Here is a 56,010-nt window from a genome sequence, read left to right as displayed (position 1 = left end):
CGACGAACACGGCGATACGCCACTGGTTGCGGCTGGGCCGCCAGGCCCGCCCGCGCCTGCCCGCCGACTCACGCCTGCGCACGGCACACCTCCCGGCGATGCACGTGGTGCGCCATGCGGGGCGCACTCAGGCGGGCGCGAGTCCGGCTGAGCGCCGCGTGCAGCGCGTCCGCCGAAGTGGTCGAGATTCGGGCCGCATCCGGCCGGGTCACCCACAAGCCCAGGCAGCCGAGGTAGCCATCACTGACGCACCGCCAGGCCCTGGTGCCGGGTACGCAGTCGGAGTGCGCCGCCTGCCACCGGTGGGTGGTGCCGGGCTCGACCGGAACGAGGAGCTGGTGGTGGGCGAGGCAGTACCTCAGCGGGCCGACGGCCGTGCCGTCGGTCACCAAGGCGTCGATCGCGGGCAGTCCCAGTGCCAGGCCCACGCGCACCGTGTCGTGGGCGGACGCGGACGGGAGCGGCGACTGCTCGCCAATCGCAAGGTGCCAGGGGTGGTGACTTCGCAGGGTCATGGGGGTTGCTCTCCGAAAGGCAGTTCCGCCGTCGGCGGATCGTGTGAAAGGAGGGGTGTTCTGGTGCCGCGCCGTAGCGGGGCGGGCCGGCGCGGCACCAGAACCGGGGGACGGCGCCGCGACGGTCAGGTTGCGTGCGCGGCGCCGGCCTGGACGACGGCCCGGGGGATGGCCGGCCGTCCAGACGGTGGTTCGGATGAGGTCGGCCGGCGTCCCTGAGCCAGGCACCATCCGTCGTGTCCGGCAGGGGGCTGCATGGGTGCTGGATCTCTGGGCTGCTCCCGCAGGCCGTGGAAGCGGCGCCGGGCGTGTGGGCTGAGCCCCTGCGGTATGGGCTCGCCCCAGCTCACGAGCGGGCCGTTGGTGGTGAGCCCGTTGAAGCCCCAACGCCCGTTCAGGGCCTGCGCGGCCTGGTTGGCGTACTCCGGTGCGGCCATGTGGAGTTGGCCGCCGCGTCGGCTCGGTCCGGTGGGAACGGCGAGGAGAGGGATCCGGTACAGGACGAGGGCGACCGCGTCTCGCAACAGTTCCGAGCGGACGAGCCGCGCCCGGTAGTACTCGAAGTCGTATGCCTCTTCAGGAGGCATAACCCTGATGAACGGCGGCTGCCAGGCGGAAGTGGGAGTCGGGGCGGTCATGTCGTGACCGCCTTCGGGCTCTCGGCCGTCGGCAGAGGTCGGCGCGGCTGGACGACCCGGCCATCGGGCCGGAGACAGCCAGTGTCGTCGAAGAGCAGGATGCCGTTGCACAGCACGCTGTACCCGCCCTCGTCACACCGGAGGCGGACCTGCGCCGCCTGGCAGTCGGGTGCCTCAGCGGAGGGGCACTCGGGTCGGTGGGGGCACACCAGACCATCGGCGCCCATCGCCGTGAGCACCGCCTGGACGGACAGTGCGATCTTCCGCAGATGCACCCGGGCTGTCATGTACTGGCCCGGCATCTCGGCGTCTGCGAGTTCCCGCGCCGCCTCAAGCGCCGCAGCCGATTTCGATCCTGCCGTGCTGTCGGGTACGCAGGCGCCCAGCCGCATCAGATGGCCGCGTAACAGCAGGACCAGGTCGCTCACGTCCTTGTCGCTGTCGAGGACGGGGGTGTCCTCGTCGAGCACCACCGCAAGGGTTTCATGCACGGGAGCGACGAGTGAACGGGAGCTGCTGGAGGCAGGGACGGCGGGTCGTTGCCGTGCGGCGCGCTTCAGATGAGTGACGCTCACGACGCCGCCCCCCAGACGGCCACATCCACGTCCAGTTCCAGCCAGACGGTCTTTCCGGCGAGCGGGCCGGGGGCCACTCCCCAGCGGTCAGCCAGGTAATCGACCAGGTGCAGCCCACGGCCGCCCTCCTGGTCGTCGTCCGCAGGGCGAAGGCACGGCCGGTCGACCGACAGGCGGCGCCGCGCCCTGGCCACGGCCGCGGGATCCGCGAACAGGTCGGCCCACATCTCGACATCGCGCACACCACACACCGCTGATGCGCGGCCTGCCGGCGGATCGCCGATCAGGTCGCTCTGCGTCCCGCCGTCGTGCACCACCGTGGCGGTGCGCGCAGCACTTGGGGAGTACACCTTCATCGGTAGCCCTTCTCGGCCCCCGCAGGAGCCAATTCCGGTCACTGTCCAAGCTCGTGGGCGTGATGTGGTCGATTCCGTTACGTCGCCCGGGCGTTGGGGGACAGCAGGTGGGCCGGCTGCCGCTGGGCGGAGTGGATCCCCGCGTCCAGCGGCAGCCGGGAGACCGAGCGCGAGGCTGCGCTGCGTCTCGCTCGCGACTTCCGGGGATCGAGCGGCAGCGCGATCCCCAGGCGACAGAAGTCGGAGCCCAGGTCGGGCAACCCGAGCGGAACACGGGGGTTTACCGAAACGGGTGCCCAGGTCGATGAGCGCGGCGTCGACGGACGCGGCCGCCGCTCATGTACCCCTGCGACGGCTTAGGGAGCCCGCGAGCTGAGGAAGACGAGTGCCTTCTTATTCACGCCCACGAGCCCGATTGCAAGGCGGCCTTGCGACGGCACACCAGCCTGGTGATGCAGCACGGGAGCGCGCCGAGGACGCCGATCTGCGAGGGGTGAGTCGCCACGGTGATGGTTCCTTAGTCGAGATGCTTGAGGGGAAACCGAGCCCTGTGCACGAGGGCAGCAGGCGCCGGCTTCAGACGAGCCGAGGTCGTGCACCAAAGCCTTCCCGGTCGCCAGCGCCCTCGGTAGATGAATCCGCACCCCACTTCACCCCACTTGGGGCGAGCGATCAGAGTGTTTGACTTCTCGTGAATGCACTACGGGGGTGTGGACACTTAGGCCATATGAGGACAACCTGACGCGCATTCCCTGTTCGGATGGAGCACACGGCCAGCTGGTCAGTCCGACACCCCACTTCACCCCACTTCGCCGAAGTGGCTTGACAGCGTGGGTTGTTATGTGTAACAGGCCCCACTGGAGGTGGCCGGGTGGGTCCGGGATGCGGGGTGTACGCGTGGCGTTGTCGCTGGTCAGATCCCGCCCGAGGGGTCTGGCGCTGCGGCTAGGTGAACTCTGCGACCTTGCGGCGACGGGGGGAAGGAGGTTGACCTCTGGTCGTCGCGCAGCATGTACTCCGACTGCGAGAAAACCAGGCAATCGGGGTCATTCATCCGCCTCGCGGCCAGGAGGCGGCCCAGCGCACTCATCCAAGTGGGGTGAAGTGGGGTGCCTTTTCGTGTACCGCACCGATCGGCCATGAGCCAACGTGATCCAGAGGACTATCCCGGTCCACGCCCCCGGGCGTCTCAGAGCAACCAGGAGACGAGGGCATGCCCATCCCCGCTACAACCTCGGCGAGCGCTGCTGGCCTGCGTGGCGAGCCCCTCGCACACGCCGAGGCCGACCTCACTGGCCTATTGGCCCCCCAGGTAGTCGCCCGCCACCTCGTCCACGAGGTACTCGCCGACGAGAACGACTCGTGGACGGACGTCATCGTCCTGGTCGCCGACGAGCTGGTGGGAAATGCTCAACAGCACGTTGAGGCTGGCAAGCCGATATGGATGGCGGTGGACCTGTACGAATGGGGGGCAGTTGTCCAAGTTGAGGACAGTGGACGCGACATCACGGCCATTTCGTGTGAACCGAAGGCGCCGGCGCTCGAGGACGAGGGAGGGCGCGGCCTCTTCCTGATTAACGCTTTGGCGAGTTCGTGGGGCGTGCGGCCGACTGCCACGGGCAAGAGCGTCGTGGCCCTGTTTCTTCACCAGCCGGCCGGAGGGCGGCGATGAAGGGCTGCGACCTGCGCCCCAGAACCCTCACCCCCCGACTGAGTCTCGGCCCACTGGGCGTCAGTACAGGGACCACGCGCTGGGACTTCCCTGAGCAGATCGCCGATGACGGGCAGATCCTCAGAGGGCTACGCCGGGCGATTGAACTGGGAGCGTCGTTCGTGGACACCTCCGATGCTCACGGCGAAGGACATGCTGAACGGCTGGCCGGGAAGGTGCTTCGGGAGTACCGGCACTACGGGGTGCACGCCATCAGCAAGGTCGGGCGGCTCCGCGGTTCCGCCCCACACCCGTACGCTGGCCCGAGGATCCGCCACCAGCTGGAGCAGACGCTGGAGAATCTGTACCGAGACGATCTGGCCGTCTACGTGCTGGACTCGTACGACTTCGGCCCCGGAGATATGTACCTCGGCCCCGTGGTCGCCCAGATGCACGCCATGCGCGACCTTGAGCAGATCCGGGCCATCGGCCTCCGCGGGCCTACCAGCGCTGACAGCGCCCAGCAGATACGGCGCTTCCTCTGGCTGGTCGAGGAGATCCAGCCTGACGTCGTGTGGGCCCAGGCAAACGGCCTCCTGCCCGCAGCCGTCCTGGAGGAGGGCGAGAGCCTGAGCGAGTTCACCACGCGAAAGGGCCTGGGACTGGTCGTTGCCTCGCCGCTCGGGCACGGAATGCTTGTCGGCCAGCGCAACCGCAGGGTGCTGGAGGCACTTTGCGGGCAAGGCGTTTGCACCGAGGCGGCTGCCGCGGTTGTGGAGGGTGGCCTGCGGGAGCTAGCCGGGCGATTCGGATCCGGACACGGTAGTTTGGCCCCGCTCGTGCTGCAGTCAAGCCTTCAGCAGTGGCCCCATGCGCTCGTCGCCGTCGGTGTCGCGGAAGAACACCTGATTGAGCAGTGCTTCGATGCCTTGCCCGGCTCGCTCACTCAAGACGACGTCGATCAGATCGACGCGGTCTTTGCCCGCATGAGGCTCAGCCTGCAGATGCTAGCGGGACGTCCTGTCATGCACGAGCGAGTTGGAGGGCTCGGCTGAGCCGGACAAGGTTTTCGGCCGACAGTCGGCCTGAACGGGTGCGGTGTTCCTGTGAGACGCACACAGATCCGGTGGGGCCGGCCTCAACTGGCTTGGACGGCCGACCCCAAGGACACGTCGTAGGTCAGTCCAAGCCTGCGATCGGGTCGAACACGCCGTCCTTCACGCTCTGAATCCAGGCCCGAGCTCCGTTCAGGGGGTACAGCAGGGGCACGCGGTCGGGGCATTTGGTGTCGCTGACCAGGATCCAGTCGCCCATCCGGCCAACCCTCACGCAGTCCCCACCCCCGCCGCTGTAGGACGACACCGTCCCCTCGAGATTGGACAAATCGAGCTTGGAGAGGTCGGGCCTCTGCGACTGCACGGTCACTACAACTCCTTGATCATTTTCTTGAGGTGCACGCGGGTCTTGTCCGGCTCCAGTGCTTGGTCCCAGAGATCGGTGAACACCGCGGCGTAGCGGTCCGTGTACAGCTCCTCGTCGATATACCCCGAGCTGACCATGTTCTCGAGCCATACGACGGACCGCGCAGGCCCGGGGAAATCCATCAGTACGAATCCGCCCGCCACACCGGGGTGGACACCGAGGGTGTCCACCCCGGGCAGGACCCTGATCGTGCATCGGGGCTGCTCGGATTCGTCGACCAGCCGTTCCAGCTGCTCCTTCAGGACGGCCTTGTCCATGAGGGTGCGACGCAGACAGTCCTCGTCGATCAAGGCCTGGAAGTCGCTGAGTGCGCCGCCGGCGTTTCGCCGCTGGCGGTCCATGCGGATGTCGACGAGTGCCTTCACATCGGCCGGACGCAGATCGGGACGCATGCGCGCGATGACGTGAAGCGCGTATTGCCGGGTCTGAAGACGGCCGGGGACGATCCGCGGCTGGTACGTGCGAAACAGGGTCGCCTTCTGCTCCAGGGCGAGGAACCCCTCGAAGTTCATCGGCCCGAGGACTCCGGCATTGCGTCGCCAAAGAGCCGGCCGCGGACTCGTCGACGGCCTGTCGGAGCTCAGCAGCGCGAGGATCTCGTCCCGTTCGGCGGGCTCCGCTCCGATGCAACCCAGGATCGCCTGCGCCAGCGCCACCTCCTGGGCGAAGCGCTTGCGCTGGCCGTGCTCGATTCGGCTGAGCTGGCTGGGCCCCAGTCTGCGCGGCGGTTCCTGTTCCAGGAGCAGCGCGGAGACCTTGGCGAGCGTCAGGCCATGACGCTCGCGCAACTCCTCGATGCGCGCACCTACTTCACGGAGCGTCAGTGACGACGGTGCCTCGTTACCAGGCGACATGCCGGTTAGTGTGCCTTCTCGCCGGGCTCCCGACAACAAATCTCTTCAGCAATTTGCTCGCTCATGTTGCTAACCCCCGGTCGACAGGCGCATCCTAGCGAGGGTCACGATGCGTACGAGATCCGTCGCAGCTTGTGGCACGTGCCGCTGGTTGTGCCGGTCTCAGCTCGTCCCCCCGCTTTCGTCCGAGGAGGGCCGCACCATGGGCCGCCCCACGTTGTTCCACGTTGAGCTGAAGCGACGTGGCTGGGACAGCTGGGAAGAGTTCTGCATCCACTTCACGGCTGGCGGCCGGGCTTTGGCGGAGCTTACGGGCCAACGCCGCCTTGCCACCGCAAGCGTCGGACGCACCACGTTCGAACGCTGGGCGCAGCCAACCTGGTGTGGCCGGCCGCGGTCAGAAGCGGCTCAAATCCTGGAACACATCTTCGGCCACTCCACGGACGAACTGTTCAGCCCGGCCCGTACACCTGCCGAACTTCGCCAGGCGACCACCGAAGCGGCGGCGGTGATTGACGACCGCTGGCCCTCCACATCGCGCCTCATCGTGCCAGCTACCGGAGCCGCAGGAATGTGGGAGCTCACCGGCCGGGACTCCCTGTCCGGCACCGCCGCCGCTGTACAGGTCATGACCGCCGTCCACGAGGAGGACGGCGACGAGGTACGCGTCCTCGACTCCGACGAAGGCCTGAAACAGTTCTTACGGCCCGCCGCCCGCCGGGGCTTCCTCCTCGGCGTGGCAGAGCATGCCGAGAACTATGGGCTGTACGTACTTGACGCCGCATCGGCACGACGTACCCAGGCTGTCGCCGCAGCCCGCGGCAATCCCATTTCCATCCCCAAGGCCTACCTCCTAGACGACCTCACCTACGGAATTCTCTGGTCCCTCACACAACTGGACGACGGTCTGCTCGCCGACGACCAGGCCCTCGACGCCGAGAGCCACAACCTGGACACCTACCTCGCGCTCCCGCGCTCTGCCCCCAACCGCCAGCTGCTGGAACTGACCTCTGCGGGGTCCAGCTGGTGGGGGTCAGCATTCTGCGCCCACTACATCGAGCGGGAACTCCAAAGCGCCGGAGAGATTCCCGCATTTTGGACGCGCGAACAACGCGGAGCCGAGGCGGCACCGTGGGTGATCTTCTCCCACAAGATCGACTATCTGCGGCGCATGGGCCGCTTCGTCGACGGAGGCCAGACGACCTCCCGTGTCTTCTGCGTCCCTGAGACTGCCGTCGCCCGCACCGAGCGCTACGAACGCATCCTGCTGCTGCTCGCCATTGCCCTCATGGAACGCCACGGCATCCGCGTCCGCCTCGTAACAGACCCTGCGTACGCCGACATGGACGGTGTCGCATTCATCCCTGGCCAGAAGGCCGTCGTCGCCAACTGGGTCCGTACCGGAGAGGCGCTGTGGGCCGCCAGCACCACCAGCAGCCGCGGTGACCTCCGCTCGTATCGCACCGCCTTCGGCGATGCCGAGGAGATCAACATCCTCATCAGCCCCGACCCGAAGGGTCGCCTGGAAGAACTCGCACGCTACTTGGACATCGACTGGGGGTGGATCACCACACGATGCCGAGAAGTGGCCGAGCACGGTGTCGCCGGCCTCGTCCGGACGCGGAGCCGTCTGCTGACGAGTGACGGCCTCGACGATGCACTGTCCTTCCTCGGCACCTTCGCACCCAGAATCTGAAACGATCTACGCTCTCCCGCCCCCGCCGACCCTGAAAGGGCTCCTGTGCCAGTCTCCTCCAGCACGAACGACACCGTCGAAGTGATCACCCTCGGCGGGACCGTCGCCATGACACGCAGCTCCGAGGCGGGGGGCGCGACGCCGAGCCTTACCGGAGCCGACCTGGTCGACGCCGTTCCTGACCTGCGTCGCGCTGCGCAGATCACCGTCGAGGACTTCCGACAGCTCCCAGGCGCCTCACTGACTCCCGCAGACATCGTTGCCCTGATGGAGCACATCGCAAAGACCGAGGCAGAGGGTGTCCGAGGCGTCGTGGTAACACAGGGCACCGACACGATCGAGGAGAGTGCCTTCCTGGCAGACCTGTACTACCGGAAGGACATGGACATCCCCGTGGTCTTCACCGGAGCCATGCGTAACGCCAGCCTCCCTGGCGCCGACGGGCCAGCCAACATCCTCGCGGCAGTACAAACCGCCGCTTCGGCAGACGCACGCGGCCTCGGAGTCCTGGTCGTCTTCGGCGATGAGATCCACGCCGCCCGGCACGTGCGCAAGATGCACACGACCAGCATCACCGCCTTCGCGTCTCCGAACGTCGGACCCATCGGACACGTTGTGGAGGGCACCCCCCGCATCCACAACCGCGGACAGCGCACCCCGTCCGTTCCTTGGCCCAGCGGCCCGCAGCCCCGCGTCGAGGTGGTCACCGCCGCACTCGGAAGCGACGGCTTTCTCCTTGACACACTCAAGGACACAGTCCAAGGTCTCGTGATCGCCGCCTTCGGTGTAGGCCATGTTCCGGCCTCCTGGTGTGACAGGCTCGAAGCGCTCGCCGATACGATTCCGGTGGTCCTTGCGTCCCGGATCGGCACGGGTTCCGTGCTCACGAGCACCTACGGGTTTGCCGGATCGGAAAGCGACCTGATCGCCAGGGGACTGATCGGCGCCGGCACCCTCGATCCCTTCAAGGCCCGGCTACTGCTCAGCGCCCACCTCGCCGCCAATAGCCCCCGCGCAGAGATCGAAGCCGCCTTCGCCGCCCGCCGGTGACCTACGACCGCACCCTTCGGAGACTGCGTCATGCGCACCACTGAAATCACCGCACGCCGCCAGATCATGGTCGTCCTCGAGCACGGAGAGGACTTCTACACCGGCCTGGCCGAAGCCTGCGCCAAGCACGACATCCGGTCGGGCTACATCCCCTCCTTCGTCGGAGGCTTCCGAAGAGCGCGACTCGTCGGGGATTGCAAGCCCCTCAAGAACCCGGATGCTCCCCTGTGGGAAGAGGTCGAGGTAGAACATCTTGAGGCCCTCGGTGGTGGCACCCTCGCCTGGAACGCCGAAGAGAACCAGCTGGCACCACACATCCACGTAGCGGCCGGCATCAAGGATGCCTCCGCCGACGGGCGTGTCTCCCACCTTCTTGGCGCCACCGTCCAGTTCATCTGCGAGATCCCCGTGGTGGAAGTCATCGGAGCCACGGATGGGCCTGCACTGACCCGAAGCCGAGACCCCCACCTGTTCGGCGGGGAAGTACCCATCCTCGGCTTCGGCCCCCACAACTAACGGCGGCGACGGCCATGCGCAGAGCTACCCGATTTCGCCAGGTGGTCCACCAACGACGCCTGCACCTCTTCGAGTCGTTCTGCTCCCACTTCGTACGCGCCGCCCATGAAGTGGCCCAACTGGACGAGAACCCCCGTCTGGCGACGGCGATGGTCTCACGGAGCGCCTGGGACCGATGGATGGACGGAGACATCCAGGGCACTCCGCGGGCCGACACCTGCAGAGTCCTGGAGCACCTCCTGGGCGAACCCGCACAGGTCCTGTTCGGCCCGCCGCGCCCCGCTCCACCACGCGAGAAGCAGGAAAAGGCTCTGTCGCCTCACCTCGCTGCGATGGCGTCCTTCCGACTGGCCGACCGCCAACTCGGCGGCGGCCACGTCTACAGCTCCCTGCTGATCTACCTCCGCACCGAAGTCACCACCAGCATCATCGGTCTCGGCGCTGTCCAGGGCGCAGAGGCGTTCCGCGACGCGGCAGTGCTGACGGAGATGGCCGGCTGGATGGCTCACGACTCGGGACGCGACAACGATGCCCAGGGACACTTCCTCAGTGCCCTATGCTTCGGCCAAGCAGCCGGCGACCCGTCTGTCGCCGCCAACGTGGAAGCCGGCATGAGCCACCTGGCCCTCCAAGAAGGCCGCGCCAACCAAGCGGTCGAACTTGCACGCAGCGGGCTGGACCGGCTCCGCGCCGCCGAGCCTGTGCCGGTGCTTGCAGCCCGACTCCACGCCATGAAGGCCCGGGCCCTCGCGCGCGGCGGCTACGCCAAGCAGGCACAGCACTGCTTGGACTCGGCCCGCGAGGAACTTGCGGCCGCCGACACGGCGTTCGTCCCGGACTGGGTGGCCCCCTTCGACGCCGCGGCACTGGCGAGCGAAGCCGCATCCATCCTGCTCGACCTACGAATCCTTCCGGCGGCCACCGACGAGGCGAACCGCTCCCTCAAGCTCCGCGACGCGAGCCGGGCCCGTAGCCGTAGCCTCGCGCAAATCACGCTCGCCCAGTCACTGATCGCGCAAGACCAGGTGGAGGCGGCCTGTGCCGTAACCCACGACCTACTGGAAACCTGCCAATCGCTGGGGTCCATCCGCCTCAGCCGGGACCTCGCTGATCTGCGGACCGCACTTGAGCCATACGCCAGCTCCAGACAGGTCAAAGAAGTCCTCGACCATATGACTGTCGTGGCCCGGCACCGTAGATTGCTCCTTGCCAGCATCACCGTCACGGAAGGGTCCCAGGTGTGAGTAACGCACCTCAACCGGGAGATCCCGATCGTGACGTGTACCTCGCTGAGGGCAACGCCAAGCAGGCCCGGAAACGCGTGGTCGCGGACGCGCTGATCCGAAACGACCAAGGACACGTGCTCCTGGTTGACCCGGCCTACAAGGAAGGGTGGGATCTGCCCGGCGGCATGGCTGAGGCCAACGAGGAACCCCTCGACACTGTCGCGAGGGAGCTCCGCGAGGAACTCGGTCTCGATGCCGACTGCGTCCAGATGCGCGGCCTGCTCTGCATGGACTGGGTGGGTCCCCACGGCCCGTGGGACGACCTCCTCGCCTTCGTCTTCGACGGCGGCGTCCTACCGAACGACCGAATCGAGACGCTGTCCATCAAGGACGACGAGCTCAATGGCTTCCGATTCTTTCCGCCCGACGAAGCGCTCCGCCTCCTCCCCAAACGGCAGCGCACACGAGCGGCCCAAGCACTCATTGCCCTCGCTGACGGTATTCCCCGATACCTGCGAGACGGCGTACCCGCTTGGAGATCCTGAGCCGCGCCGGCTGGTTGACCACGCACTTGAGCCGGACGAACAGACGAGTTGAGCATGGCCCTCTCAGCACCGCACCCTGATGCGTTCCCAAGCGTCCCACCCATCGATATCGACAATCCTGCGACGGTCGCCGCACACGACTGGGCCGCCTTCAACGCTGTCTCTGCAATGAAAAATCACTGGCACAGACCCGGCTGGTCTGAGACGACGAGGGCTGTCTACTGGCTGCTGACAATCTCCGATTCGGCGTTCATTGCCCACGCCCGCCGCTGTCAGAGCTTCGTTCGGCACCTTCAATTCGACGAGATAGCCCCTGACGGCTTTCACCTCACCCTGGGGCGCGTCGGGGTCGTCGACATGTTGAACGACGAAGGACAGATGGAGGGACTCGTGGCGACGGTCCAGGCAAAGGCACCGCCGGCCTTTGTCCTAACGGCCGTGCCGCTGACGGGATCTCGGGGTGCCCTTCGCTACAGCGTGGCTCCATGGACCCCGATCCTTGAACTCCATCAGGTCCTGGTCACAGCGTCCGAGGCATGCGGCCTTCCGTCAATGGCTCCCACGGCGCGGTTGCGGCCTCACATAGGGATCGGGTATGCGAACCGGCCCCTGCCAGCAGCCGTCGCCCGTAACGCCGTCCTACCGCTCAGGTCCCTGCCGCCAGCCACTCTGACCATTGACCGGGCCGACTTGGTCGAGATGTGGCGAGAGCCTGGGGCGTACAAATGGCGGATAATTCACAGCGTTCAACTACAGACCATCGTTGCTGGCATATAGCCTTTCCGCCACACGAACTGGTACCAAGACGCCGACTCGCTAGACCTGGACAGAACCTTGACTCGGCGAATCTGCCACTCTGGCAGCCGTGGGGAGCGCCCTCTCGTAGTACGGTGTGAGAGCGCAGCGTTGTCCGTCTCCCATGGCGATGGCGATCCGCTGCATTCTGGAACCCTTCAAGTCTCCGGCGATCAAGATTCGCCGATGTTGGGCGTCCGCAGGGCAATAGCCATCGGTGCCGGTTGTAAGGCCTGGAAGGGCCGAAGGCCTTGAACCGGCATTCATCAACACGACGTCGGCGGCGAAGGTGTGGAATCCTCCTTCGGCTCGTTCAGATGTGACCCGGATGCCTCCTGGGATCGGAACGAGTCTTGCGTGTTTCGTCTCCTCGAGATATACACGCGGATCCCGGGCCACCTCTTCCGTCTTGTACCGATCACTTTCGGGATGGAGGACATGGAGCGACACGTCTGCATCCGGGTGAGCGCGTAGCCAGGTGCCGAGCGGCCGATCTGCACCCAGCACGACGATCTTTCCGTGTCCGTCCAGGGCCGCCGGCTTCGTGCGCCACAGCTGCTCCGGTGTAGCGAGATCTGGCGCCACGAGCCACTCGACGTCGCCAGGGCCGAGAGAGGCTACGCCTGTAGCGACGACCACGGCACTGGCGCGGAGAAGACGTTCGTCATCCAGGGATACCTGGGCCTCGTGCTCCTGAATTCCGACTGAGACTGCCCGGCCGTGGACGACCTCGCATGCGCCGGTTGCTTCAAGCCGCTCTACATCTGCGGTGAGGGCCTTGGCCAACTGCGGGCCGTTCGTCCAGCCGCCGGCCAAGTTCTCCAGGGAGCCGATCGCGTAGAGCTTGGACCCGATCCGCTCCGCTTCGACGAGGATGGTGCGCATGCCGAGGCTGGCGGCGGTCAGAGCTGCCGAGACGCCCGCGGGCCCTCCACCGATTACAACCAGGTCGGTGTTGTTGGGAGTGCTCACGCGCTTTCTCCCTTCAGAGGACCGCGTTCACCCGAGAACAGCGACTCGGTCGTCAGCAGGTGCTGTCGGTGAATATTCCGGCCTGCCAGTAGCAAGGCGGCGTCGTGATATTCAGGCCCACCGCTCGAAGCACACGCATCGGTGATGACCCAGGGACGGATGCCGGAGTGGTACGCGGCCAGCGCGGTGTCATAGACGCAGGCGTCCGTGTCGATTCCGGCCAGGACGATATCCGTCCAGCCCGACTCCTCGACCAAGGCCGAGAACTCGTCGGTGAAGGCGCTGGAGCCGGGCTTGTCGATGATGGCGGCCGCGGCTTCCGTAAACGGGCTGAGCTCGTCGACGATGCGCTGGTCCTCCTCGGTCCGCAGGCCGGTCCAGCCCGTGATGCGTTCGTACGGGGAACCTGGCGGGTTGAAGAACCGGGTGAAGACGACCGGTTGATCAAGGGAGACCCATGTCTTCACCAGGCGCACGACGGAGGGGACGACTCCTTGGCTGTGCTCGTTGATGAAGCCGGCCTGCATGTCGACAACCACGAGCACGGGCCTACGGGAGCTCACTGCGCCTCCTGGGTTCGAGAGTTACATGTCGGCGTCACGGAGGACTTCTTGTGCGGTGCGAAGCCGGTCCGGCAGCCGGCTGGTGGTGAGAACGGCCTCACGCATGAGCTGGTGCTGCGCAGTCTCCTGGGGACGGGCAGCGGTCAGCCGTGTCAGTGCGCCTCGCAGGAACCGCCACCCGAACTCTTTGGGCATGACCGGGTCTCGTCCCTCCTCGATTTCGTCGAGAACATACGAGCTCAGGCACCACAGGGCCTGGACGTCCAGCTCCAGCGCGACGATGTTCTCCATGGGCAAGGCCCGCTCCGGCGAGAGCGGATGGTAGGCGACGCCCGACCATCCGGCGAGACCGAGGGCGATGGCCTGGCTACTGAAGTCGACGACGTCAGAGTGTTCGAACCCGTCGGAGAACAGGGCCCGCTCCACATCGTCGCCCAGGCGCACCGTTTCCTCGGGACGTTGGCGGTCGACCAGGACGGACGGCGTGGTCAGCAACTGCATCGCCGTGTCGAGATTCGTCCCTTGCCACGGCGAATCCTCCAGCAGGTAGGCCGAAAGGACATAGGTCGGCGGCTTCAACTCCCCGCGCTGGCCGGCCACCGCAGCCAGTAGCTCGCGGATCCGTCCGTCGGCCCACCCCAGGTCTGTGAGGTAGGAGCGGTACCGCCAGACCGCCAAGTCGCCCAGGGTCTCCACCTTCCGGCGCTGTACGAGGTGGAAGATCGCGACGCCGCAGTCGTAGAGGTGGAGCTGGGACGTGGACTCGGAGTCAGGATGGAGCGCCGAAGCTGCACGGTGGCCGAGCTTGGCGGGACCGTCCTGGCACGGGTCACCACTTATCAGGGAGACAGCGTCTCCGATGTACACAGGAATGAACTTGTGGCTGACGACGCTGGCTGGCCCAAGTGCCGGTGAGGAGCCAACTTCCCCTTCCACGACCGCGCTGTTGCCCAGAGAGGCGTAGAAGACCTCCAGCACCTCCGGGTCACACGTCGCCTTGAACCGATCCAAGATCTCGGCGGTTTCCGGCTGGACTTTGAGGGTGCTCCCCTGCTTGCGCCACCTCGTGACCGTCTTCGGATCCACGCCGAGCTTCTCCGCATAGACGCGGATCGGCAACCGAGTGGCCTTCCCCAACAGAGCCGCTTCTCGGCCCGTCCACTGCACCACGGCTGCCATTTGACACTCCCTCCGCCAGCGCAGATTGCAGATTACGGCCTCACGCCCACACCACGCCCACATCGAGCCCACAACGCGACCTCTCGCGCAATGGCCCTGGTCTAGATGCTGATTGAGACATTCCGCATCAGCTAGATCACCGCGACAGGAGAGGTGACGTGACGCCCTGCCATCTGCCTCAGCACCTGGCGCGCGATCCCCAGGGAAGCACCTCCTCTTGGGCGGGCGGCGCTGGGGATCCTGCACGACGTCAGCCTCACCCTGAGTCGGCGTGCGTGGCTGAAGCCGCAGCTCGGGGGTCGCACGCCATGCGAAGCTCACAACGTGATGGCGTAATCCAGTACGTACGACGCGGAGTCCATGACCGTCTCCTCGACTTCGACCGGGCGGTCCTCGGCGTCGTACAGGGTGCGGTAGACCGTGATCACCAACCGCGTCGGCAAGATGACCAGCTGCGCGGCCTCGTCGCTCGTCGGCATCTGGCACCGGATCTCGTCATGCCCTTCCACGGGTGCATGCCCTGCAGCGGACAGCGCGGCGCGCAGGTCCTCGTGCGCGATCTCGCCGTGTGCGAGCGACGACTTCGCGACCAGTTTGTGCGGGACGTAGGAGCGTACGAGTTTCACCGGGCGGCCGGCCAACAGGTAGCGCCCGCTGAGCAGGAACGCTCCCTCACCTTCGCCCAGTTCCAGCACGCGGGCGATGCGAGGCGGCACGGGGGCGTCGGGCACGAAGGCGACGGAGTCTGTGTTCAGGGTTTGCGTGTCGTTGGACTCAAGGACGTTCGGGCGGCCCAGCCGCTGCTCTCTGGATCGCTGTTCGGATGCGATGCGCCTGAGCTGTCCCTGCTCGCGCACGTAGTTCCCCGAGCCTTTCCGGCTGTCGAGCATTCCGTTCGCTTTCAGAACGTCGAGGCCCTTGCGGAGCGTCACGATCGAGACGTCGAGCTCTTCGGCCAGGACCGGTTCGGCCGGGAGCCGTTTGCCGGGGGGGTAGTGCTCTTCCTCGATCAGCCGAGCGAGCTTGCTCGCCACAGTCAGGTACTTGGGCAGGCCGCCCGGCGCCTCTGTCATGTGTCTCCCCTGGCTTCTCCTTGGCGACCTGATCGTACGGGGGCCACGGCCCGTGGCTCGTGCGCACTCCTCCAGTGGCGCAGTCTAGCTAGCTAGACAACGAAGCAAACTAGTGTGCCTCTTGATCTGTATAGCTTGATTTGCTTCACTGGTGCGTGCCGACGGCGGGCTGCCCCGCTGACGACGAGCTGGCTCTCCCTAGTCCTCACGTCCAAGCAGGACATTCCAGTGCAGACGTGACGGCCAGGGACCGGCCAGACACCGGATCGCCTCTTGGGCCACATGCATGACCGGGCATCGCGCCCAGGCCCACCAGGCGCAGGTCCCGGCACTGCCTCGAAGTGAGACAGCACCGGAACCGGCCGGACCCGCACAACAACTCCAGAGCGTGATCCACCGCGGAACGACGGCAGGAACTTTGGCCGAGGCGAGTGGAGACCAGCCGGCCGAGAAAGGGCTGCCGCCCACGACGTATCGCGCAACCGGCTCTAAGAACGACGCGGCCTACACCTTCAGCTCGCGATGACGCCCCGGGACAGATCTCCCCGGGGTGGTCCGGAAGGAACAGCCCGACCGGACGCTAAGCGGCCCGCGTCTAGATGAGATTCCAGCGCGGTGGCGCCGCGCACGCACCAGTAACCGCAGTCGCCGGCGCTCGCTCAACGCGGCGAGCGCCGACGGCCTCGGCCACTGGTGGCAACCGCCGCCAAGCCGGCCCCGGCACACCGGGTGCCTCAACCCATCACACAGGAACGTTCAACCGCTCCCTGTCGCCCGACAGGGGATTTCTCAGGATGAATTGGGAGAAACCATGAAGTGCTCCGCTGGTATGGCCGCTGCCGCCGCGACCGTCGGCGCGATTGGGATGCTGGCTTCCACCGCCGTCCCGGCGCAAGCGTCCTCGACGGACCCGCAGCCGACCCGCTCGTACACCGAGCAGCGCCGCGACCCGGTCACCGGCAAGCTGGAGACGGCCAAGGTGACCGAGTACGAGGACGTCGCCGTCACCCCGGCGGCGTCGGTCACCGTCGCGCCGGCGCCCGGCACCGGCGGTCTGTACCTGCGCAACGCCGACGGCTCGATCAAGGGGCTGATGGGCGAGGGTGACCAGGCGCAGTTCCTCGACTGCCACCCCAGCAACAACCGCTACGTCCTGGTCCGCCAGATCACCCACGGCCACGGCGGCTGGGGCGCGTACGAGGGCTACGTCACCGCCGCGGCGACCATGGCGCCCAGCCAGCTCCCCTGCCGCTGACGATCACGACCCTTGCCAGGGCGGCACGGAAAACCTTGCCGGTCTCACCGGCAGGCGAGCAGTCGCCACGGTTTCCGGCCGGGCCCTCAGGGCCCGGCCGGCCCTGCATCCCCCAGGCGGAGCGCCACCGCGTCGCTCGGCCCCCCGGAGAGCCTGATCACGGCTCGCCGTCACCATCACCAAGTTGTGGAGAAATACCATGGATTGGCGCCATAGCGCGGTTTGCCGGGAGGAAGACCCCGAGCTGTTCTTCCCCATCGGCAATACCGGCCCCTACTTGATCCAGGCGGAGGAGGCCAAGGCCGTCTGCCGCAGGTGCCCCGTCATCGAGATCTGTCTCCAGTGGGCGCTTGAGTCCGGTCAGGACTCCGGCGTCTGGGGCGGACTCACCGAGGACGAGCGCCGCGCCATGAAGCGCCGTGCCGCCCGCAACCGGGCCCGCGTCGCCTCCTGCTGAACGATTCCCCTGCCCGCCGCAGGCTCAGGCGCCCCCAGTGCGCCGCCGTACACGCGGCTTCCTTCCCGCCCTCCACGGGGGCGGCCAACAGCACATCGCCTGCGCCCAGTTCATGGGCGCGGCCCCGTGGCGCGGTCCAGGCGCCGACGGGGCCACTGGCCAACCAACTCACCGATCTCGACACAGATCTCGCAACGGAGTTGATCGCGTGCGCACCACCTTGCCCCATGTCCGCCCGCAGCCGCACACCGACCCCTCTCACACCACCCCCTCGCAGACCCTTCTTCGCACCACCGGCCCCAGCGGTTTCCACAGCATCGCCGCGCCGGCGCACGGCTCCGCCATCGACGACATCGCCGCGGAGGACGACGAGGTCGGCTACGAGGAGGAGCCCGAGGCCCTGGCGGGCTGCCGGCGCACGCACGCCTTCACCAGGGAGGTGGCCTGATGACGCGCCGGCCCGCGTGGAGGTACCACGCCACTGAGGCCCTCAAGGCCGGAGCCGCCGCCGACCAGGCCCGCGCCAAGGCCGATCACCTGAACACTGCGCGCAGCAGCAGGGACGCCGAGCGGACTCCCGCCAAGGGAGGCACGGCATGAAGAACCCTCTGGCGTTCATGTTCGCCGACCCCTCCCGCCACGGCAGCGGCCCCTACAAGATGGGCAAGCCCCACAAGAGCGCGGCCGACGCGGACCGCGCGGGCTGGGAGAAGACGGACGAGACCGGCGGCTTCTACTACCCGGCCCCCCGGCGCGGCATCCTGCGCGGCCGGAGGCGGACGTGACCGGATCTCCGCTGCCCCGCCATGTGGCGGCCGGGAGGATCTCCGGCGGCCGGCTGACCCTCTACCGCACGTGTGAGGACGGCTCGACCGTTCCGCTGACACCGGAGGAGATCGAGGCACTGGTCGAGCTGTCCCGCGCGCGCCGCCGGCGCCCGTTCAGCACGCCACCGGACCCGACCCGGCTCGCCCTGCTCCTGGGCCACGGCGACCCGGCGCATGAGGGAACTCGCACGGTGGCCGCCGGGCCGCGCACCAGGACCTGATCGAAAGGCCGCCGAGCCAGGCCGGCAACGGGCCGGGCCCCCTCACCGGGGCCCGGCCCGCCTTTGCATGTAGGAAGGAGTCGCGGCGTGACAAGCCGCAAGAACACCAAGAAGCGGCAGCCCCGCCGATCCCGGGTGACGGCCACCGCGGCGGCTCGGCCGGCGGGGAATGAGCAGGCCGGCCACATTCCGTCGGATGAGCAGCCCGGCCAGTCGAAGGCCCTGGCCGACGAACGGGTCGCGGAAGCCGAGCGGCAGGCCGCCGAGCTCCTCCGCACGGCGGAGACCTCGGCCCGGGATCTGTTGGCGCGGGCGACCGCTGAGGCGCAGGAGAAGACCGCAGCCCTCCTGGCCGCCGCGGAGCGGGACGCCGACCGCATCCTCGAGCTGGCCCGCGCGCACGCCGAGGAACTGCGCGCCCAGGCCGAAGGCCAGGCAGACGATGTGTGCCAGGAGGCCCAGGCCCGCGCCGATCGGGTGCTCGTCGACGCCGACAAGCGTGCGCAGTCCCTCCTCGCGAACGCCAAGAACCGGGCCGAGGAACTTCGGGCCGAGGCCGAGCGGGTGAAGAACGACGCGGTCGCTGCGGGCGATCGTCTGCGCCGTGACGCCGAGGCCGAGGCCACCCGGATCACTGAGCGGGCCAAGGAACTGCGCGACACGGCCGAGCGTGATGCCCGGAGCAAGCGCGATGCCGCCGAGCGGCTGCTGCAGCAGGCCCAGGACGACGCCGACCAGGTGCGCCGCCAGGCCGACGAGGACAGCACCCGCACGGCAACCCGCGCACGGGAAGAAGCCGACCGCATCACCGCCAAGGCCCAGCACGACGCTCAAGAGAGCCAAGAGCGGCTGGCCGAGGCGCTGGTCCGCGCCGAGGCCCGCGAGAAGGCCGCGGAGGAGAAGCTGCTCGAGGCCGAGGTCGCCCTCAAGGAGGCCACCGGCCAGGCCGAGACCATGCTCAAGGATGCGGCCACCCAGGCCGAGGCGACCCTCAAGGAAGCCAACGAGGCATGGAACAAGGCGATGTCCCGCTTCGAGCGCCGCCAGGAACGGCGCCGCCGGCGCCGCGAACTCCGCGCTGACCGTGTCACCTTGGGCTCCCGGATGGCCAAGCTCGGCGAGTGGAGCAGGACTCTGATCCGTAACCAGGCCCGACGGGTCCTGGTCGGCGGCCCGATCCTGGCCCCGATGGCCGTCGCCTGGTGGTCACAGACGGACTACGCCCGAACCGCGTTCGGCTGGTGGACCATCTTCGCCCTCGGGTTCGCCGCGGCCTGGGAGCTGACCACGGCCTTCGTCGGCTGGATGTACCACCAGGCCCGCCGCATGGGCGACTCGGGCCTGCTGTACCGGGTCATGACCTGGGTGTTCGCCGCCGGTGCTGCCGCCATGAACTACGCCCACCACTGCGGCCCGGCCGGCCAGCCCACCCAGCCGGCCGTCGCCTTCGCCACGATGAGTCTCGTCGGCATGGTCCTGTGGGAGCTGTATGCGCTGCTCATGCACCGTCAGTACCTGCGCGAGCAGGGCAAGCTGGCGCTGGCGCGGCCGCGGGTCGGACTTATCCGCTGGGCCCGCTACCCGGTCCAGTCCTGGACAGCGTGGTCGCTGATGATCACCAACAGCGAGCTCACCACGCTGGACAAGGCCTGGGCCGCCGCGGCCAAGGAGATGAAGGCGCGGGCTGCGGCCCAGGCCGTCCGCAAGGCGGCCCGGGCCACCGAGCGGACCGCGCGGGCCGCGGACCGGGCCGATCGCCGGGCCGGTCTGCTCCGCCACCGCATCGTTGTGCCCCGGGTCGGCGCCAGCGATCTCGGCCCGGCCGCGATTCCTACCCTTCGGCCCATCACCCTGACGGCCCGGACCGTAGAGTGGTCCGCTCACGCCGCCTCGCTCGCGGCCCAAGCTGAGACCACCGGCCTGGGCCGGGCCGCAGCAGGTTGGGTGCCGGTGCAGGTCGGCCCGGACGTGCCTTCCCTCGGCCCGGCCCAGGCCGAGGACGGAGCGCGGCCCGGGCCGGAGGATGATCTGGCCCGCGGGCCGTTGGGCCGCAAGGCCATGGACACCGATGAACCGCAGGTGGGCCGGGCCGAGGAGGTGGGCCGGGCCGAGGAGGTGGGCCGGGCCGAGGAGGTGGGCCGGGCCGAGGAGGTGGGCCGGGCCGAGGAGGTGGGCCGGGCCGAGCAGGTGGGCCGGGCCGAGCAGGTGGGCCGGGCCGAGGAGCCGGTCGAGCTGGAGCTCAGGGACTTCGAGTACCAGGCCCTCGAACTGCTCCGCGAGCGCAACGAGACGCCGAGCAAGGCTTCGATCGGCAGGGTCGTCCGGCACGAGCTCAAGGGCACGATCGCGAACGACCGAGCTGCCTTCATCGCCGTCCAGCTCGCGGCCGGAGCCAAGCCCAAGGTCCGGGCTTCCGAGGACCGCGTACCCGCCGGGGTCTGAACGCCTGTCCGCAGGCGGTGGTGGGCCGCTTCGACAGCGGCCCACCACGCACACCACCGGAGCCTCCCACTGGTAAAACCGCAGGTAGATCGCCTGGTAGGCGGTAGGTAGGCGCGGTAGACGGCCCGATTGGCCTGGCTCTGCCCATTGGGGGAGCGCGGCCCGCTCGCCTGTGCTGATGGCCCAGATGACCCGCCCTCCAGCGCGCCCTCAACCCAACTTCCTTGCCGACATCAACGTTGGAGTACCCCCATGTTCTGGACCCTCAGGTCCCGACTCGCCGACCTGATCCGTCGGCGACAGTCCGACGAGCAACCCGACAACGTGCGCGTACGGCTCCCGCCGTCGCGCCCGAAGCAGGGCGCTGCGCAGGCCCTGGAGCAGGACGCACAAACGGCTCCGACCGCGACTTCCGACCGGGCCGACGGCCCGGTCCGGACCGGGCCGGAGCGTGTGGACCTGTCGCAGCTCGGACCGGACGAGCGACAGGTACGCCGGCACATGGTCGACGCGATCGCCCGCTACGGGTGGGAGAAGGACCGCACAGCATGACCACCGACCAGGCAGAGGCGTCCAAGACGGTCGTCGATGTTCGCGCCAACATCGACAAGGCGCTCGAGGAAGCCGACCACCCGGCTGCCAAGGAGAAGCAGCCATCTAAAGCCGTGCCTCAGGAGCCCGAAACGGTCCCTGAGAGCCCTGTAGCGCCCGATGAACCGCCCGTGGCCGCAGCGGCCGCTCCGCAGGCCCCAGCGGGCCCGCAGACGGCCTCAACGCCCGCTCCAAGCAGCTCCCGTCCGGACGCATGGTGGGACCGCGTCTACTACGACGACGAAGCCCACTGGGACACCAACACCGGCAACATCAGCGACGATGTCCCGCCCGCCGAGTCCACCGTCCCGAAGCCGCAACACGCCCCAACTGCCCCCGCGCACAGCGACGTCGATAAGACCGACGAGTACGTCGACAACCAGGACGTGGAGGCAAGGGATGAGCCCGCCGCCCCGGTTGAGAAGGGCGATGACGACCAGGCAGCAGATGAGGAAGGTGCGGTAGCCCGTGCGTGGCGCCAGGCCAAGGCCCTCCAATCCCTCGCCCGGGTGGAAGGGCGCCGGCGCGCAGCTCTCCTGTACCTGCCCGGCACTGCCCTCGCATGGGGACTCGGCTGGCACCGGCGCGTCATCGCGTACATGGAGGCCGGCTACGTCGCCCCCGGTCAGCTCATCGGCTCCCTGATCGGCCTGACCGCGCTCGGCGGCGGCCTCTGGCTCGCCGTCAAGAAGAAGAGCCCGCTCCTGGCCGCCGCGGCCCTCGTCGCCGCCGGGACCGGCTACGCCGAGGGCGGCATACGCGCCGCCGACTACATGACCGCCCACGGATGGGACCCGGCCATCGCCACCCCGATGGGGTCGGCACTCCTCGCCGGCGGACTGACCTGGTGGTTCATCGACCGGCGCACGGCTCACTGGTTCCCGCCGCTCGCGTGCCTGATGCGCACCCCGACCGCGGCCATCGGCCTTGCCCTGATCTTCTACACCGCCCCCATCGCTTAAGGACGCCCACATTGATCAGCAACACCAGCACGCTCGCCGCCGAATCGTCCGCCATCACAGACGTTGTCGGCCGCATCGGCGCCGGCGGCGTCGCCTTCCTCCTCGGCGCCATCCTCTACCTGGGTCTCAGCGAGAAGGGGAAGACCAAGCTCGCGGGCAAGCTGAAGAAGAAGCCCGGTGCCGTGATCATCATCGGCATCCTGTTCGCTGCCGCGTGCGCCAAGGCCGGCGGATTCTGGGACCTGTTCACGAGCCTGGCCAACATCCCGGCCGACATCATGCGCGAGGACCTGGGCATGGGCGACATGGGGCCCGCAGTCCCGCCCCTCCTCGCGATCATCGTCCTCGCCCTGACCCGCCCCAAGCCCGGCGCCATCGCCTTCTGGGCGTTCTTCCTCTACATCACCTGCGCCGGAGCGGGCCGCGGTTCCCTCTGGGACATCATCGGCATGGTCACCGACAAGGTCCTCGCGAAGGCGGGCTGAGGTGACACCGGTGACCACACAGCCCGAACCCATCCCCGAGACACCCAGCCACGTGCCGACTGCGGCGCCCGCGCTCGCCCTGGTGAAGGAGACCGTTGCGCCGACGGACGGCGACGCAGCGGTCGAGTACAACGCCGAGGACCAGGAGCACGACGGTGTCCTCAACGGTGAGGACCCTGTTCTTGGCGGGGGAATCCTCGCCGAGATCACCGCCCTCGTCGGCCGCGATGCCTGGATCGCGTTCGCCCACGAGACCGGCGCCCTGATTCGCGGCATTGCTGTCCGCTTCGCAGGACTCCCCAGCCGGATCGTCCGCGCCACGTGGCGGGCCACCGTCACGGTCGTCGTCCGTATCAAGGACGGCTCCGTGATTCTCGGTGCATCCATCGCGGAGTGGGTCACCGCCGAGGAGATGAAGGCGGAGCCCGCGAAGGCCGACAAGAAGGGAGAGCCGCGAGACGAGGCCCAGTCCAGTACGGACGACAGCAGCGACTGGCCCAGGCCGGTGAGGCGAGGTGGCCTCCTCCTGCTGATCGCTGCTGGCCTCGCCCATCAGGGCAGGGAGGACCCGGTGGCCGTCGCGCTGGTAGCGGCCGCCGTGTGGTCCGCGGCGGCCATTGTCGCCTCGCGCTCGGGCCGGACCGCGTCTTCCCGACCGGCAGGAGAGCCCTCCGAGAAGACGGCGGATCCGCAGACCGCCCTCAAAAATGATCATGAAAATTCGGGGGAGACGAGGGAGTCGGAGGAAGCACCGACCCGGGCACAGGCCGAAACCGGACTGGTCCGATATGTCGAGCATGCTGTAGCGGCTGCCATGCACTTGCATAAGCACAAGGGAGTGCACACAGAAACACTTCTCGACGGACTCCAGCGAACCGAAGGGCTGCGTGAAGCGATCCTCAACCCCCTAGCCCCGCACGGTGAAGAGTGGGACGTTCCAACTCTTAACGCGACCCTCAGCTCCCTTGGAATTCCCATTCACAGCAAGGGGTTCAAGCTCATGATCGACGGAAAGCAGCGCGTACGTGCCGGCGTCCGCTATGACGAGCTCGCCCAGCGCCTTGGTCGGCGCCCCGTCCTCCCCCCATCCCTGGTGGAGGACCGTACGCGTGTCTACCCCACTGAGTGAGGCATCCTGCCCGCGCGCAACCCGCCCCGGCCCGGGCCCGCGCGCGGGCCCCTCCAGCCCTGGGTGAAGGTGCCGCCGCGGCACCGCTCCCCGCCTCTGCCAGGCCTCTACCGAATGCCCTACCTACACGCCCTACCCGCGTCCTGACCTGCGGGTTCTACTTCAGCTCTACCGCCCCTACCGGGGGTTCTACCCCGCCCTACCGACCCGCGCGGGCCCTTCTGAGGCACTATGGTTCGCCAACAGCCATGCGGCGGAGGAGAGTTCGCGTGTTCCCTGGGCCCTACACCTACCGGTGCCCTGTCTGCCGGATCACCGTTCCGGGTCTCACCCGGAACGAGGCCCGCCGAACCCGTGACGGTCACCGCGAGCAGATCCACGGCAGCCCGCTCGCGAAACCCGACGGCGAACGCATCACCCGCGCGGCAGGATTCGATCAGTGGCGTGTGCCGGTAATCGCTCTCTGCGTCTTCTTCGCCCTCATGGTTCTCTCGCAATTCCTCTAATCCGGCTCCGAAGAATGCCTGCAATCACGGCTTGCCCGTGGGGGAGGGGCGCGGGGCGCCGCCGACGTCTCCTCCTGCTTTTGGCGACGCCTTCTTCCCGCCCGAAGTGACCCCGGCAGGCCTCGGCCGCAGACCGTGATCCGCCGTTTCACCGGTCAGTGAACGCAGCCCGTTCCGTGCCCCAGGCGGCACCCTCTGCCGGAGCTGACTCCCGCCCGTGTGTAGCCGACCGCCGCTCGGCAGCGGCCTGCCCCATCGTCGGCCCTCGCGTACAGCTGGGCCGAACCTTCGTCATCCTTTCCTGCTCACAACTCGCCTGGACGCCGCGGCTCATCAGGCACTTGGAACCGTCATGTGTTGCTGCTTCTTCTGCCGCATCGCGGCCTGCTTCGTCATATTCAGGATCGCGCTCGGCGCGGTCCGCCTGTTCTCCTTCCTCGTCCTGGTGACCGTCGCCGCGGCGCCGCTGGTGGCGGCGGCCCGCCTGATCCGCGACGTGTTCGATGCCCTCGACCCGGGAGATCTCGCCTTGGGCACTGTCGGGGTCCTCGGCGCGGGACTGGCCGTGTGCGCTGTCGCCCGCCGACGCCACGCTGACTGATTGTCCAGCAACGGCCCCCTCATTGACGCTTAAGGCTTGCGCATGGATGGAGTGCTGGGTACCTTCTTAAGCGTCACTCCGCTCGGTGGCGGCGATGCGGCTTTGCCCCTGGCGGCCGCGGTCTTCGAGTACGGCCGGTGGATACGTCCGTTTGCAGGCAACGAACACACGACCCAAGGGAAACCATGAACCCTGCCACGGCCACGAGGCCGAAGACGGTCATCGACCCCGAACTGCCCGACGCCGTCGCTGGCAGCCTCCGCACCATGACGCCGGATGAACTGGCCAACCTGCCCAACAAGGACCACAGCCTGTGGTGGGGAGTATGGGAGCCGGTGAAGTGCGGCGCCAAGATCTGCGGGGCAGCCGTCGTCCTGTCCATTGCGCTCCCTCAGGCATGGGAGACGCTGAGGCCTCAGCTCTCCGGCTTCGTCGGCCCCGGAGTCTCTGTTCTCGTCATCTGGGCCGGCTGGTCCGTACTGAACCGCAAGGGCGAACGCGACAGGCGGCGGACGATCCGCACCCATCGCGAGCGCTACGTCCTTCCCGAGGACCTGGAGACGGACGCGGCCGAGCTGATGGCCCGGACCCAGGAGGCCGTCCGCACGGTCACCCGGTCCGTCCTGCACCGCGAAGGCCTGATCGACGGCCAGCGCAGCGCCCAGTTGCTTCCCGCACAGGAGTGGGACATCGCTGTCTCCTTGCGCGACTACAGCCGGCTGGTCCGCAAGACCCCAAGGCACCCGAAGGGCGAGGCTGCCCGTGCGGTGCTCGCTGAGCGGCGCCGTCTGCTCAGGCTGAGCCGCGGAGGTATCGAGCAGCAGGTCACCGCCCTGGAGGCCTACGCCGAGCGGGTCGCCAAGGCCGAGCGTCTGTACGCCGAGACCCAGCAGCTGAAGCAGATCAGTGAAGGCGATGACGAACTGCTGGACCTGCTGGCCCGAACGGCACGCCATGAACTGGGCGCCGAGGAGGCCGAAGCGCTGACGGGCGAGGTTGCAGCCGTCGTCACGGCCTACACGACGGCGCTTGAGGGCGCCAAGGAGGCCGCGGCGATCGCCCTTCCGGCCGCGAACCCGGATCCAGCGCCCACCGCCTGAGCACACCCGCCAAGGGCCACACGGCCCGCGCCCACGCAGCCGGGGCCGCGAGCGCAGCCGGGGCCGAGCACCGCCGGAGCGTCCAGCGACGAACACGGTCAACGTCCGCGAAAGGAGCCCCTGTGACATCGCCCGTCTGTGCATATCCTCAGCTGCAGGAACCGCCCGCCCTGCCGGCCGAGGCAGGACTCGCGGCCTGCGTGAGCGACCGCGATCCCTTCGACGAGCTCTACGCACGCGCTGGCACACCGGCTAGCCGCTATGTCAACGCCGCGGCCGCCGTGTGCAGTCGCTGCCCCCTGGCCGCCACCTGCCCAGTCCGCGTACTTCCCCGCACCTCCCCGTCCCAGCCCGCGCGCCGGCGACGCTCCTCCGGCACGGCCAAGGACGGCGTGCTCGCCTACCTCCGGTCAAACGGCGAAGCCACCGCCCCGCAGATCAGCGCAGCGACCGGTCTCACCTTGACCAGCGTCCGCAGCGCGGTCTTCGACCTCGCCGGGGAGGGGCGGCTGATCAAGCGGCCAGCGCCCCGCGGCGAAGGCAACCGCGTCTACCTCTCCCTGCCCGACACCGAGAAAGGCATGACCTCATGACGTTCGCGCCCACCGGTCATGACCCCGCGGCCGACATGGCGCCGCTCGCCGCGACACTGCACGCGTTCGTCGCCATCGTCTGCCGCCAGCGCATGCTCGCCCGCGCCCGCAGCGCGGGCACCCCTATCGCGGTGTCCGACCGCGCCGACTACCACTACGAGACGGCGGTGTTCGTGGCCGGCGCCGTCGACCACGGCACGCACCCGCAAGCCGAGGAGACCTACAGCGTCGTCCTCTCGCGCCTTCGGAGGGCTCAGGCCGAGGCGGCAGGTGACGGGCCGCTGACCGCCGAGCGTCTGGATCCGGTGCACGAGGCGCGTCGGCGCCGGGCCACCGCCGTACGGATCTGGGGCCAAGGGCTGGAGTGTCGCGCGCGCAAGGGTGAGACCATCCCGTACGACGAGATGCTCGAATACCTCACCGAGCGGCACCGAGCGTTCGCGCTGCTCGCCGACAGCGACGGCCGGGACGCCTCGGTCGCCGCTGCCCGGAGGGCACGTCAGCAGCTGCAAGGCCTCACCGTCGCAAAGGAGACCGCCTCGTGAACCCACCACGCCGGCTGACCGGCCGCATCCCCGTGGAGCGGGCTCAGCAGGCAGTCGACCACCTGGAGATGGCCCAGGCCGACTGGGACAAAGTCCGCTCTGTGGCAGGGAACCTGTCCTGGCGCGGACTCCTCGTCCGGTACGCGGTGGGAGCCGTCGCGGCCGGCGGCGAGCTGCACCACGTGATCCGAGGACACGGCTGGCAAGCCCGGGACCGGTCCCGCGCCCACTACGACCGATACTTCCGCGTCGAGAGCCGACTGCTGCACCTGCTCACCATCGCTGCACTGTGGGGGGCACCGCACGCCCCACAGGGACAGCGGAGCAGCCGCCGACAGTTCCTGCAGCAGGCCAAGCGGATCCAGGCCGCGTTCGTCAACGCCTCGTTCTACAAGAACGACACCGACGAGGAAGCCGCCCGCACCTGTGTACGCCTGAGCCTGGGCCTGGTCCACCACCTCGTCAGCGGGACCCCGCTGCCGGCCGACTGCTCTGTCGGCAGCAGTTGGTAGTCGTCAACACCGCCTATTCCAGCGCCGATCCGGCGCGACGAACCCGCCTGAAACCCAGAAAGATCCCGATGGACGGAAACCAACTGCTCGCAGTCGCGGCGGTGACGGCCTGGATCGTCCTGGGTCTCGCCGCATTCGCCGCGGCCGGGAAGATCCTGCGGTGGGACTGGACCCCGCGGGGCCTGCGCCGCCACTACGAGGAACTTGCCGAGCGTGACGCCCACATCGCGCGCACGGTGGGCAGCGCCCCCCGCATCATGCGCATCGTGTTCGTCGTGCTGTGGACGCTGTTCCTGATCATCTGGCCCCTCCAGGTGACCTGCGCCGTCTTCATCGAGCACCGCTGGCTCGGGCAGGGCCCGCGCAAGACCTCCTGACCCCAAGCCCGGGTACAGCACCCCCAGCAGCCCGTCCCGACCGGGAAGATGTGCCCGCCCTCGGCGCATACGGCGCAGGCGCCTTGACGCCCCGGCCTCGCCTGAGCCGGTCGGCTGCCGAGCAGATCGGGTACGCGCCGACCGCACCCCGGATCAACTACTCTTCGCCGCCCGTCTGATGGGCGGCCGACGCCCGCACGCCTTTTCCCAAGGAGGCCCTCATGCCCCGCCCGTCCGTTGTCGCCCCGTCGCTGCACCTGGCGAATCTCGTCGAAGTCCCGGTCACCGAACGGAAGATGAGCTACGCATGGACCTGCTCGGCCGCGGACTGCGACGCCGGCTTGGCGGGCCACCGCGACAAGCCCGAAGCTCTCGCCTACGCAGGACAACACGAGGCCAGCAAGGCGACCACCACGTTCGCGCCCGGCTCGCTCGTTGTCTGCATCGGGCCGGGCGGTTCGGGCAAGTCCCACTTCGCCGGCGCCTTCCCCTACCACTGGGTGGTGTCCCTCGACGAGATGCGCGAACGCCTGTGCGGAGACGGCGGGAATCAGGAGGTGACCCCCCAGGCCGTGCACCTGCAGAGCATCCTCGTCGCCTCGCGGATGGAGTACGGCCAGACCACCGTGGTGGACGCCACCAACGTCGAGGCGGACAAGCGTGCCAGCCTGGTGGCCCTCGCCCGCAAGCACCAGCGCGACCTCGCCGCGGTCCTCTTCCAGACCGACTTGGACACCTGCGCCGCACTGAACGCACAGCGGTCCGGCAGCCGCCAAGTCCCCGTCTCGAAGCTGGTCTGGCAGCACGGCCAGACGCCGACGCCCCGGCAACTGGCCGACGAGGGTTTCACCGACATCCACACCGTCCGACTCCAGATCGCCTGAGCCGAAGCCCGCCCTGTCGATCGCTCCATGGCACTCGGCCCAGGACCATCCACAGGGCCACCGTCGTACGGTCGCGCTCCACCGCAATCGGAAGGAGCCCTCGCCATGACCGGCGCCGCCTGGCTGCAGAACTCCAACGCCCGCCTGCTCCGCATCGACCGGATCATCGAGATCGACCTGTGGGGTCCGCCCTTCTCAGGGGCCGACGCCCCTCCGGCCGTGGCCGGACAGCTGGCCCGGATCGTTGTCCGTCTGGACACCCCGGCCGAGCCGTGGCGTGAGATCCCCACGGTGCCCTGCCCGGGGGCGGCGATCTGATCGCTCAGCTTCTCGTCAGCTGTGCAGCCGCAGCGGAGAGTCGCGCTGGTACCGTGCGCTACGTCCACGGCCACTACGACCAGGGGGAAGTGAGACCCATGGCACGGCTCTGCCTGCCGCGTCCTGGGCACCATCAGCGGCGCCCGTGCCGGGGCGGTGGGGGCGCAGGCCCGCCCAGGCCCTGGGCGGGTCGGGATATGACTGAGCACCCGCGCTTGGCTGGTCCGCTGGGACTCTTGCTCGAGCGCGGGGGCTCCGCCGTGCACGACCGGTCTGCCGTTTTGGGTCCGCCGTCCCGGCCGGGCCGCGCTATGCCGTGAACGCGGGCGGCCGAATGGGGTCGGGCAGGAGCCGCGCGAGTTCCTTGGCCGCCGCAATGACGGTCCGGTCGGCCAGATACGGGCCGATGATCTGGATGGCCAGCGGCAGTCCGGCGTCGGTCTTGCCGGCGGGGAGCACCACTGCGGGCAGACCGACCGGACTGGCCAGGTTCAGCCAACTGGTCTGGTCGTAATACGAGCGCTTCTGACCGTCGACCGTGATGTAGCGTTGCGGGAGCGGCGTGCTGCTCTGGTCGGGGACCGCGGCGGTCGGCGTGGCGGGGGTGATGAGGATGTCGTGGTCAGCGAAGTAGCCGGCCCAGGCGGCGCGGAGCTTGTGCCGTTCCTCGTCTGCCAGGCACCAGTCACGGTGCCGCATGGTCCGGGAGTGCAGATACAGACCGCTCGGGTCCCCGTCGGGAATCTTCGCGGCCGCTTCGATGTCGGCGGCGAAGGCGGAATCGGTGGCGGTCGCGGAGGCCGTGGCGTACATGAGCCGCTGGAAGAGCGTGTCGCTGGCGGTGAAGTCCACCGGCCGGGTGGTGTCGTCGATCTCTGCCCCCGCCTTGCGGACGAGCGCGGCGACCTGGTCGAGGAGCGCCCGGGTGTCCGCGTCGACCCGACAGTAGGCGTCGTCGGCCCAGATGCCGACGCGGTACTCGCCGAGGCTGCTCCTGGTCGGGGCGGCCAGGTCGATCTTCCAGCCGGCGCGGTCGGCCGGGGCGGGCGCGGCCAGTACGTCCAGCAGGAGGTCGAGGTCGTCCGCCGTGCGGGCGATGGGGCCAAGGGTGATCATGTCGCTGCTCGTGGTCCAGCCGGGCGGGCGAGGGATGTGCCCGCGCGTGGGAACGATGGGGCTCGCACCGCGGGAGGTCCGTAGCGCGTAGACCCCGCAGTAGGCGGCGGGCAGGCGCAGGGAGCCGGCAAGGTCGGAGCCGACTTCGAGGCCGGTCAGTCCGGCGGCGACTGCTGCGGCGGGGCCGCCGGAGGAGCCGCCTGCTGTCTTGGTGCTGTCGAACGGGTTGGCTGTCTTGCCGAAGACGGGGTTGTCGGTCTGGATGTCCTGGCACATCACCGGGACGTTGGTCTTGCCGATGATGACGGCTCCGGCCTCACGCAACAGCGCGACCGAGTCGGCGTCCTGGACGGGGATGTGGTCCTTGAGGTCCGGTGACCCGCAGGTGGTGCGCAGGCCTTCCGTCTCCAGAGCATCCTTGACGGTCATGGGCAGGCCGTGCAGCGGACCGAGGACCTTGCCGGTCAGGGCGAGGTGACGGTCCGCTGCGTCGGCGGCCGCGCGAGCTCGCTCGGGGTCGAGTGTGACGACGGCGTTCAGTCCCGGGTTCGTGCTGGCGATGTGGTCCAGGTACTGCTCAAGCAGAGCACGGCTCTTGATCGTTCCGCTCCGCAAGGCAGCGACCTGGTCACGGGCAGGCGCGAGATGGAGCTCCGCCCCGCGATGCCGCCGACTGCTGGCGCGCGGGCGAGCGGAGGAAGGCGTGGCCATCGCGGTTGCAGCAGCAAGAGCGGTGGAGGCGACGAGCAGGGTGCGACGCAAGATCAAGAACGGACTCCAGAGGTGGGGCCGGGACGCTCAGCGGGAGCGGCCGTCGGCTCGGGCGGCGTGAAGTACGACGCGACGCGCTGAAGGTGGGCGAGTTCCTCGTCCGCATCAACAGACAGCGCCGCGTCGGCGTATTCGGCAGGAGTGTCAAGGGCATCGCCGGCGTGGTACCGGATGAGGGCATGGTGGATCTGGTCGGCGGTGACGGCCGCGACGAACTCGAGACCGGCAAGTCCCTCGGCCTTACGGCGTTCCTCCGATGCGGCTCGTACAGCGGGATCGAGATGGCGGCGCAGCATCTTCTGCCCCTGGCGAATCTCGACCTGTCGGCGCAACAGCGGAAAGTGGGCACTGCGCCCGCGCAGGATGGCGGCGCGCTGCGAGGCCGGCCGGCGCAGGGTGATGCCGGGATCGGCCTGATCCAGCGCGGTCCAAAGGTGATGCAGACGCCGGTAGTGGATGTGCGCCATCGCCCAGGCGTGGGCATCCTCGGCGCGGCTGAGCAGGGTGGGCAGGAAGTAGCCGACCTGGGTGAGGGTGGCCCCGATGTCGCCGCACAGCCAGGCATACGGTTCGAGGCCCCTCACGCTGAAGTCGAAGATCGCGCCGAGGATGGTGCCGATGCGGATCGCGCTGTAGCCGAGCGTGATGATGGCGCCGACGCAGACGAGCCGCAGGCCGACGGCGATCGACGGGCTCGCCGCGGCGCGCGCGTATTTCCAGCACGAGCGCGCCAGGTACAGCTCGGCCAGGGTGTAGGCGGTGATGTACAGCGTCAGGTACGCCTGGAAGTACGGGTCGTGCGCGTAGTACTGGGTGAAGTCTTTGGGCCTCTGGGCGACCGGGGTGAGAAGCGCGAACAGCGCCGTCATGGCCGCGATGACGGCGCCGGCCGCGGCGAGGAAGTATCGGCTCCTACGTCTGGCCTCCTCAAGGGGCTTGGACCAGTGGGCCAGGACGGTGGCCTGCAGCGCGAGGACCAGGACCACGCAGCTCTGGGCGAGCGGAACGGAGATGTTGGTCACGCCGACGGTGCGGTCGATGCGCACCCAGACCCAGGTGAGGGAGATGGCGTAGCTGAGAGCGGAGAAGCCGTAGGTGATGGCGAGAGCGAGCAGCGCCGGGTCGCGGCGGCTCTTGCCGAGGTCACGCAGCAGGAAGAGGAAACCGGTGCCGGCGATCGACAGGCACAGGGGGTGCAGGAGATCTTTCACGGGCTTGTATTCGTGTCAGCGCAGCAGGGTGCGGGCTATGGGATCTCGCGCGCGGGCACTCCGGGCCGCCGTGGCGCGAGAGGTCATGGCATGCTCGCGCAGCAGGGAGCCGATCATCTCGGCCTCGAACTCGTCCGGCTCATCGAAGCGGGTCCGCCCCAGAACGAGTCGTACGGTGGCGGGGTCGATGTCGGTGATCAGGCCGCCGAGGCCGTCCACCCCGAGGGACTCCTTCTTGTCGCGGTGCTTGAGCATATGAGCGAACTCATGGCCGGCGATGATCTGGGTGTAGGTGGGACTGACACCCTCGTCATAGAAGAGGTAGTCCGTCGTCTCGGTGGCCATCCACATGCCGCACGGGGCGCTCGCGTCCAAAGAGTCCGGGTCGCTGAGATCCGGCGTGAACGGCATCAGCCGAATCTCGCGGCCCAACTTCTGCTCCATGAACGGCACAAGGTCCAGGACGTTGTCGACCGGAGGAAGATCCAACTCTTCAACAAAGGCTCGGCTGCGCCGCTCGACTTCCTCAGCTTCGTCGATGGGGCGGCGCGCACGACGGCTGTGCCACATGCGGGGTCCTCTCCAAGTGCCGCGGGTAGCAGAGCCTAGTAGCTGTTCACAAGAGATCCTCATCCGAGGCGGGTGGGAGGCCCTCCTCTTCACGCACGGCATCGAGCTTCTTCATTACTTCTCCACGGCCTTTGGAGGAAAGGCCGATGGCACGGAGTGCGATCTGTTTCACACCCGCCTGGGTCAGCTTCCTCAAGAGCTCGAACTGCTCCGTGACGTTCTGCCGCTCTTCGTCCTCGAAGAAGAAGCGGGGCTTTACCCCGAAGAACCGCGCGAAGAGGGGAGGCAACTTGATGGTGGGGGTCTTCTCTCCTCTGCGGAGCTGGCCGATGTAGGCCCCGGTGATACTGACCTCGTTGGAGTAGGACGAGATCTCCCGGGCGACGTGGGCGTTGCTGAACTCCTTCCCGCCTGGCGGGCGAACCCGGTCGAACAGGTAGTTGAGGCGCTCATGGAACGGCGCGCCAGGACCGGGTACGGGAACCACCCCGGTCGGTTCCGGCGTCCCTGTGTCCGTCGTCTCAGCTTCATGGGCCACGATGCGCTGCTTCCTCTCGACGGGCCTAAACTATAGTTGACGATGCGGCGGTCGAAGTTTAGGTTCACCTTCGCAAGCAGGTGAACTGGGCCACGCCCGGTCCGAACGACCGCCGAGGGTGCGCTTATGGGGATCGTGATGACGCCGTTGAGGGGTCGAGTGTCCCGGATCCCGTCGTTGGTGGCAGTTGGTGACCTGGGCGGGACGGGGGGTCCGCTTCGCACCTTATGAACTGCATCGGACCGCCAGCGAGCTCCCGGCCGGAACCCGGCGAGGGGCACCACGAATTCCGGCAAGTCGCAGGTGAAGGGGTGTCCCGGTTGGGTGAGCGCATCCCATTCGCTCCCAGGATGGGACAGGCGTAACGAGAGGGCCGCCGCTCGGCGCTGCGGATGGGATGTTGCGCACCACGCCCTGGAGTCAGCCGCTCTGACTGTCGAGCGCCTGATCGAGGCGCAGCTGCCTGACTCATTCGCGTGTGCTACGCGTAACCGACTCGACACATAATGGAACGCATGTTTGAGTTAGGTGGCTTGAAACCGGCCTGCGGGCATGGTCGAGACACGGGGTAAGGAGCCGGATGACGGACCGGGCGATCCGCCGCTGGTGCGGGCCTCGGAGACCAAGACGCCGATCCTGGCGCACCGCACGGGGCACGGCATCTGCAACCAGATGCCGCATGTTTTCCGACTAATCGCATCGCTCAGCAGCATCTGCAGCTGACCGGCAGGGCAGATCCGCCCGACGGGCACGGGCGACAAAATCAGACACAGGGGGAAGCGGGGGAAGAGGGGAATGAGGATGCAGCCGGCCAAGAAGTTGGAGCGGCCGCGCGTGCAGGTGCCGCGCTGGATCAGCTCGGCCCGTGAGCAGCTCGCCATACGCCGCGAGACCAACACGGTCGCCCGGCAGATCCGCAAAGACTTTGGCCTCGCGAGCGTGCAGAGCATCGACGACCTCGTGGAAGCCGTGGCGGCCCGAAGAGGAAAGCCCATCTCGGTGCTCGACATCGACATGCCGTTGTCCGTGAGCGCCTTCTCCCTCGCCACCCCAGAGCGGGACTACATCGCAGTCGACCAGGACGCCAGCGAACTGACCAAGGTGAGCTCCGTCGCGCACGAACTGGGCCACTTCATCTACGACATCCCCGAAACCGTCGAGGTACCCCTCGGGCCGGGCCGTGGCAGCCCCTTGTCGATGGACCTGGCGGTCCAGCTCACGCCAGCCCTCAACCCGAGCGAGGTCACCGCGTTCTTCCAACGGTCCCACTACGACTCACCCGTCGAGCGGAAAGTGGAGGCCTTCGCCACCGTGGCACTGGAGCGCAAGATCGCGCTGCGCGAGCCCGACGCGCATGGCCTGACGTCACTCTTCACACACCGGGGGACCGGTGTCTGAGAGCAGCGCAACCGCCGTCTACCTGATCATCGCGTCGCTCCATTGGACGATCGCCTGCTGGAAGTGCACCGCCTTTTTGCGGTCTCCCAACCTCTCCCTTGGTCTGCAGACCGCCACCCACAGCCTGGGAGGCACCGTCTACCTGGTGGCCTCCCCCCTGGGCTACCGGACCCTCGGAGCGGCAACCGGCCATCCGTGGCTGCCCACGCTGCCGATCTACCTGGGCATCCTGCTGTGCTTCGGAAATCAGCACTTGCTGACCATGGTGTGGACCGCAGCCCAAGCGGACCCGCAACGAAGGCTGCGCCGCCGGCTCTGGGCCTGGACCATTGCCTACGTCGTCTCCATGGCGATCATGATCGTTGAGTTCGTGAAAGCCGACCTTGACGGCCCCGCCGATCCACTGAAGTTCAACACGGAACAGGTGGACGAGCTACACGTCCGCGTCTTCCTCGCCGTGTTCCTGGTCATGCTCGCCTGTGGAACGCTGAACGCCGGCCTCCACTCCTGGCGGGCACGGATCGACGACGAGCGGCTCAGACACTCCATTCGCTGGTACGGCATCAGCCATCTTGTGACGTTCGGATACGTGCTCTGCTCGGCGCCCGCCGCGGCGGCCGCAGCCACCGGCCATCACCAACTCGACGGCGTAGGAGTGCTGGGCGCCGCCTTCGGATGCGTGGGCTCCGTCCTGACCTGCTACGGAGTCAGCGGGGCGGTCGTCAGCACCTGGCTTCGCGAGCGTCGAGACATCGCGGTCCTGCAACCCTTGTGGGATCTCGTTGTCCCCGGCGTTGCCGAGGAGCTTGCCCTGGGCGCCCGGGGACGACAGGCGGGCGCCTTTACTCAGCCGACGCCACGCACCCCGGGGCCGTCCAGGCCGAACCGTCTGTTCAACGTACGATGGACGCTGCACCGCCGTGTCATCGAGATCCTCGACGGGATCCGCAGGCTCGAGCGGAGTTCCATGGTGCGCGAGCTGCCAGCTCACGTTGTCACGTCACTGCACGCCGAAGCCGTCAAAGCTCCCACCCTTCGGTGCCAGCTGGGCCTGGGGAAGAAGGCGCTGACACTGGTCGACGTCGAAGCCGCCGCGACGGCCGCCGTCCTTCGCGATGCGGTCGAGCGCCTCCAGGCCGCCGGACCGGACGGCCCAGAACCGGTGTCACCTCCAGGGACGCAGCCGATTTTCGTCCCGGGCAAGGGAACTCCCGCTGCCAAGGAACGGCAGCGCCTGGTGCGGGTCGCCCGGGCGCTGCATCACCCCCTGACGGAGGCCTCGTTGCGGGCCGTACGTTCCGTTCACGGTGACCAAGGGGCACCTCAGGCTTCCGCGACGGCAAGGTAGTGTCGCGCCCGACGACGCCGCTGACAGCGTGCGCATCGAAACGGAGCAGAGCCGTCACGGGCTCGGAGGGGGGAGCCCGGTGCAGCGGGCAGTGGTGCTGGGAGGCAGCTTCGCAGGGCTGATGGCGGCCCGCGTGCTCAGCGACTATGCCGAGGACGTGGTCATCGTGGAACCCGACTGTCTCGATGACGCGAGCAGGACGGGCGTACCGCACCGTCGGCAGCTACACGCCCTCCTCGCGATGGGGCATACCCAACTGGAGCGCTGGTTCCCCGGCATCACCAAGGAAATGACCACGCAGGGCGCCCTGGTCGGGCGTGGCGAGGCCGTCCAGTTCTACGTCGACGGCCACCGTCGCCTCCCGCTCGAGGAGGTGGAGATGCTGGGTGCCACCCGCCCCTTCATCGAGCGTGCCGTACGACTGCGCACACGAGGCCTGCCCAACGTGCGCATCATCGCCGGCCGGGGCCAAGGACTTCTCATACAAGGCAAGTGCGTACGCGGCGTCCGCTACATCCCGAACGGGCAACAGACCGAGACGACGACACTCACCGCCGACTTCGTGGTCGACGCCATGGGCCGATCCAGCCGTCTGAGCGCCTGGCTGGAGCAAGAGGGCTGGCCAGTCCCTCCGCTGGACCGGATGACGATCGACCTCGGCTACGCCACCGCCTCATTCCGCCGGGGCAGCGAACTGCCCGGAACGGTGATCGCTCACTCCGCTCCCGGCCCGGCCAGCGACTACCAGCCCACCTTGTGCGAGCCGGGCGCACTCGCAGCAGTCGAAGACAGCCGGTGGACAGTCGTCCTGGCCGGCTACGCCGGCCACCGGCCCAGCCGAGACCCGCAGGAGTTCCGCAGCAGAATGAGACGCTGCGTGCAGCCGCTGCGTGAGGTAGCCGAACAATGCGAGCTGGAGTCCGACGTCGAAACCTTCCACTTCCGCGAGAGCCGGCGGCGCCGGTTCCTTGCAGCAAGCCGCCTTCCGGGCGGGCTGGCCGCGGTCGGCGACGCAGTGGCCTCCATCAACCCGATCTACGGGCAGGGCCTCACACTGGCGGCCCTGCAGGCCTCCGCCCTCGCCGCCTACCTGCGCTCCGGCGCCGCAGCCCATGAACCGGCCTGGGGGTACTTCCAGCGCGCGGACGTCTTCGTGAACGCCGGCTGGAACTTGTCGACGACCGCGGACCTGGCCCAGCCCCACGTCATCGGGCCCTATCCTCGCGGCTACGCCCTGATGCGGTGGGTCGGCGACAAGATCACACAAGCCTCCCTGCAGGACGCCGAGATCAACCGCGCCTACATGAGCGTCGTTCACATGCAACAGCATCCGCGAGCCCTTGCCCGCCCCCGCGTTCTGATGCGCGCGGCCCGAGTCCTCCTCGCCCGCTGACCACCGTGCTCGTACCGGACACACCAAAGGAGAGCAGTGCCCCGTTGGACCGCCGCCCTGGCCGAGGCCGGCATCAGTAACCCGGCCCTGCGGCACGCCTACGACGCACAGCGAGAAGCGGTGCGCAAGTTCGCCCTCCAGCAGTACCTGGCCGCCCGCCTTCTGCTGCCGGCCAGGCTCCACCCATCCGTGGTCGCCGTGGTCGCCTTCATGCACGAGACCGACGAACGGATCGACGCGGGGGACCCCGTCGCCCGCCAGGAGGTTCTGAGCTCGTGGGACCGAACGGTGCGTGCGGCACTCGACACCGGCCCCCGCCGCGAGGCTCCTGAGGCCGCCCTGCTCCAGGCGCTCGCCGACACCGTACGCAGGCACCCGCACCTGACCCGGCACGTGTACGACTTCCTGGACGGCGCACCCGTGGAGGCCGACTGGACTGGCTTCGACACCGAAGCCGACTTCCAGTCCTACATCGACAGTTACTCCCTTCCCGCCCTGATGCTCACCGCGTCGCTGATCGCGCCGCCGCCGGAGGCCGATGTCGAGGAGTCATTCCGTCAGGGATGCCGAGCGCTGATCGAGGCGTGGCAGCGGGCCGACTTCCTATCGGACCTCGCTGAGGACGCCGCGCAGGGCCGCGTTGGCATCGCCCGCGACGAACTCGCCGCGCACGGATTGAACTTCGAGGACCTCCGCGACAAGTCGCAGGCCTGTATGCCCGCACTGGAGCGGCTGGTCGCTGCGCAGGCGGAACTCGCCGAGGCAGCGCTCAGCAGGTGCCGAGGATTGCCAGGACTGGTTGAGGCGCCGTACCGGCCGTTCGTGAGGGCCCTGATCTCCGTACAGGACCTGCAGCTTCAAGCCGTGCGCCGCAAGGGAGGCTCCCTCGTGAACGGTGGGGTGCGGCCGCCGGCCGCGGCAACCTTGCGCCTCCTGGGACGCCAGTACCTCGCCGCCAGGAGCCAGCTACGCCGCTCGCGTTAAGTCCGTGGCGGCGGGTGTCCGGGCCCTGCGGCGGACGCTGGTGAGTAGCGGGGGCCGTCAATCGTCCCGGCTGGCCAGACCCATCGCGCTTTTGATGATGCTCATGACGCCCCTGCGGCGTGTGGGCGGCAGCGAGCGCAACTCGGCGGTGAGTTTCTTGAGTTCCGGATCCTCGTCCTCACCTGCCGGCGCCGCCGGCGCCTGTGTGGCGTGGGCCGAATCGACTACCTGCTGAATCGCCGCCTGCAGCTGCTCTGCCAGCTCGTCGCTGCCGGCGGAAAGGCTGCCGCGCAGGGCTACATGTTCCACCTGCTCACCCTTGAGCTTGGCAAGGAAGCGGGCCTGCACCAGCACTGGCTCCAGCGCAGTGAGAAGCGCGTTCTCGGGGCCGACCGAGAAGAATCCCGGCGCCTTCAAATGGTTCGCCAGCTTGTTGCTGGTGTCGAAGCCCGGCTTACGGGTGCCGTTCAGGAGATGCGAGATCATCGATCTGTCGCACCCCGCGGCGGCGGCGAGCTCAGCACGTGTGTACTGCCGGCCCTCCGGGTGGAGCCTGGTCTCTATGAGGAAGCGCAGGCGATCCTTGAAGGGCGGGTCCACCTCGTCATGGCTGACGGGTTCCCCCGCGAAGAGCTTGCGAAGTGTCGCCTCGGTGATGCACGTCTCATGGGTGATCCGGGCGAAGTTGATCACTTCGATGGTGTGGCCCAGCTCCTCAAGCTCCGCCTTGACCCCGGCCAGGGCCGCCGCGACGCGCTCCACCACAGTGGTGTTGTTCATATACGGGCGGTCTCCTGCTTCTTCCTCGATGACCCGCGTGCACGGCGGACAGAAGGGTAACGCCCTTGGGCGCGCGCAACACCCGGGCGGTGACATTTGTAGCTTACCCGGGGTCGCACGCGATAGTCCGATGACAATTGACACCAGAGGGCGATTGCAGCATGATCGCTGTCCGGTGACGGAGATCGACCGCCGTTCGGTGGGCGATTCGCGTTACCCACAGCTATCTCGCGTCACGCGACGTGAGAGGCGCCTGACCCGGTCACTCATGGCCTAGGAACCTGCTGACCGGGTCTGGCGCCACTGCCTCTACAGGAGACGTGAATGAGTGTTGCATCATCACGGCCTTCGCCGCTCACTGATCGCCAGTGTCGGGATCAGATCGTACTCGGCGAGACGTCTGCGTTGGGCATGGGCACGATACATGCGCCGACGGCGGACCGTGAAGGGCAAGGCCACCTGACGTCGGGGAACAGCCCCGAACCCACAGCCCCGCCTGCAGGCGCCCATACCTCGGCAGTCTGCTCGCCCCCCGCCGGGGGCACCGAGCGCATCAAGTTCCAGAACCGCGGTGAAGAGCCGACCCGCTCGGCGACCGTTGCTCGGCCGAGTCCGCAGGGTAGGAACCCGCTGCAGCGTTGGAACGCAGTGATCGCCCACCCCGCCACGGGCCTCGCATCCGAGACGGAGGACGGCCCTTCCGCGGGCATGCAGGGCGTACGGCACACCTCGCGCAGTGAGCGGCCCCTCAACGGACCCTGCTTCGTCACCGGACGCTCCGCTCCCAACCCTGCCGCTCGGCGCGCCGACGCAACGTCCTTGCCGCGTAGCGCCCTTCGGCACCCGTACTCCGAGCCGCCCCGGCTCGTCGCCTGAACACGGCCTGCCGTCCTCGTCGCCCAAGACGACCCCGCACCGGCACAGGCCCACCAACTTCCTGGACCGCGCGGTCGGTCGTCTGGTTCGCCGACGCACCCAGCCGACCGCACCCGCTGGATGGATGCACCATGCCCCCCATCTCGTTTCCCCCTGCCTTGCCGTGCACCGGTGTCCGGAGCGCCGCACCACGTGCCCCTCGACCACAGCGGCACTGTTCTCGAGTCGGCCTGCCTCTGGCGGCCGCGGTCGGCCTCGGCCTGATCGCCGCTGCGTGGCCGGCCACCACCGCACAGACCGCCTCCGCACCCAAAGCGCTCACCGCGAGCACCTCCGCCGTCCTTGTGACCTGTCGCACCGGGATGTACCCGCAGGCCACCGCGCCCGAGACGCTCGCTGCAGCGGGCACGATGAGGTCCGCCCGGTCCGCCTCCTCGTCCGTTGAGGTAGCGGTCGTCGCCCCTGCCCTGACCACGATGGCAGGCGGTGCCCGGTGAGCACCGACGACCTGATCAGCCCTGAGCTTCCGGACAGCGACGCGGAGACCGAGGACACCCCGGAGAAGGTCACCGTCCAACCGGCCGCGCCCTGGCCGCAGTTCGACGACGACATCGCTCGCCGCGAGATCGCAGCCATGGAGCTTCTCCACCGCGGAATCCCGCCCGTCCGGGTCCACCGGCGCACCGGCCTGTCCATGTACCGCGTGCGTCGCCTGGCAGTCCTCCTCGCCGAGGAAGCCAAGAACCCGCCACGCCCCCGCAACGTCCTGAAGGAGCCCCGGCCCCGCACCCCGGGCCGGACCATGCTGCGCGGAGCAGCTCCCAAGCCCGAGCCGACCGACGATCCGGAACAGCTCACGCTCCTGTGACCCCGCCACCGCGCTGAGCCCGGCGCGGATGGCCATGCCCGCTTCTTGTCCCTTCGGCCCGCTGTGAGCGCCACGCCGCGGGTCTACTTCGTGCTACCCGGAAACGGACCTTCGTGCCCCGCGACCAACTCTCCCTCCTCGATGCATCCGGCTCGAACGACACATCCACGACCGACGTCGACGCCTCCTTCGACCCGGCGCACACCCGGCAGTGGCTGTCCGGCACCGAGGGCCGCATCGCCACCGACGGCTTCAGCTGGATGCAGGCCGTCTGCTGGTTCCGCATCGATGACACCTTCACCGTCGACCGCGATCACGGCCCCAAGCGCCTGGGCGACACCACCCTGCGCGTGGCGGTGGCCCTGGCCCGCCTCAACCCGTGCCGTCCCGGCGTCGCCTACCTGATGCGCCTTCTGAAGCTCTCGAAGCGGACCGTCCAGTACCACCTGGCGATCCTGCGCGAGGCCGGCCTGCTCACCTACCGCTCCAAGGGCACCCGTGTGTCCGGACAGGGGGGCATGGCCAGCGAGTACGTCTGGACCATCCCGCCCGCCTTCGACACCGCCTTGCACCTGCGCACGGCCGCCTCCGAACAGTACCTGCGCATCGTGCGCGGCATCGAGGACGCCGGCCGCAAGCTCATGAAGCGACTCGCCAAGATGGCCCAGCGCCTGATGACCAAACCCCGCCGTACCCGCCCTGCGAAACCGGCCCCGCGCCGTTCCTCCTCGCAGCAGCGTTGCACCCCAATGGGGGGTAGTTCCTCTGGTCTTTCCTCTGCGGGTACATCTACCTCTCCCTCTGAGAGCAAGCTCGGTTCGGGAAACAGCTCCACCACCCCCTCCAAGAAGCCCCGAACGCCACGACGCCTCAACGCCGTTGGCCGCCGCTACCGCCTCGCCGCCGAACTAGTCCGGCAGGTTCCCTGGCTCCACCGGGCCGCCGTGCCCCGCATCGCGTGGGTCGTGCGCCACGTGTCGGACGCGGGCTGGAGCGCGACCGAAGTCATCGCGCTCCTAGCGCTCCAGTCGCCGTCCCGCATCGTCCGCCGTCCCTCCGGATTCCTCGCCCAGCGGCTGCACAACGCCCACCAGCGGTTCGACACCCCCGCCCGGCGCGAGGAGCTCGTGAACTGGTGGCGTGACTCGCGCGAGGCCGAAGCAGACCGGCACACCGAGTGGCAGGGCACCTGGCAGGCTCCGCGCAGCCGCGCGGTCACCCACCTGGTCCGCCGCGCGATCGACGCCGTGCGCCAGGGCCAGCTCCACGAGCCCCCGGGCCAGGACCGGGACCAGGTGCAGGCCGGCTCCTCCGAGCTGACCCGCGAGGAGCTGCTCGCCCAGCGGCAAGCCGCTCACCAGGCGTTCCTCGCCGGAGACACCGCCCTGGTCACCTCCGCCGTCGACTTCCTCGGCCGAGAGGCCGCCGAAGGCCTCTACGGCGCCGACCTGGTCGCCCGGGCCCTGCGCCTGACCCGTGCCAGCAGCCACCTGAAGGTGAGGACCCTGGGATGACCGACCCCGAGCCAACAGGCATCGACCTGGCCCGAGTCGTACTTCGAGCTGCTCGCCAGAACGCCCGCCGCAGCAGCCCGTCGGCCCAAAAAGCGCCCGCACTGCGCCACGGCCGCCGCGACCGCGCCGACGGCCGCGACCCGGTCGGCCTCGGCGCCGCCCTGGCCCGCCTGATCGAGGACCGGGCCTGGGACGTCCCTGTCCAGGGCGGCTCCGTCCTCGAGCAGTGGCCGTCCATCGCAGGCGACGACCTCGCCGCACACGTCAGAGCCATCCACTTCGACCCCGACACCCGGACTTTGGACCTTCGACCCGACTCCCCGGCCTACCGCACACAGATCCGCCTGCTCGCCCCCCGGCTGCTGGACCGCATCGGCGACCTCCTCGGCACCGACGCCGTACGCCGCATCCGCGACCTCCCGCCCGGCGCCGACGCAGGTCAGCCCAGGCGCACGGAGCCCACCACTCCCGCGGGCGCCCGCCGGGCAGTGATCCCACCGGCCGTCCGGGACCAGCAGGCCCAGCCGCCCAACACGGTCGACCCGGCCCCCGCGGCCGCCCCTGGCCAGCCGCCCAGCTGGCTCCTTCCAGACGCCCCAGAGGAAATGGATCCCGAGACCGCCGAGCGGCGCCGCAAGGACCGCAGCCACGCCCGGGCGCTGGCCTACGCCCGCCGACAGCGCGCCAAGCGCAAGGCCGCCGCCGACAAGCACAAGCAGCACGACCGCTAACGGAGTTCACCGTGATCAGCCCCCACACCGGAAACCCCGCCCAACGGCCCGCCTCCGACGGCGTCGATGCCGCGAGTCGGCCGCCCGCTGCCGGCACCCTGCCTGCCGACGGAGCCTGCCGGGCGCTGCGCCACACAGCCTCGACGATCACCGACGACGCCGTCGATCGCCTCTATGAAGCACTCGCCCGGTCACGGCGCGGGCACCACGCAGTCGGGCGCCGGGCGGCGGGGGAGGAGCGAATCTGATGCAACTGCTCTGTACGGCCGGTGCCCGGGACGTCAGCGTGATGCCGTGCCAGACCACGGACCCGGAGATCTTCCAAGATCGGGAGCATCAGCAGCTGGCGAAGTCCTTGTGCGCAGGCTGCGACCTCAAGCGTGCCTGCCGCCGGTACGCCCGCACTCACCGCGAGGGGGCACGTGGGGCGGCGAGACGAACGAAGAGCGGGCCGGCGCCGGTTATCTGCCGCGCGGTTCGACGAAGGACTACTGGAAGCGCCGGTCGGTGCCGCCGACCAGCTGACCGCACCGTTGCCGCCCCGTACTGCCGCTCGTTGTCACAGGCCACCCTAGAGTTCCGCCCACCGCCCTCCGCTGCGCGGCAGCCGTCCCACGTCCCGATGTGCTTGCGAGTGCTTATTGCATAAGCACTCGCAAGCACTCTAGGGTGGGGGCGTCCATCCTCGAGCATCAGGAGGCGACCGTGCCGGCCGAGAACGACGCCACGGCGTCCAGAGTGCTCGCTGTCAACGTCTCCCAACGGTGGAGCGAAGTCGAGAAGGGCACCAGCTCCGAGGCGGACGTCGTCCTCGGCGACTGGTCACCATGGAGTGGCGGCTCGACCTCGAAGATGCTCTTCGATCCAGACGAGATCGCCGTCGTGGTCGCCTGCCGCCGCGGCCAGGCCATGGCCGTCTATGACGTCGTACCCAACGAGCAAGGCCGCCGCTGGGACTGGGTCGGCAACGGACCCCGCCGCCGCATCGTCTTCCACGGGCAACCCTCCCGCCGCTACGACGCGACCCGCTCCGCGCCGGCACCCACCTGGAGGCGGGGCGAGGGCACTCCGGTGAAACTCCTCGACCTGGACGTCCTGCTCGAAGGCACCGCGCAGCCCGACAACTCCGCACGCCACGTCGTCCTCGGCGAGGCCGTCGTACGCAGCGACGGGGACCGGCGACTCACCGTCTCCGTCCCACCCGGCTACAGCGTCACCGTCCACACCCGCACGGACCCCGCGGACAGGAGCAACTGATGGCAGCCCAGCCCTACAGCGACGGCCTCAAGGAACTCCGCAGCCTCCGCGACGAGGTCACAGAGGCGGTCAAGGCCCGTGATCGCGCGCAAAGGGCCCTCGACAAGGCGATCACCGCGCGAGACAAGAAGGTCAAGCAGCTCGGCGCGTATGAGCAGGCCAAGGCGGAGCGGATCGCGCCGGCGGCCGGTCTGTCCGTCAAGGACGTCGTCGACCTGGTACCCGCGCTTGGCCCGCAGCCGGCAGCCGCTGCGCCGGCCACGCCGGACAGTGCCCCGGCCGCCGAGAAGACCCCTCCCCAGGAGTCCCCGGCCGTGCCCGAGCGCACCGGGGCAACGCCTCCTTCGCTGCAGCAGGTCCAAGCCCACCAGCCGAGCCGGGAGACCACCGACGAGGACGGCACGACCAGGACCGCTCCGGACGAGCCCGCCGCCGAGCAGCCGGCCAGCGGCGACTCCAGCGAGACGGAGACGCCTGCGCCCGCGGGCGAGCCGCGCGATGAGGCGCCGGCCTCAGAACCCGTGATGCGGACCCTGCCCTCCGTCCCCGAAGGCCCCGAGGGCGACCGCTGGTTCGCGGTCGCTCCCAACCTCGTCTCGGAGCACCCGAACTTCACCCAGAAGGTCCGCCCCGCTGTCTTCCTCGACGCCACCACGGGCGCGCTGGCCTTCCGGGACAGGCGCATCCAGCTCGACCTCGGCTCGCGATCGGCCGCCGAGATCCTCACCGCGGTCTACGCCACCGTGCCCGAGAGCGTGGAGCGCATCTACATCACCGCCGGCGACCCCTGGCACCGCGACGCCGACCGTCACCGCTACCTCAAGGATGCGGTCGCCGCCTGGCTCGACGCCCCCCTGCCCGAGGGCTGGAAGGTCGACACTGGCCGCGGCAAGGACGACCTGGCAGGCCACTACGTCCACGAGCGCAAACCGGTCGGCCGCTGGCAGCGCGGCAATCTCCACACGGAGATCCGCTCCGTGACCGAATGGTTCGACCCTGAGGGCGCCGACGTCACCGTCATCCGGCAGGCCTTCGTCCTCACCCTGCAGGCCCTGCAGAAGGAGAAGCCGACCAAGCGGTTCCCCGACGCCGTCCTCATGGGTTCGCCCAGCCAGACCGGCCGCGACCTGTGGTCGCGGACCATCTCGACCAAGAAGGGGTCCCGCTGGGCCGACGGCTACCCCGTCATGTCCGCCGAGATCCGCCAGCTGCTGCACGCCACCTCCGGCCAGGGCCGCACCGAGCTGATCACGCCGCCCCGCATCTCCGAAGAGCTGCCGCAGTGGACCGAGCTCGACCGCACCCTCGCCTACGGCAAGCACACCTGGACCAGCGGCGTCGGCGCTCCGCGCCGTATCACCGCCCACGCTTTCGACTCCATGAGCGAGAAGGACAAGACGAACGCCTTGTTCGCGCCGAGCCACTGGCAGGTCAGGGTGACCATCCCCGACGACTGGGACCACGTTGGCCTGCTGCCCGCCGCCGTCGAAGGCGACCGCTCCTGGATCTACCCGCACGAGGGCGGCCGTACGTTCGTCACCTGGGCCGGCGGCGCCGAGATCAACGCCGCGCTGCGCAACCCGATCCAGCCGTGGAAGATCGAGATCCTTGACGGACTGCTGTGGGAAGCGGGCGCACCCCTTCGCGAGTGGTCCGACAAGCTCAAGGACGCCTGGGCCGAGCTGGCCAGTTGGGCCCGAGCGGCCGGCACCGACGAGCTGCGCCAGGCCTACAAGCTCGCGTCCCGCGCTGTTCGCAGCATCCTGCTCTACGGCATCGGCTCGTTCGCCCAGCGCCCCCGCGTCACCACCGGAACCGTCCAGCGCGGACACGAGCGGGAGATCCCCAAGGGCGCGCACGTCGTCAGCATGGAGGGCGACACCATCGTGTGGGAGCGCACCTCGGTGAGCCGCAACCCCTGGGCCCACCCCGAGTGGTCGGCCGGCGTGTGGTCCGCCGCCCGCGCCGCCCTGCTGTCCACCGGCGTCAAGAACCAGGACGGGACGAAGACCCACATCGGCGCGCTGCACCTGCCGCCCGGGAGCATCGTCGCCTTCCGCACCGACGCCATCTACACCTCTGACCTGCCGAACTGGCCCTACAACGGCGACCCCGGCGACTACCTCCTCAAGGGCCACCTGCCCTACCCCGTCGCCGCGCCGACCAACGAGCAGGAGTTCTATGGCCTCCAGGCCAACGGACGCGCCTGGCTCAACAAGGACGCCACCCAGTAGCAACGCCGCACGTCCCACGCTGGGGCGTGCGGCCACGACCGTGAAGGAGTCGGAGCAGGATGCCTCCGCGACGCAGAGGAAGCGACGCACCCACAGCGCCTCAACCGCCCAGCGAGGCAGCTCGGTTGACCGACCAGCTGATCGCCGAAGGCTTCACCAAGCGGCAGATCGCCCAGATTCTGAGCCGCAACTCCGCCATCGTCAGCCACTTCTACACCCGAGGCCCCCGATCCGGTGAGGCGTACGTCGAGGGGCTGCGCGCCGTCGTCCAAGAAGTCCAGGCCGGCGGCCCGCGGGATGTCGACTCCCTCAAACAACTCGCCAGTCAGTACATCAGGCGCCGCCGCACCAAGGACGGCAAGCTCGCCCGCGTCCGCACCCCAGACAGAGTCCAAGTCGAGCACGACGAGGAGTGGACCTCCGGTCTGGCCCGCGCCGGCCGACAACACCTCGCCTCCGGCGCCTCCCGCATCCTTCCGGTCATCGAAAAGGCAGCCGAGGCTGACGGAGTCATCGCCTTCACCGTCCGCGCCTCCAAGGGACGCTTCCTGATCGACTCCGGCGACGAGAGCGACAGCCCCGGCGTCGCCCGCCACGTGGTCCAGCGCCGCGACGGCACCGAGGAGCGCTCCTACGGCAACGCCAGCGGCCCGCCCGGCGCACGCCGGGCCGGCTTCGGCGCCCGTGAATGGCATCAGAGAGTCACCGAGCACAACGGCGACGTCACCGCAGCGATCACCGACTGGATGGTCGAGACCGGGCGCCTCGCCGAGGACGCGCAGATCACCCACCTCGAACTGCGCGCATGGAAGCCCCCTACTGGATGAGGACATCCACTGCGACATCGAACACGACGAGCAGGAAGGTCAGGAATGCGCCCCTGCTCGGGTGGATGACGAATCTGGTTGCCAGCAGGGCGGCGAACGCTACCTGTCACCGGAGTTGAGGACGAGGTACTGCTGCTCGACCTGACGTACACGCTCGTGTTCCCGGACGCGGCGCCGGTGCTGGACAAGGCCATGCAGCACGCCGCCCACGACGAAGGCAGCGATGGTCAGGACAGAGAGCCAGGCGACCATGCCCGCCTCGGCCCAAGTGCCGTCGGCAGCCGGTTCAGAGTGTGCCTCGATGTACCTGGTGGTGACGGCCAGTTCCACGAGAGTGATGGGGATCCCGGCGGCGCTCCACACGCCCAGCAGCACCCATGGACTCCAAAGCCTCCGTTCCACGGGCAGTCCAAGCCCGTCGCGCACCGCCCGCGCCTGGGCATCACTTCGGTGTGCGGCCACCCATCCGGCCACCACGGAGACAGCGGAGCCTACAACCAATAGCCCGGCGAGATCTTCAAGGAAGAACTGCGCGTCGGGCGAAGTCAGCCGGGCCGTTGCCATCACCGGGAATGCCGTCACGATCAAGGCCCCTGCCAGGGCCTTCCACTTCGACGACCACACCTGATCGGCACCCCTGCGCCACTGATTGACGCACCGAACCACCGCCGCGGCCGCGCCCGCCCAGAACACCGCACACAACACCACCGCCCCCATAGGGTGGCCTCCCTCCCTCGGACCCTTGACACCGGCCTCAGCAGAACCGCTCACGGCGCAACTGCCCTTCGAGGCGTACCTACGCCATGCGGATGTCGCTGACCCGGGGCTGATGATCAACGATTTCGTACATCGCCTGGTAACGCACAACAGAAGTCGGTCAAATGACACCAGATCGCATATCACCGCCGCACCGCAGCGGTGTCAGCGCTCTCCCTTACTGTGGCGGGCGAGGACGTTGCCTACAGTGAGTGCCTGGCGCTGCGACATCGGGTGAAGGGAAGCGGGAGTGCCTTCTTCTACGGCTGAAGCCGGCCAGCGCATCGAGACGAGGGAGCATTCTGGGCTGGCGGCGCTGGGCGCCGACGAGTGGCACGCCACGCTCAAACAGCTCGCCAGCCGGGCCGATGCTGACCCAGCCGTAGCCCGCGAGGTGGTGCGCCGGCTGCACGCAGGGCTGCTGACCATGCGGGACATGCGGCTCGTGCTACTCGCCACGGGGCACCTGTCCGGCTGGCAGTCGGCCCGCCGTGCGGTGATTGACGCTCTCGCCGACGACCCGGAGACAGCACGGCACGTCCTGGTCCTCCACACCCAGATCGAGCTGCTGCCACCACCTCAGTACGAACAGATTCAGCAGCCGCAGCCCGGTGCCTCGGCTGCCTATGCCGCCCGGGTCGGGCCTGCGGACGCACAGGTCACCGGCCCCGCCCAGCAAGCCCGTACCAGCCGCGAGGCCAAGGACCGGGCGGCGCTCGCCCTGCTGGCCCGCCTCGCCGGAGTCACTCCACCCGGCCAGATGCCGGCGCAGACGGCTGAGCGCCTGGTGCTGCCCGGCATGCTGACAGAGGCCTTCGAGCAGCGTCTGCTGAAGGCCCTCAAGGCCGGGCAGGAACCAGGTGCTGAGCTGGAAGCGGAAGCGCTGCACCGGGCTGGCGCGGGACGGCTACGCCACCGCGACATGTACCTGCTGCTCCTCGACGCCCGGGGCGAGACCTGGAACCGTGTGCGGATGGCCGCGCTGGAGCGGGCCGCGGCGATGCCGCCGGCCCCGGCTCAGCTGCTGCACTGGTACGCCGAACAGCACGGTGATCCGAACGGCCTGTCCTACCAGGAGGAGTTGGACGCCCGCGAGGGACGTCACCGGGTGCGGGCCCGCCTGCAGCTGGAGAGTACGCGTACCGGACCGGTACGTTCGGCCTGGTCACGCAAAACGGCCCGGCATTACGCCAGCTGCGCGCTGCTTGCCGAACTGGCGGGCCTGCCCGAGCCCGAGCCGCAGACTGAGGACAAACGGGTTGAACCTGCACGCCTTTCACTTCCCGCGAAGGGCCAGGACCCGGTCAAAACGCTGAACAAGCACTACCAGCGGGAGCTGATCAGCAAGCCCAAGGCGACGCTGCGCAGCCTGGGTTCGCGCGTGGAGTGCACTTACACCAGCCAGCATCGCGACTCCGGAACCCAGGTTCAGGCGACCGCAGCCGGCCCGGACAAGGAGGCGGCGCGCCGGGCTGCCGCGTTGAAGCTGCTACACAAGTTGCACAGCGTCGACGTCGCCGCTCTGCGTTCCTCTGCCTCCAGCCGGCGTGCGGGCCAGGCGGCATCCGCAGTCCCCGAGACCACGCCCGCACCGGCACCGGCACCGGCACCGGCCGAGGCTTCCGCGTCGGCGGACCGTATCGAGCGCCCGCCGCTCCAACCGCAAGACCATCATCCGGTCGCCTGGATGCGCGACGCGCTCGCAGCCGGTTGCCCCCTCATGCTGGAGATCACCGACGGTGCTGGCCCGGCGGCGTGGTGGGTGCACGACAGCGGCCTGCGTGCGCTGCCGATGACTGATCTGCCCGCTCCGCTTGTCGCCGGGCGCACCGCGGCAGGCGCCGCTGGGTGGCGGCTGCCTCTCGGCTTCGGTCTGCCCGTGGTGCACCAGCTGGGCGCGGGTGCGCATCCGAGCGCGGTGTTCTGGCAGCGGGCGGTGCACATCGCCCTGCAGCTCGTTAAGGCCAAGCTCGTCTATCCCGCCCTCGACGAGGGGGAGCGGGCCGTATGGCGTGCGGGGCCGATCCCGGCCAGCGCCGAGGAAGCGCTCGGCGCCCTCGCCGAGGCCGCACCACCGGCCGCGATCCCCTCCGGCATGGCGGCGCGGCAGGCCCTCACCGCGTGCTGCGACGCGGTAGCCGACACGCTCGTGCGCACCCCGGCCGCAGCGCTGTTCGGCGCCAGCCCCTGGACCGCCTCCGCGCCTGCCCCGGTCAGCGCGGAAACCGAGCGAACGGTGCGCGACTGGCTGGATGGTGTGGAGGACCAGGCGGACGGTGGCCCGGCCCCGCAGCTGATCCTTCGCGTGCAGTCGCCCAGCGACGAGCAGGCCGCCGCCGGCCGGCTCACTGCCGACCTGCACCTTGCCCCCGCCGGATCCAGCCCAGACGCGTCGGGCGAGGTTCCCGCTGCCCGAGTATGGGCCGGTACCGCGCGCCTTGTGGGCGAGAGCGCCGACGCCATCCGGCCGCGGGTGCGGCGGGCCCTGCGCCGGGCCGCGCGCAGGTGCCCGGCCCTGGCCGGGCTGGCCGGCGAGGACAGTCCGCAGCGCTGCACCCTGCACTCCGGCGCGATCACCGTTCTGCTGGAGCAGGAGGCCGAACTCGCCGAGGCAGGCGTCCGCGTGGTGTGGCCCGAGCGGCTGCGCACCGCCTTGTCGGCGGCCGCGGTCGTCGGCACGGCCGGCGCGAGCCCCAACGCGGGCGGCCCGGCCGTAGGAGAGCGGCCGCGGTTCAGCGTGACGGCCCTGCTCGACTTCCGCTGGCAGCTCGCCCTGGACGGCGCCGACCTCACCGAAGAGGAGATGGACGCCCTGGCCGAAGCCGCCCGGCCGCTGGTCCGCATCCGCGGACAGTGGGTGCTGGCCGACCCGGTCATCGCCCGGCGCGCCCGGCACCGGCTCCTGGGGCAGTTGCCGGGGACGCAGGCGCTGACCGCGGCCCTGACCGGCACCGTCACCGTCGCCGGCGACACGGTCGTCTGCCGGCCATCCGGACCGCTCGCCGACATGATCGACGTCCTGCGGCGCGGCGAACACCACGAGCAGACGGTGCCTGCCCCCGCTGGCCTGACGGCCAGCTTGCGCGGCTACCAGCAGCGCGCCCTGACCTGGCTCGCCCACACCACACGCCTCGGCTTCGGTGCCGTCCTCGCCGACGACATGGGCCTGGGCAAGACCCTCACCGCGCTCGCCTTCACCTTGCACCACCAGCAGCACACGCCCGGCCCGGCCCTGGTGGTGTGCCCGGCGTCCCTGGTGACCACCTGGTGCCGCGAGGCCGCCCGCTTCGCCCCCCACCTGCCGGTCATCGCCTACCACGGCAGCGACCGCACCCTCGAGGCGGCCACCGACACGACCCTGGTCGTCACCACCTACGGCCTGCTGCGCCGCGACGCCGCCCGCCTCGCGGAACAGCAGTGGGCCCTGGTCATCGCCGACGAGGCCCAGCACGCCAAGAATCCCGCCTCCTCCACGGCCCGCCAGCTGCGTTCCCTGCCTGCGGCCACCCGCCTGGCCTTGACCGGCACCCCGGTCGAGAACAACCTCTCCGAGCTGTGGGCGCTGCTCGACTGGACCAACCCGGGCCTGTTCGGGCCGCTGAAAACCTTCCGCTCCCGCTGGGCCAACACCGCTGAGCGAGACCCCGGCTCGGCCGAAGCCGCCGAACTCGGCCGCGTCATCGCCCCGTTCGTGCTCCGGCGCCGCAAGAGCGACCCCGGCATCGCGCCCGAACTGCCCGCGAAGATCGACCAGCCGCGCCTGGTGCAGCTGACCACCGAACAGGCCGCCCTGTACGAGGCGGTCGTCCGCGAGACCCTGCAGCAGATCCAGGACGCCCGCGGCATCGAACGCAACGGCCAGGTCTTCAAGCTGCTCACCGCACTGAAGCAGATCACCAACCACCCCGCCCACTACCTGCGAGAACAGCCACCCACCCGCGACCAGGCCGCCGCGTTCGCGGCGCGTTCGGCCAAGACCGCCGCGCTCACCGACCTGCTGGAAACGATCAGGGCCCGGAACGAGGCCGCGCTCGTCTTCACCGGTTACGTGCAGATGGGCCACCTGCTCACAGCCCACCTCACCCACCTCGGATATGACCCGCTCTTCCTGCACGGCTCCACCCCTGTCGCCGAGCGCCAGCGCATGGTCGACGCCTTCCAGGCCGGACGCCACCGGGTGATGATCCTGTCCCTCAAGGCCGCCGGAACCGGCCTGACCCTCACCCGTGCCGCCCATGTCATCCACTTCGACCGCAGCTGGAACGCCGCCGTCGAGGACCAGGCCACCGACCGCGCCCACCGCATCGGCCAGCATCGCACCGTCAGCGTCCACCGCCTGATCACCGAGCACACCGTCGAGGACCGCATCGACGAGCTCCTCACCCGCAAGCGGGCCCTGGCCTCGGCCGTCCTCACTGGTGGGGACCAGGCACTGACCCAGCTCACCGACCAGGAACTGGCCGATCTCGTCGCCTTGGGAGAGCGCCGATGAGCGTGCAGCACACCACCGCCGGATGGGCCCGCGCCCTCACCAGCGCCCTCCACGAGGCCGCCGGCGACGCCCGTCTCCACGACGCGGCGCGCCGCCTGCTCGCCGCCGGCCAGGCCGGGCCGCTCAACGTCAACCAGGGCTTCGCCACCAGCAAGTTCCCACTGCCCGATGGCCGGGTCGCCCGGCCCCGCCTTCTGGTCACCCCACTCACTGCCGGCGAATGGGACCGCATCGAGGCCGCGATCTGCGCCCGCCCCGACGCCACAGACCTCGCAGGCACCGCCGCCATCAGCGACCAGCTCACCGACCCGTCCCTCACCGCCGGCGTCCCGATCGTCCCCACCGCGCAGGACATCTCCCACACCTGCACCTGCACCCCCGACGCCGCCAGCACCGCGTGCCCCCACTCCGTCGCCGTCGGCATGCTCCTCACCGAGCGGGTCCGCACCGCGCCCGCCCCGCTGTTCACCCTGCGCGGCCGCCCCCACCAGCACCTGAAGAAGCGGCTGCGCGCGAACAGCCCGACACCTCAGACCGCCAGCCCCCCAGCACCCACCACCGAGCCGGCCGCCGCCCGCCCTCCCCACCACGACACCCCCGGGCCCGCCGCTGCGGTGCCGGCGCAGACCACCAGAGCGCTCCGGCCGATCCCGGACCCGGTGACCCTGAACCTCACCCAGGCGCGCCCAGTGCTGCACGCTCCGCTGCCCGAACCCCCCGAGCCGCTGCCAGGCACCCAAGCCCTCCGCGCGCTCGCGGCAGACGCCGCTCACCGCGCCGGAACCTGCCTCGACGGGCAACAGCTCCCTGACGGCCACACTCCCGGCGGGGACATCGCGCGGTTCCTGTCCCTCCCGCACGGCGCCGCGTTCCGGCAGGCCGCCATGGACCACCTCGGCCTGGACATCGTGGGCATGGGGCACCTGCAACTCGCCTACACCCACGGCGGGCCAGCCGGCGCCGCCGTCTACCTCGAGGCGTTCACCGTCGACCACGACACCCTCGCCCACGCCCAGGCCAGCATCCAGCCACTGCGCCCCGCCCCCACAGCCACCATCGTGTGCGAGGACAACCGGCTCACCGACGAGGCAGCCAACATCCAGCTCAGGTACGGGCCCGACGGACGCTGGTACCCCTACCGCGCCCCGTACGGCATCTGGCAACCCGTCCCCGGCCCCTCTCCCGACCCCGCCGAGGCCTACCGCGCCGCACGACGCTCCAACCAGCGCACTTCATGACAAATCGCCCGATGGTCTTCACCGCCCAGCTTGATATGAATCCATCCGCGACCTGGGGCGGATCATTGCCCTGCCATTTCCGTGCGGCGGTGCCGGTAGGTCCCCGCCATGCCAGTTGGGGGTGGTTCGGCCCGCGGAAGTTGGAAGGAATCCGCGACAGCCGTGAAGCCGCAGGCGATTTCAAGCCCGGTACGCCTCGGCCAGACTCACTCACTCTCGGCCAGACCCACTGACCCTCACTGCACCACACTGGCTGGAACCGGAACGGCCCGATGAACAAGCGTGCGACAGTGTTCCCGCCCTGAGGAGCTCGTCTGCCGGGACCCAGCGATGTGCTTTCCAAAAAGAGTGGTGCGCATCACAGTGTGTAGATTCCGACCTGCTGTTTTACGCCCCACAACGTACTCAGACTGTAGCCAGTCTGTAGATCGGAAACGCCGTCAAGCGATGTGCTGCGGCCGCAAGTTACGACGCCGCGATCGCCCGTCGATAGACTCCCAGTACGCGAAAGGAGCCCTGCTTCCCAACGGGTTTCCAGGCCACTGAGTTGGGAGGGCTCCTTGCGTGGTGCTGCAACGAAACGCAACGCAACGAAGCGCAACTAACACCAATACGGAGCCTAGCGTGAATTCACGAGACAAGCATCCACGTCCGGTGGACAGATGGCTGTCTGCCATCCGCATGCACCTGCGGAAATGGACCGGAAGTGGTGGACAGAGTGTTCAGCACCACTTCCTTCAGGGCGTGGCCTACAAGCTGGGCAGCGGCGCCGTAACGCTGCTGATCCTGTGGTGGGAGACGCGACACTGACCGCGTTGCGGGCCCCGTAGCTGACTGCGGGCCCGCACTACGGCAGAAGTCACTCAACCTGGCCCACCGGGGCGGCATGCCCGCAAGGACAGCTGCGGCGCGGTGGCTGCGGCGACGGCTCGGCCGGCGTTCTTGCAGTTCCCCGACTGACACCTGGCCGCAGCGGAGCCGCGCCGGTTAGACGGTTGAATGGTCCTGCCCGCCCCCCCAGTTCTTCTGCGGGCAGGACCAGGCCCCTTGCGCAGAGCCGGCCTCGAAGGCGACGAGCACGCGGTTGCCGCCCCCGCTGAAGGCACCGGCGTGGCGAGGGGGCCTGTGGGGAAGTGTTTCCCCGCCTCATCTGCCTCGACTTCAACCGGTGTGCACGAGGGTGCCGGCCCCTGGCACAAAACCTTCGCCTGCCCGGCTGGGCTGCGGTGCCGGGCCCCGTGGGAGCCGGGTCGACGAGCGGCAGTCCGCGGGCGGTGGCGACGTCGTGGGTATCCCGGGCGAGGACGACCTCGTCCGCACCAACCGCCGCCGTGATGTTCGCAAGTTCCGCGTTACTGGTGAGCTCGTCTTGGTCGACCTTGAGCGGTCCACGCAAACGCGCCGACGTCGTCAGGCGTCCGGCGCTGCCGCCACGATCAGGTGGCACGCTGGGAAGGTTGGGTTACCCGGGACTTCCGTATCCTCGCCGGTCCCCTGTCGACCAGTCCCCCTCGGCGCGGCCGGCGCCATAGGTCCTCGGTGAGAGGCCCCGCGCAGCAGGCGGACGATGCGATGCAGCCGAGAGCACGTCCAAGCACTCTGGTGGTCAGTGGTTGC

56 protein-coding genes and 1 pseudogene are annotated in these 56,010 nt (G+C 69.0%); 40 read left to right on the top strand and 17 right to left on the bottom strand.

All coding sequences use genetic code 11. The features are described 5' to 3' along the window. Nucleotides 1-68: 68 nt before the first annotated feature. The 5 genes and pseudogenes from ABZV94_RS16545 to ABZV94_RS16525 all read right to left on the bottom strand — a co-directional run bounded on the left by ABZV94_RS16545 (nt 69) and on the right by ABZV94_RS16525 (nt 2,084). A complete protein-coding gene (locus ABZV94_RS16545) occupies nt 69-515 on the bottom strand; it encodes a hypothetical protein (protein WP_356340988.1) in 447 nt (148 codons plus the stop codon). A gap of 125 nt (nt 516-640) precedes the next feature. Next, nucleotides 641-1,153, bottom strand: coding sequence for a DUF6302 family protein (locus tag ABZV94_RS16540; RefSeq protein ID WP_356340987.1), 513 nt, complete (start codon nt 1,151-1,153; stop codon nt 641-643). Next, nucleotides 1,150-1,362, bottom strand: coding sequence for a DUF5999 family protein (locus tag ABZV94_RS16535; protein ID WP_356340989.1), 213 nt, complete (start codon nt 1,360-1,362; stop codon nt 1,150-1,152). The genes ABZV94_RS16540 and ABZV94_RS16535 overlap by 4 nt, the downstream gene beginning before the upstream one ends. 30 nt (nt 1,363-1,392) lie before the next feature. Beyond that, nucleotides 1,393-1,644 (bottom strand): annotated as a pseudogene (locus tag ABZV94_RS16530) (DUF6415 family natural product biosynthesis protein); the annotation flags it as partial. An 80-nt stretch (nt 1,645-1,724) separates the two neighbouring features. Further along, entirely contained in the window at nt 1,725-2,084 is a 360-nt protein-coding gene (locus ABZV94_RS16525; protein WP_356340985.1) for an ATP-binding protein, read from the bottom strand. Between the two features lie 1,213 nt (nt 2,085-3,297). Here ABZV94_RS16525 and ABZV94_RS16520 point away from each other — a divergent pair. Beyond that, nucleotides 3,298-3,756, top strand: a complete 459-nt coding sequence (locus ABZV94_RS16520; RefSeq protein ID WP_356340983.1) for an ATP-binding protein — start codon at nt 3,298-3,300, stop codon at nt 3,754-3,756. Beyond that, nucleotides 3,753-4,790, top strand: coding sequence for an aldo/keto reductase (locus ABZV94_RS16515; protein WP_356340982.1), 1,038 nt, complete (start codon nt 3,753-3,755; stop codon nt 4,788-4,790). The genes ABZV94_RS16520 and ABZV94_RS16515 overlap by 4 nt, the downstream gene beginning before the upstream one ends. A gap of 124 nt (nt 4,791-4,914) precedes the next feature. Here the strand turns inward: ABZV94_RS16515 and ABZV94_RS16510 are convergent, their stop codons facing one another. Beyond that, nucleotides 4,915-5,160 (bottom strand): DUF397 domain-containing protein, encoded by a 246-nt coding sequence (locus ABZV94_RS16510; protein ID WP_356340981.1) that lies wholly within the window; start codon nt 5,158-5,160, stop codon nt 4,915-4,917. After that, entirely contained in the window at nt 5,160-6,071 is a 912-nt protein-coding gene (locus ABZV94_RS16505) for a helix-turn-helix transcriptional regulator (protein ID WP_356340979.1), read from the bottom strand. The genes ABZV94_RS16510 and ABZV94_RS16505 overlap by 1 nt, the downstream gene beginning before the upstream one ends. A 202-nt stretch (nt 6,072-6,273) precedes the next feature. On the opposite strand from ABZV94_RS16505, the gene ABZV94_RS16500 reads away from it, so the two are divergent. From ABZV94_RS16500 to ABZV94_RS16475, 6 genes are all read left to right on the top strand, one after another. Further along, complete coding sequence (locus ABZV94_RS16500; RefSeq protein ID WP_356340978.1) at nt 6,274-7,767, top strand: hypothetical protein; 1,494 nt, start codon at nt 6,274-6,276, stop codon at nt 7,765-7,767. Nucleotides 7,768-7,848: 81 nt separating this feature from the next. Further along, on the top strand, nt 7,849-8,817 hold the full coding sequence (locus ABZV94_RS16495) for an asparaginase (RefSeq protein WP_356340976.1): 969 nt from the start codon (nt 7,849-7,851) through the stop codon (nt 8,815-8,817). Between the two features lie 30 nt (nt 8,818-8,847). Next, nucleotides 8,848-9,333 carry a PPC domain-containing DNA-binding protein gene (locus ABZV94_RS16490; protein ID WP_356340974.1) on the top strand — a complete coding sequence of 162 codons (486 nt, stop codon included), beginning with the start codon at nt 8,848-8,850 and terminating at the stop codon, nt 9,331-9,333. A 179-nt stretch (nt 9,334-9,512) separates the two neighbouring features. Next, nucleotides 9,513-10,577 (top strand): hypothetical protein, encoded by a 1,065-nt coding sequence (locus ABZV94_RS16485; RefSeq protein WP_356340972.1) that lies wholly within the window; start codon nt 9,513-9,515, stop codon nt 10,575-10,577. Nucleotides 10,578-10,612: 35 nt separating this feature from the next. Beyond that, nucleotides 10,613-11,104, top strand: a complete 492-nt coding sequence (locus ABZV94_RS16480; protein WP_356340970.1) for an NUDIX hydrolase — start codon at nt 10,613-10,615, stop codon at nt 11,102-11,104. A 54-nt stretch (nt 11,105-11,158) separates the two neighbouring features. After that, on the top strand, nt 11,159-11,881 hold the full coding sequence (locus ABZV94_RS16475) for a 2'-5' RNA ligase family protein (RefSeq protein WP_356340969.1): 723 nt from the start codon (nt 11,159-11,161) through the stop codon (nt 11,879-11,881). A 39-nt stretch (nt 11,882-11,920) separates the two neighbouring features. On the opposite strand, the gene ABZV94_RS16470 is transcribed toward ABZV94_RS16475, so the two are convergent. The 4 genes from ABZV94_RS16470 to ABZV94_RS16455 form a co-directional block, all read right to left on the bottom strand. Beyond that, nucleotides 11,921-12,871, bottom strand: coding sequence for an FAD-dependent oxidoreductase (locus ABZV94_RS16470; RefSeq protein ID WP_356340968.1), 951 nt, complete (start codon nt 12,869-12,871; stop codon nt 11,921-11,923). Next, a complete protein-coding gene (locus ABZV94_RS16465; protein ID WP_356340967.1) occupies nt 12,868-13,416 on the bottom strand; it encodes an isochorismatase family cysteine hydrolase in 549 nt (182 codons plus the stop codon). The genes ABZV94_RS16470 and ABZV94_RS16465 overlap by 4 nt, the downstream gene beginning before the upstream one ends. A 39-nt stretch (nt 13,417-13,455) precedes the next feature. Then, entirely contained in the window at nt 13,456-14,613 is a 1,158-nt protein-coding gene (locus tag ABZV94_RS16460) for an XRE family transcriptional regulator (RefSeq protein WP_356340966.1), read from the bottom strand. A gap of 317 nt (nt 14,614-14,930) precedes the next feature. After that, nucleotides 14,931-15,686, bottom strand: coding sequence for a GntR family transcriptional regulator (locus ABZV94_RS16455; protein WP_356340964.1), 756 nt, complete (start codon nt 15,684-15,686; stop codon nt 14,931-14,933). 865 nt (nt 15,687-16,551) lie between these two features. Here ABZV94_RS16455 and ABZV94_RS16450 point away from each other — a divergent pair. From ABZV94_RS16450 to ABZV94_RS16360, 19 genes are all read left to right on the top strand, one after another. Further along, nucleotides 16,552-16,941 (top strand): hypothetical protein, encoded by a 390-nt coding sequence (locus ABZV94_RS16450; protein WP_356340963.1) that lies wholly within the window; start codon nt 16,552-16,554, stop codon nt 16,939-16,941. Between the two features lie 199 nt (nt 16,942-17,140). Then, on the top strand, nt 17,141-17,398 hold the full coding sequence (locus ABZV94_RS16445) for a WhiB family transcriptional regulator (protein WP_356340962.1): 258 nt from the start codon (nt 17,141-17,143) through the stop codon (nt 17,396-17,398). A gap of 208 nt (nt 17,399-17,606) precedes the next feature. Beyond that, the gene (locus ABZV94_RS16440) at nt 17,607-17,846 is read left to right on the top strand and encodes a hypothetical protein (RefSeq protein ID WP_356340961.1); all 240 of its coding nucleotides are present in this window, start codon (nt 17,607-17,609) and stop codon (nt 17,844-17,846) included. Next, nucleotides 17,846-17,998 carry a hypothetical protein gene (locus ABZV94_RS16435; protein ID WP_181412038.1) on the top strand — a complete coding sequence of 51 codons (153 nt, stop codon included), beginning with the start codon at nt 17,846-17,848 and terminating at the stop codon, nt 17,996-17,998. The genes ABZV94_RS16440 and ABZV94_RS16435 overlap by 1 nt, the downstream gene beginning before the upstream one ends. Next, on the top strand, nt 17,995-18,183 hold the full coding sequence (locus ABZV94_RS16430) for a hypothetical protein (protein WP_181412039.1): 189 nt from the start codon (nt 17,995-17,997) through the stop codon (nt 18,181-18,183). The genes ABZV94_RS16435 and ABZV94_RS16430 overlap by 4 nt, the downstream gene beginning before the upstream one ends. Then, nucleotides 18,180-18,446 (top strand): hypothetical protein, encoded by a 267-nt coding sequence (locus ABZV94_RS16425; RefSeq protein ID WP_356340960.1) that lies wholly within the window; start codon nt 18,180-18,182, stop codon nt 18,444-18,446. Before ABZV94_RS16430 ends, ABZV94_RS16425 begins: the two co-directional genes overlap by 4 nt. Nucleotides 18,447-18,533: 87 nt before the next feature. Further along, nucleotides 18,534-20,888: a hypothetical protein gene (locus tag ABZV94_RS16420; protein ID WP_356340958.1), complete on the top strand. Its 2,355-nt coding sequence runs from the start codon at nt 18,534-18,536 to the stop codon at nt 20,886-20,888. A gap of 252 nt (nt 20,889-21,140) precedes the next feature. Next, nucleotides 21,141-21,440, top strand: a complete 300-nt coding sequence (locus tag ABZV94_RS16415; RefSeq protein WP_356340957.1) for a hypothetical protein — start codon at nt 21,141-21,143, stop codon at nt 21,438-21,440. After that, entirely contained in the window at nt 21,437-22,441 is a 1,005-nt protein-coding gene (locus ABZV94_RS16410; protein ID WP_356340955.1) for a hypothetical protein, read from the top strand. The genes ABZV94_RS16415 and ABZV94_RS16410 overlap by 4 nt, the downstream gene beginning before the upstream one ends. Before the next feature lie 11 nt (nt 22,442-22,452). Further along, complete coding sequence (locus tag ABZV94_RS16405; RefSeq protein WP_356340954.1) at nt 22,453-22,926, top strand: hypothetical protein; 474 nt, start codon at nt 22,453-22,455, stop codon at nt 22,924-22,926. 10 nt (nt 22,927-22,936) lie between these two features. Continuing rightward, nucleotides 22,937-24,055, top strand: coding sequence for a hypothetical protein (locus tag ABZV94_RS16400; protein WP_356340952.1), 1,119 nt, complete (start codon nt 22,937-22,939; stop codon nt 24,053-24,055). 858 nt (nt 24,056-24,913) lie between these two features. Next, on the top strand, nt 24,914-25,162 hold the full coding sequence (locus ABZV94_RS16395) for a hypothetical protein (RefSeq protein WP_356340951.1): 249 nt from the start codon (nt 24,914-24,916) through the stop codon (nt 25,160-25,162). A 185-nt stretch (nt 25,163-25,347) separates the two neighbouring features. Continuing rightward, the gene (locus tag ABZV94_RS16390; protein WP_356340949.1) at nt 25,348-26,262 is read left to right on the top strand and encodes a hypothetical protein; all 915 of its coding nucleotides are present in this window, start codon (nt 25,348-25,350) and stop codon (nt 26,260-26,262) included. Between the two features lie 392 nt (nt 26,263-26,654). Then, nucleotides 26,655-26,855, top strand: a complete 201-nt coding sequence (locus tag ABZV94_RS16385; protein ID WP_356340948.1) for a hypothetical protein — start codon at nt 26,655-26,657, stop codon at nt 26,853-26,855. After that, nucleotides 26,852-27,400, top strand: a complete 549-nt coding sequence (locus ABZV94_RS16380) for a hypothetical protein (protein ID WP_356340946.1) — start codon at nt 26,852-26,854, stop codon at nt 27,398-27,400. Before ABZV94_RS16385 ends, ABZV94_RS16380 begins: the two co-directional genes overlap by 4 nt. Further along, entirely contained in the window at nt 27,397-27,912 is a 516-nt protein-coding gene (locus ABZV94_RS16375; protein WP_356340945.1) for a hypothetical protein, read from the top strand. Before ABZV94_RS16380 ends, ABZV94_RS16375 begins: the two co-directional genes overlap by 4 nt. Before the next feature lie 68 nt (nt 27,913-27,980). Continuing rightward, complete coding sequence (locus tag ABZV94_RS16370; RefSeq protein WP_356340943.1) at nt 27,981-28,289, top strand: hypothetical protein; 309 nt, start codon at nt 27,981-27,983, stop codon at nt 28,287-28,289. 221 nt (nt 28,290-28,510) lie between these two features. Continuing rightward, complete coding sequence (locus ABZV94_RS16365) at nt 28,511-29,173, top strand: ATP-binding protein (RefSeq protein WP_356340942.1); 663 nt, start codon at nt 28,511-28,513, stop codon at nt 29,171-29,173. Between the two features lie 105 nt (nt 29,174-29,278). Continuing rightward, on the top strand, nt 29,279-29,491 hold the full coding sequence (locus ABZV94_RS16360) for a hypothetical protein (RefSeq protein WP_356340940.1): 213 nt from the start codon (nt 29,279-29,281) through the stop codon (nt 29,489-29,491). A 309-nt stretch (nt 29,492-29,800) separates the two neighbouring features. Here ABZV94_RS16360 and ABZV94_RS16355 read toward each other — a convergent pair whose 3' ends face one another. The 4 genes from ABZV94_RS16355 to ABZV94_RS16340 form a co-directional block, all read right to left on the bottom strand. Further along, nucleotides 29,801-31,222 carry an amidase family protein gene (locus ABZV94_RS16355; RefSeq protein WP_356340939.1) on the bottom strand — a complete coding sequence of 474 codons (1,422 nt, stop codon included), beginning with the start codon at nt 31,220-31,222 and terminating at the stop codon, nt 29,801-29,803. A 149-nt stretch (nt 31,223-31,371) separates the two neighbouring features. Further along, the gene (locus ABZV94_RS16350) at nt 31,372-32,589 is read right to left on the bottom strand and encodes an MAB_1171c family putative transporter (protein WP_356340938.1); all 1,218 of its coding nucleotides are present in this window, start codon (nt 32,587-32,589) and stop codon (nt 31,372-31,374) included. Between the two features lie 15 nt (nt 32,590-32,604). Then, nucleotides 32,605-33,159, bottom strand: a complete 555-nt coding sequence (locus ABZV94_RS16345) for a hypothetical protein (protein WP_024127641.1) — start codon at nt 33,157-33,159, stop codon at nt 32,605-32,607. Between the two features lie 46 nt (nt 33,160-33,205). After that, a complete protein-coding gene (locus ABZV94_RS16340; protein ID WP_024127642.1) occupies nt 33,206-33,697 on the bottom strand; it encodes a hypothetical protein in 492 nt (163 codons plus the stop codon). Between the two features lie 801 nt (nt 33,698-34,498). Between ABZV94_RS16340 and ABZV94_RS16335 the strand changes: the two genes are divergently transcribed. The 4 genes from ABZV94_RS16335 to ABZV94_RS16320 are packed head-to-tail and all read left to right on the top strand — an operon-like array spanning nt 34,499 to nt 38,820. Beyond that, nucleotides 34,499-35,095 carry a hypothetical protein gene (locus tag ABZV94_RS16335; protein ID WP_356340936.1) on the top strand — a complete coding sequence of 199 codons (597 nt, stop codon included), beginning with the start codon at nt 34,499-34,501 and terminating at the stop codon, nt 35,093-35,095. Then, nucleotides 35,088-36,443 carry a DUF6545 domain-containing protein gene (locus tag ABZV94_RS16330; protein ID WP_024127644.1) on the top strand — a complete coding sequence of 452 codons (1,356 nt, stop codon included), beginning with the start codon at nt 35,088-35,090 and terminating at the stop codon, nt 36,441-36,443. The genes ABZV94_RS16335 and ABZV94_RS16330 overlap by 8 nt, the downstream gene beginning before the upstream one ends. A 28-nt stretch (nt 36,444-36,471) precedes the next feature. After that, complete coding sequence (locus tag ABZV94_RS16325) at nt 36,472-37,836, top strand: FAD-dependent monooxygenase (protein WP_356340934.1); 1,365 nt, start codon at nt 36,472-36,474, stop codon at nt 37,834-37,836. 36 nt (nt 37,837-37,872) lie between these two features. Then, on the top strand, nt 37,873-38,820 hold the full coding sequence (locus ABZV94_RS16320; protein ID WP_024127646.1) for a squalene/phytoene synthase family protein: 948 nt from the start codon (nt 37,873-37,875) through the stop codon (nt 38,818-38,820). A gap of 57 nt (nt 38,821-38,877) precedes the next feature. On the opposite strand, the gene ABZV94_RS16315 is transcribed toward ABZV94_RS16320, so the two are convergent. Further along, nucleotides 38,878-39,600, bottom strand: a complete 723-nt coding sequence (locus ABZV94_RS16315) for a helix-turn-helix transcriptional regulator (RefSeq protein WP_024127647.1) — start codon at nt 39,598-39,600, stop codon at nt 38,878-38,880. A 1,369-nt stretch (nt 39,601-40,969) separates the two neighbouring features. Between ABZV94_RS16315 and ABZV94_RS16310 the strand changes: the two genes are divergently transcribed. From ABZV94_RS16310 to ABZV94_RS16280, 7 genes are all read left to right on the top strand, one after another. Continuing rightward, nucleotides 40,970-41,344 carry a hypothetical protein gene (locus ABZV94_RS16310; protein WP_356340933.1) on the top strand — a complete coding sequence of 125 codons (375 nt, stop codon included), beginning with the start codon at nt 40,970-40,972 and terminating at the stop codon, nt 41,342-41,344. Between the two features lie 113 nt (nt 41,345-41,457). Next, nucleotides 41,458-42,858 (top strand): helix-turn-helix domain-containing protein, encoded by a 1,401-nt coding sequence (locus ABZV94_RS16305; protein WP_356340931.1) that lies wholly within the window; start codon nt 41,458-41,460, stop codon nt 42,856-42,858. Further along, nucleotides 42,855-43,589 (top strand): DciA family protein, encoded by a 735-nt coding sequence (locus ABZV94_RS16300; protein WP_024127650.1) that lies wholly within the window; start codon nt 42,855-42,857, stop codon nt 43,587-43,589. Before ABZV94_RS16305 ends, ABZV94_RS16300 begins: the two co-directional genes overlap by 4 nt. Before the next feature lie 247 nt (nt 43,590-43,836). Beyond that, entirely contained in the window at nt 43,837-44,238 is a 402-nt protein-coding gene (locus ABZV94_RS16295) for a WhiB family transcriptional regulator (protein WP_181412043.1), read from the top strand. Nucleotides 44,239-44,294: 56 nt separating this feature from the next. Further along, entirely contained in the window at nt 44,295-44,846 is a 552-nt protein-coding gene (locus ABZV94_RS16290; protein ID WP_024127652.1) for a hypothetical protein, read from the top strand. After that, entirely contained in the window at nt 44,846-47,080 is a 2,235-nt protein-coding gene (locus ABZV94_RS16285; RefSeq protein WP_024127653.1) for a hypothetical protein, read from the top strand. The genes ABZV94_RS16290 and ABZV94_RS16285 overlap by 1 nt, the downstream gene beginning before the upstream one ends. A gap of 125 nt (nt 47,081-47,205) precedes the next feature. Then, nucleotides 47,206-47,907 (top strand): hypothetical protein, encoded by a 702-nt coding sequence (locus ABZV94_RS16280; RefSeq protein WP_024127654.1) that lies wholly within the window; start codon nt 47,206-47,208, stop codon nt 47,905-47,907. A 99-nt stretch (nt 47,908-48,006) separates the two neighbouring features. Here ABZV94_RS16280 and ABZV94_RS16275 read toward each other — a convergent pair whose 3' ends face one another. Then, nucleotides 48,007-48,624 (bottom strand): hypothetical protein, encoded by a 618-nt coding sequence (locus ABZV94_RS16275; RefSeq protein WP_356340930.1) that lies wholly within the window; start codon nt 48,622-48,624, stop codon nt 48,007-48,009. A 289-nt stretch (nt 48,625-48,913) separates the two neighbouring features. Here ABZV94_RS16275 and ABZV94_RS16270 point away from each other — a divergent pair, with 289 nt between their 5' ends. Further along, nucleotides 48,914-53,155 carry a DEAD/DEAH box helicase gene (locus tag ABZV94_RS16270; protein WP_356340928.1) on the top strand — a complete coding sequence of 1,414 codons (4,242 nt, stop codon included), beginning with the start codon at nt 48,914-48,916 and terminating at the stop codon, nt 53,153-53,155. Beyond that, nucleotides 53,152-54,393 (top strand): hypothetical protein, encoded by a 1,242-nt coding sequence (locus ABZV94_RS16265; protein ID WP_356340927.1) that lies wholly within the window; start codon nt 53,152-53,154, stop codon nt 54,391-54,393. Before ABZV94_RS16270 ends, ABZV94_RS16265 begins: the two co-directional genes overlap by 4 nt. Nucleotides 54,394-56,010 lie beyond the last annotated feature (1,617 nt).

The organism is Streptomyces sp. NPDC004658 (genome assembly GCF_040609555.1).
Classification (GTDB): domain Bacteria; phylum Actinomycetota; class Actinomycetes; order Streptomycetales; family Streptomycetaceae; genus Streptomyces.
The sequence above is the reverse complement of the archived record's forward strand: the minus strand, read 5'-3'. Positions and strand labels throughout refer to the sequence as shown.

Coding starts and splice junctions, on each gene's coding strand:
- ABZV94_RS16295 (WP_181412043.1), top strand. CDS start 43,837: ATGCAACTGCTCTGTACGGCCGGTGCCCGGGACGTCAGCGTGATGCCG.
- ABZV94_RS16520 (WP_356340983.1), top strand. CDS start 3,298: ATGCCCATCCCCGCTACAACCTCGGCGAGCGCTGCTGGCCTGCGTGGC.
- ABZV94_RS16335 (WP_356340936.1), top strand. CDS start 34,499: ATGCAGCCGGCCAAGAAGTTGGAGCGGCCGCGCGTGCAGGTGCCGCGC.
- ABZV94_RS16315 (WP_024127647.1), bottom strand. CDS start 39,600: ATGAACAACACCACTGTGGTGGAGCGCGTCGCGGCGGCCCTGGCCGGG.
- ABZV94_RS16390 (WP_356340949.1), top strand. CDS start 25,348: ATGAACCCTGCCACGGCCACGAGGCCGAAGACGGTCATCGACCCCGAA.
- ABZV94_RS16265 (WP_356340927.1), top strand. CDS start 53,152: ATGAGCGTGCAGCACACCACCGCCGGATGGGCCCGCGCCCTCACCAGC.
- ABZV94_RS16395 (WP_356340951.1), top strand. CDS start 24,914: ATGTGTTGCTGCTTCTTCTGCCGCATCGCGGCCTGCTTCGTCATATTC.
- ABZV94_RS16515 (WP_356340982.1), top strand. CDS start 3,753: ATGAAGGGCTGCGACCTGCGCCCCAGAACCCTCACCCCCCGACTGAGT.
- ABZV94_RS16455 (WP_356340964.1), bottom strand. CDS start 15,686: ATGACAGAGGCGCCGGGCGGCCTGCCCAAGTACCTGACTGTGGCGAGC.
- ABZV94_RS16490 (WP_356340974.1), top strand. CDS start 8,848: ATGCGCACCACTGAAATCACCGCACGCCGCCAGATCATGGTCGTCCTC.
- ABZV94_RS16475 (WP_356340969.1), top strand. CDS start 11,159: ATGGCCCTCTCAGCACCGCACCCTGATGCGTTCCCAAGCGTCCCACCC.
- ABZV94_RS16345 (WP_024127641.1), bottom strand. CDS start 33,159: ATGTGGCACAGCCGTCGTGCGCGCCGCCCCATCGACGAAGCTGAGGAA.
- ABZV94_RS16300 (WP_024127650.1), top strand. CDS start 42,855: ATGACCGACCCCGAGCCAACAGGCATCGACCTGGCCCGAGTCGTACTT.
- ABZV94_RS16485 (WP_356340972.1), top strand. CDS start 9,513: ATGGACGGAGACATCCAGGGCACTCCGCGGGCCGACACCTGCAGAGTC.
- ABZV94_RS16450 (WP_356340963.1), top strand. CDS start 16,552: ATGCTGGCTTCCACCGCCGTCCCGGCGCAAGCGTCCTCGACGGACCCG.
- ABZV94_RS16365 (WP_356340942.1), top strand. CDS start 28,511: ATGCCCCGCCCGTCCGTTGTCGCCCCGTCGCTGCACCTGGCGAATCTC.
- ABZV94_RS16360 (WP_356340940.1), top strand. CDS start 29,279: ATGACCGGCGCCGCCTGGCTGCAGAACTCCAACGCCCGCCTGCTCCGC.
- ABZV94_RS16430 (WP_181412039.1), top strand. CDS start 17,995: ATGAAGAACCCTCTGGCGTTCATGTTCGCCGACCCCTCCCGCCACGGC.
- ABZV94_RS16435 (WP_181412038.1), top strand. CDS start 17,846: ATGACGCGCCGGCCCGCGTGGAGGTACCACGCCACTGAGGCCCTCAAG.
- ABZV94_RS16545 (WP_356340988.1), bottom strand. CDS start 515: ATGACCCTGCGAAGTCACCACCCCTGGCACCTTGCGATTGGCGAGCAG.
- ABZV94_RS16540 (WP_356340987.1), bottom strand. CDS start 1,153: ATGACCGCCCCGACTCCCACTTCCGCCTGGCAGCCGCCGTTCATCAGG.
- ABZV94_RS16415 (WP_356340957.1), top strand. CDS start 21,141: ATGTTCTGGACCCTCAGGTCCCGACTCGCCGACCTGATCCGTCGGCGA.
- ABZV94_RS16445 (WP_356340962.1), top strand. CDS start 17,141: ATGGATTGGCGCCATAGCGCGGTTTGCCGGGAGGAAGACCCCGAGCTG.
- ABZV94_RS16275 (WP_356340930.1), bottom strand. CDS start 48,624: ATGGGGGCGGTGGTGTTGTGTGCGGTGTTCTGGGCGGGCGCGGCCGCG.
- ABZV94_RS16380 (WP_356340946.1), top strand. CDS start 26,852: ATGACGTTCGCGCCCACCGGTCATGACCCCGCGGCCGACATGGCGCCG.
- ABZV94_RS16370 (WP_356340943.1), top strand. CDS start 27,981: ATGGACGGAAACCAACTGCTCGCAGTCGCGGCGGTGACGGCCTGGATC.
- ABZV94_RS16460 (WP_356340966.1), bottom strand. CDS start 14,613: ATGGCAGCCGTGGTGCAGTGGACGGGCCGAGAAGCGGCTCTGTTGGGG.
- ABZV94_RS16285 (WP_024127653.1), top strand. CDS start 44,846: ATGGCAGCCCAGCCCTACAGCGACGGCCTCAAGGAACTCCGCAGCCTC.
- ABZV94_RS16500 (WP_356340978.1), top strand. CDS start 6,274: ATGGGCCGCCCCACGTTGTTCCACGTTGAGCTGAAGCGACGTGGCTGG.
- ABZV94_RS16525 (WP_356340985.1), bottom strand. CDS start 2,084: ATGAAGGTGTACTCCCCAAGTGCTGCGCGCACCGCCACGGTGGTGCAC.
- ABZV94_RS16505 (WP_356340979.1), bottom strand. CDS start 6,071: ATGTCGCCTGGTAACGAGGCACCGTCGTCACTGACGCTCCGTGAAGTA.
- ABZV94_RS16410 (WP_356340955.1), top strand. CDS start 21,437: ATGACCACCGACCAGGCAGAGGCGTCCAAGACGGTCGTCGATGTTCGC.